At 72.8% G+C, this 54,964-nt stretch carries 55 protein-coding genes and 2 tRNA genes (2 of these 57 running past the window's edge); 17 read left to right on the top strand and 40 right to left on the bottom strand.

Going from position 1 to position 54,964, the window contains the following annotated elements; translation table 11 throughout:
• The 12 genes from M1P99_RS14780 to M1P99_RS14725 form a co-directional block, all read right to left on the bottom strand.
• Positions 1–575, bottom strand: partial view of a PH domain-containing protein gene (locus M1P99_RS14780; RefSeq protein WP_304455696.1) — the start only. 814 nt of this gene lie to the left of the window's left edge; 575 of the gene's 1,389 nt are visible here — the first part of the coding sequence; the start codon lies at positions 573–575; its stop codon lies beyond the left edge, outside the window.
• 501 nt (positions 576–1,076) lie between these two features.
• Positions 1,077–1,523, bottom strand: coding sequence for a PH domain-containing protein (locus M1P99_RS14775; protein WP_304455695.1), 447 nt, complete (start codon positions 1,521–1,523; stop codon positions 1,077–1,079).
• A gap of 132 nt (positions 1,524–1,655) precedes the next feature.
• Positions 1,656–2,144 carry a DUF3180 domain-containing protein gene (locus M1P99_RS14770; protein WP_304453232.1) on the bottom strand — a complete coding sequence of 163 codons (489 nt, stop codon included), beginning with the start codon at positions 2,142–2,144 and terminating at the stop codon, positions 1,656–1,658.
• Positions 2,144–2,668 (bottom strand): 2-amino-4-hydroxy-6-hydroxymethyldihydropteridine diphosphokinase, encoded by a 525-nt coding sequence (folK, locus tag M1P99_RS14765; protein WP_304455694.1) that lies wholly within the window; start codon positions 2,666–2,668, stop codon positions 2,144–2,146. Before folK ends, M1P99_RS14770 begins: the two co-directional genes overlap by 1 nt.
• On the bottom strand, positions 2,665–3,036 hold the full coding sequence (folB, locus tag M1P99_RS14760; protein ID WP_304453231.1) for a dihydroneopterin aldolase: 372 nt from the start codon (positions 3,034–3,036) through the stop codon (positions 2,665–2,667). Before folB ends, folK begins: the two co-directional genes overlap by 4 nt.
• A complete protein-coding gene (locus M1P99_RS14755; protein ID WP_304453230.1) occupies positions 3,036–3,479 on the bottom strand; it encodes a nuclear transport factor 2 family protein in 444 nt (147 codons plus the stop codon). Before M1P99_RS14755 ends, folB begins: the two co-directional genes overlap by 1 nt.
• Positions 3,476–4,381: a dihydropteroate synthase gene (gene folP, locus M1P99_RS14750; protein ID WP_304453229.1), complete on the bottom strand. Its 906-nt coding sequence runs from the start codon at positions 4,379–4,381 to the stop codon at positions 3,476–3,478. The genes M1P99_RS14755 and folP overlap by 4 nt, the downstream gene beginning before the upstream one ends.
• A gap of 163 nt (positions 4,382–4,544) precedes the next feature.
• Positions 4,545–5,144 (bottom strand): GTP cyclohydrolase I FolE, encoded by a 600-nt coding sequence (gene folE, locus M1P99_RS14745; RefSeq protein ID WP_304453228.1) that lies wholly within the window; start codon positions 5,142–5,144, stop codon positions 4,545–4,547.
• Positions 5,141–7,234, bottom strand: a complete 2,094-nt coding sequence (gene ftsH, locus M1P99_RS14740; RefSeq protein WP_304453227.1) for an ATP-dependent zinc metalloprotease FtsH — start codon at positions 7,232–7,234, stop codon at positions 5,141–5,143. Before ftsH ends, folE begins: the two co-directional genes overlap by 4 nt.
• 219 nt (positions 7,235–7,453) lie before the next feature.
• A complete protein-coding gene (gene hpt, locus M1P99_RS14735; RefSeq protein ID WP_304453226.1) occupies positions 7,454–7,993 on the bottom strand; it encodes a hypoxanthine phosphoribosyltransferase in 540 nt (179 codons plus the stop codon).
• A 106-nt stretch (positions 7,994–8,099) separates the two neighbouring features.
• Positions 8,100–9,137: a tRNA lysidine(34) synthetase TilS gene (tilS, locus tag M1P99_RS14730; RefSeq protein ID WP_304453225.1), complete on the bottom strand. Its 1,038-nt coding sequence runs from the start codon at positions 9,135–9,137 to the stop codon at positions 8,100–8,102.
• Positions 9,134–10,216 carry a zinc-dependent metalloprotease gene (locus M1P99_RS14725; RefSeq protein ID WP_304455693.1) on the bottom strand — a complete coding sequence of 361 codons (1,083 nt, stop codon included), beginning with the start codon at positions 10,214–10,216 and terminating at the stop codon, positions 9,134–9,136. The genes tilS and M1P99_RS14725 overlap by 4 nt, the downstream gene beginning before the upstream one ends.
• Positions 10,217–10,360: 144 nt before the next feature.
• On the opposite strand from M1P99_RS14725, the gene M1P99_RS14720 reads away from it, so the two are divergent.
• Entirely contained in the window at positions 10,361–10,732 is a 372-nt protein-coding gene (locus M1P99_RS14720; RefSeq protein WP_304453224.1) for a signal peptidase I, read from the top strand.
• An 11-nt stretch (positions 10,733–10,743) separates the two neighbouring features.
• Here the strand turns inward: M1P99_RS14720 and dacB are convergent, their stop codons facing one another.
• The gene (gene dacB / locus M1P99_RS14715; protein ID WP_304453223.1) at positions 10,744–12,102 is read right to left on the bottom strand and encodes a D-alanyl-D-alanine carboxypeptidase/D-alanyl-D-alanine-endopeptidase; all 1,359 of its coding nucleotides are present in this window, start codon (positions 12,100–12,102) and stop codon (positions 10,744–10,746) included.
• Between the two features lie 81 nt (positions 12,103–12,183).
• On the opposite strand from dacB, the gene M1P99_RS14710 reads away from it, so the two are divergent.
• On the top strand, positions 12,184–12,705 hold the full coding sequence (locus M1P99_RS14710; RefSeq protein WP_179823277.1) for an inorganic diphosphatase: 522 nt from the start codon (positions 12,184–12,186) through the stop codon (positions 12,703–12,705).
• A gap of 48 nt (positions 12,706–12,753) precedes the next feature.
• Here the strand turns inward: M1P99_RS14710 and M1P99_RS14705 are convergent, their stop codons facing one another.
• Both M1P99_RS14705 and M1P99_RS14700 read right to left on the bottom strand, forming a co-directional pair.
• On the bottom strand, positions 12,754–13,335 hold the full coding sequence (locus tag M1P99_RS14705; RefSeq protein ID WP_304453222.1) for an RNA polymerase sigma factor: 582 nt from the start codon (positions 13,333–13,335) through the stop codon (positions 12,754–12,756).
• A 77-nt stretch (positions 13,336–13,412) separates the two neighbouring features.
• Entirely contained in the window at positions 13,413–13,592 is a 180-nt protein-coding gene (locus M1P99_RS14700; RefSeq protein ID WP_304453221.1) for a hypothetical protein, read from the bottom strand.
• A 494-nt stretch (positions 13,593–14,086) separates the two neighbouring features.
• Here M1P99_RS14700 and M1P99_RS14695 point away from each other — a divergent pair, with 494 nt between their 5' ends.
• Positions 14,087–14,701 (top strand): hypothetical protein, encoded by a 615-nt coding sequence (locus M1P99_RS14695; protein ID WP_304453220.1) that lies wholly within the window; start codon positions 14,087–14,089, stop codon positions 14,699–14,701.
• Positions 14,702–14,711: 10 nt separating this feature from the next.
• Here the strand turns inward: M1P99_RS14695 and M1P99_RS14690 are convergent, their stop codons facing one another.
• Both M1P99_RS14690 and M1P99_RS14685 read right to left on the bottom strand, forming a co-directional pair.
• A complete protein-coding gene (locus tag M1P99_RS14690; protein ID WP_304453219.1) occupies positions 14,712–15,086 on the bottom strand; it encodes a hypothetical protein in 375 nt (124 codons plus the stop codon).
• Positions 15,087–15,134: 48 nt separating this feature from the next.
• The gene (locus M1P99_RS14685) at positions 15,135–15,359 is read right to left on the bottom strand and encodes a hypothetical protein (RefSeq protein WP_304453218.1); all 225 of its coding nucleotides are present in this window, start codon (positions 15,357–15,359) and stop codon (positions 15,135–15,137) included.
• Between the two features lie 201 nt (positions 15,360–15,560).
• Here M1P99_RS14685 and M1P99_RS14680 point away from each other — a divergent pair, with 201 nt between their 5' ends.
• Positions 15,561–16,394 carry an exonuclease domain-containing protein gene (locus M1P99_RS14680; RefSeq protein WP_304453217.1) on the top strand — a complete coding sequence of 278 codons (834 nt, stop codon included), beginning with the start codon at positions 15,561–15,563 and terminating at the stop codon, positions 16,392–16,394.
• A 207-nt stretch (positions 16,395–16,601) separates the two neighbouring features.
• Positions 16,602–16,760 carry a hypothetical protein gene (locus M1P99_RS14675; RefSeq protein ID WP_304453216.1) on the top strand — a complete coding sequence of 53 codons (159 nt, stop codon included), beginning with the start codon at positions 16,602–16,604 and terminating at the stop codon, positions 16,758–16,760.
• A 16-nt stretch (positions 16,761–16,776) separates the two neighbouring features.
• Here M1P99_RS14675 and M1P99_RS14670 read toward each other — a convergent pair whose 3' ends face one another.
• The 5 genes from M1P99_RS14670 to M1P99_RS14650 all read right to left on the bottom strand — a co-directional run bounded on the left by M1P99_RS14670 (position 16,777) and on the right by M1P99_RS14650 (position 21,806).
• A complete protein-coding gene (locus M1P99_RS14670; RefSeq protein ID WP_304453215.1) occupies positions 16,777–17,163 on the bottom strand; it encodes a hypothetical protein in 387 nt (128 codons plus the stop codon).
• Positions 17,164–17,438: 275 nt separating this feature from the next.
• A tRNA-Thr gene (locus M1P99_RS14665) sits at positions 17,439–17,514 on the bottom strand.
• An 84-nt stretch (positions 17,515–17,598) separates the two neighbouring features.
• Positions 17,599–19,128 (bottom strand): alpha/beta hydrolase, encoded by a 1,530-nt coding sequence (locus tag M1P99_RS14660; RefSeq protein ID WP_304453214.1) that lies wholly within the window; start codon positions 19,126–19,128, stop codon positions 17,599–17,601.
• Positions 19,129–19,269: 141 nt separating this feature from the next.
• Positions 19,270–20,442: a DNA polymerase III subunit delta' gene (locus M1P99_RS14655; protein WP_304453213.1), complete on the bottom strand. Its 1,173-nt coding sequence runs from the start codon at positions 20,440–20,442 to the stop codon at positions 19,270–19,272.
• 158 nt (positions 20,443–20,600) lie between these two features.
• A complete protein-coding gene (locus M1P99_RS14650) occupies positions 20,601–21,806 on the bottom strand; it encodes an IS110 family transposase (RefSeq protein ID WP_304453212.1) in 1,206 nt (401 codons plus the stop codon).
• A gap of 226 nt (positions 21,807–22,032) precedes the next feature.
• Between M1P99_RS14650 and M1P99_RS14645 the strand changes: the two genes are divergently transcribed.
• Positions 22,033–22,338 (top strand): pyridoxamine 5'-phosphate oxidase family protein, encoded by a 306-nt coding sequence (locus tag M1P99_RS14645; RefSeq protein ID WP_304453211.1) that lies wholly within the window; start codon positions 22,033–22,035, stop codon positions 22,336–22,338.
• On the opposite strand, the gene tmk is transcribed toward M1P99_RS14645, so the two are convergent.
• The 6 genes from tmk to M1P99_RS14615 form a co-directional block, all read right to left on the bottom strand.
• Positions 22,304–24,409, bottom strand: coding sequence for a dTMP kinase (tmk, locus tag M1P99_RS14640; RefSeq protein ID WP_304453210.1), 2,106 nt, complete (start codon positions 24,407–24,409; stop codon positions 22,304–22,306). The two genes, M1P99_RS14645 and tmk, sit on opposite strands and share 35 nt — an antisense overlap.
• A gap of 342 nt (positions 24,410–24,751) precedes the next feature.
• Positions 24,752–27,616 (bottom strand): type I DNA topoisomerase, encoded by a 2,865-nt coding sequence (gene topA / locus M1P99_RS14635; RefSeq protein WP_304453209.1) that lies wholly within the window; start codon positions 27,614–27,616, stop codon positions 24,752–24,754.
• Between the two features lie 628 nt (positions 27,617–28,244).
• Positions 28,245–29,765 carry a hypothetical protein gene (locus M1P99_RS14630; protein WP_304453208.1) on the bottom strand — a complete coding sequence of 507 codons (1,521 nt, stop codon included), beginning with the start codon at positions 29,763–29,765 and terminating at the stop codon, positions 28,245–28,247.
• Positions 29,766–30,088: 323 nt separating this feature from the next.
• Positions 30,089–30,667, bottom strand: coding sequence for a chaplin family protein (locus M1P99_RS14625; RefSeq protein WP_304453207.1), 579 nt, complete (start codon positions 30,665–30,667; stop codon positions 30,089–30,091).
• Positions 30,668–30,822: 155 nt separating this feature from the next.
• Entirely contained in the window at positions 30,823–31,860 is a 1,038-nt protein-coding gene (locus tag M1P99_RS14620; protein WP_304453206.1) for a hypothetical protein, read from the bottom strand.
• 259 nt (positions 31,861–32,119) lie between these two features.
• The gene (locus tag M1P99_RS14615; protein ID WP_304453205.1) at positions 32,120–33,442 is read right to left on the bottom strand and encodes a M20/M25/M40 family metallo-hydrolase; all 1,323 of its coding nucleotides are present in this window, start codon (positions 33,440–33,442) and stop codon (positions 32,120–32,122) included.
• Positions 33,443–33,588: 146 nt separating this feature from the next.
• Between M1P99_RS14615 and M1P99_RS14610 the strand changes: the two genes are divergently transcribed.
• Positions 33,589–33,673: transfer RNA gene (locus M1P99_RS14610), tRNA-Leu, on the top strand.
• A 123-nt stretch (positions 33,674–33,796) separates the two neighbouring features.
• Here the strand turns inward: M1P99_RS14610 and M1P99_RS14605 are convergent.
• The 7 genes from M1P99_RS14605 to M1P99_RS14575 all read right to left on the bottom strand — a co-directional run bounded on the left by M1P99_RS14605 (position 33,797) and on the right by M1P99_RS14575 (position 39,826).
• Positions 33,797–34,588: an ABC transporter permease gene (locus M1P99_RS14605; RefSeq protein ID WP_304453204.1), complete on the bottom strand. Its 792-nt coding sequence runs from the start codon at positions 34,586–34,588 to the stop codon at positions 33,797–33,799.
• Complete coding sequence (locus M1P99_RS14600) at positions 34,585–35,547, bottom strand: ATP-binding cassette domain-containing protein (protein ID WP_304453203.1); 963 nt, start codon at positions 35,545–35,547, stop codon at positions 34,585–34,587. The genes M1P99_RS14605 and M1P99_RS14600 overlap by 4 nt, the downstream gene beginning before the upstream one ends.
• Before the next feature lie 22 nt (positions 35,548–35,569).
• Positions 35,570–36,367: a DUF4097 family beta strand repeat-containing protein gene (locus M1P99_RS14595; RefSeq protein ID WP_304453202.1), complete on the bottom strand. Its 798-nt coding sequence runs from the start codon at positions 36,365–36,367 to the stop codon at positions 35,570–35,572.
• Between the two features lie 80 nt (positions 36,368–36,447).
• Positions 36,448–36,993 (bottom strand): histidine kinase, encoded by a 546-nt coding sequence (locus tag M1P99_RS14590; RefSeq protein WP_369696559.1) that lies wholly within the window; start codon positions 36,991–36,993, stop codon positions 36,448–36,450.
• A 193-nt stretch (positions 36,994–37,186) separates the two neighbouring features.
• A complete protein-coding gene (locus M1P99_RS14585) occupies positions 37,187–37,669 on the bottom strand; it encodes a peroxiredoxin (RefSeq protein WP_304453201.1) in 483 nt (160 codons plus the stop codon).
• 226 nt (positions 37,670–37,895) lie between these two features.
• Positions 37,896–39,173 (bottom strand): DUF418 domain-containing protein, encoded by a 1,278-nt coding sequence (locus M1P99_RS14580; RefSeq protein ID WP_304453200.1) that lies wholly within the window; start codon positions 39,171–39,173, stop codon positions 37,896–37,898.
• A gap of 32 nt (positions 39,174–39,205) precedes the next feature.
• Complete coding sequence (locus M1P99_RS14575; RefSeq protein ID WP_304453199.1) at positions 39,206–39,826, bottom strand: TetR/AcrR family transcriptional regulator; 621 nt, start codon at positions 39,824–39,826, stop codon at positions 39,206–39,208.
• 424 nt (positions 39,827–40,250) lie between these two features.
• Here M1P99_RS14575 and M1P99_RS14570 point away from each other — a divergent pair, with 424 nt between their 5' ends.
• The 3 genes from M1P99_RS14570 (at position 40,251) to M1P99_RS14560 (ending at position 42,820) form a co-directional block, all read left to right on the top strand.
• The gene (locus M1P99_RS14570; protein WP_304453198.1) at positions 40,251–41,516 is read left to right on the top strand and encodes an NAD(P)/FAD-dependent oxidoreductase; all 1,266 of its coding nucleotides are present in this window, start codon (positions 40,251–40,253) and stop codon (positions 41,514–41,516) included.
• Positions 41,517–41,724: 208 nt separating this feature from the next.
• Positions 41,725–42,525, top strand: a complete 801-nt coding sequence (locus M1P99_RS14565; protein WP_304453197.1) for a hydroxymethylpyrimidine/phosphomethylpyrimidine kinase — start codon at positions 41,725–41,727, stop codon at positions 42,523–42,525.
• 100 nt (positions 42,526–42,625) lie between these two features.
• A complete protein-coding gene (locus tag M1P99_RS14560) occupies positions 42,626–42,820 on the top strand; it encodes a CsbD family protein (protein WP_304453196.1) in 195 nt (64 codons plus the stop codon).
• Positions 42,821–42,937: 117 nt separating this feature from the next.
• Here the strand turns inward: M1P99_RS14560 and M1P99_RS14555 are convergent, their stop codons facing one another.
• A complete protein-coding gene (locus M1P99_RS14555; RefSeq protein WP_304453195.1) occupies positions 42,938–43,438 on the bottom strand; it encodes a MarR family winged helix-turn-helix transcriptional regulator in 501 nt (166 codons plus the stop codon).
• Between the two features lie 95 nt (positions 43,439–43,533).
• Here M1P99_RS14555 and M1P99_RS14550 point away from each other — a divergent pair, with 95 nt between their 5' ends.
• Together M1P99_RS14550 and M1P99_RS14545 are read left to right on the top strand one after the other, a co-directional pair.
• Entirely contained in the window at positions 43,534–44,211 is a 678-nt protein-coding gene (locus M1P99_RS14550; protein ID WP_304453194.1) for a nitroreductase family protein, read from the top strand.
• Positions 44,208–45,179 carry an EamA family transporter gene (locus M1P99_RS14545; protein WP_304453193.1) on the top strand — a complete coding sequence of 324 codons (972 nt, stop codon included), beginning with the start codon at positions 44,208–44,210 and terminating at the stop codon, positions 45,177–45,179. The genes M1P99_RS14550 and M1P99_RS14545 overlap by 4 nt, the downstream gene beginning before the upstream one ends.
• A 177-nt stretch (positions 45,180–45,356) precedes the next feature.
• Here M1P99_RS14545 and M1P99_RS14540 read toward each other — a convergent pair whose 3' ends face one another.
• Positions 45,357–48,248, bottom strand: a complete 2,892-nt coding sequence (locus M1P99_RS14540; RefSeq protein ID WP_304453192.1) for a glycoside hydrolase family 2 TIM barrel-domain containing protein — start codon at positions 48,246–48,248, stop codon at positions 45,357–45,359.
• 247 nt (positions 48,249–48,495) lie between these two features.
• Here M1P99_RS14540 and M1P99_RS14535 point away from each other — a divergent pair, with 247 nt between their 5' ends.
• From M1P99_RS14535 to galK, 3 genes are read left to right on the top strand one after another with little or no spacing between them, the layout of a single operon-like run.
• Positions 48,496–49,290, top strand: a complete 795-nt coding sequence (locus tag M1P99_RS14535; RefSeq protein WP_304453191.1) for a DeoR/GlpR family DNA-binding transcription regulator — start codon at positions 48,496–48,498, stop codon at positions 49,288–49,290.
• Complete coding sequence (galT, locus tag M1P99_RS14530) at positions 49,287–50,369, top strand: galactose-1-phosphate uridylyltransferase (RefSeq protein WP_304453190.1); 1,083 nt, start codon at positions 49,287–49,289, stop codon at positions 50,367–50,369. The genes M1P99_RS14535 and galT overlap by 4 nt, the downstream gene beginning before the upstream one ends.
• Complete coding sequence (galK, locus tag M1P99_RS14525; protein WP_304453189.1) at positions 50,366–51,544, top strand: galactokinase; 1,179 nt, start codon at positions 50,366–50,368, stop codon at positions 51,542–51,544. Before galT ends, galK begins: the two co-directional genes overlap by 4 nt.
• 94 nt (positions 51,545–51,638) lie before the next feature.
• Here galK and M1P99_RS14520 read toward each other — a convergent pair whose 3' ends face one another.
• Positions 51,639–52,484 carry a hypothetical protein gene (locus M1P99_RS14520; RefSeq protein ID WP_304453188.1) on the bottom strand — a complete coding sequence of 282 codons (846 nt, stop codon included), beginning with the start codon at positions 52,482–52,484 and terminating at the stop codon, positions 51,639–51,641.
• A gap of 298 nt (positions 52,485–52,782) precedes the next feature.
• Here M1P99_RS14520 and M1P99_RS14515 point away from each other — a divergent pair, with 298 nt between their 5' ends.
• Positions 52,783–53,685, top strand: coding sequence for a Gfo/Idh/MocA family protein (locus tag M1P99_RS14515; RefSeq protein ID WP_304453187.1), 903 nt, complete (start codon positions 52,783–52,785; stop codon positions 53,683–53,685).
• A gap of 87 nt (positions 53,686–53,772) precedes the next feature.
• On the opposite strand, the gene M1P99_RS14510 is transcribed toward M1P99_RS14515, so the two are convergent.
• On the bottom strand, positions 53,773–54,036 hold the full coding sequence (locus M1P99_RS14510; RefSeq protein ID WP_304453186.1) for a GlsB/YeaQ/YmgE family stress response membrane protein: 264 nt from the start codon (positions 54,034–54,036) through the stop codon (positions 53,773–53,775).
• Between the two features lie 232 nt (positions 54,037–54,268).
• Between M1P99_RS14510 and M1P99_RS14505 the strand changes: the two genes are divergently transcribed.
• A complete protein-coding gene (locus tag M1P99_RS14505) occupies positions 54,269–54,670 on the top strand; it encodes a helix-turn-helix domain-containing protein (RefSeq protein ID WP_304453185.1) in 402 nt (133 codons plus the stop codon).
• Positions 54,671–54,842: 172 nt separating this feature from the next.
• Here M1P99_RS14505 and M1P99_RS14500 read toward each other — a convergent pair whose 3' ends face one another.
• On the bottom strand, positions 54,843–54,964 hold the 3' end of the coding sequence (locus M1P99_RS14500) for an ATP-dependent Clp protease proteolytic subunit (protein WP_304453184.1). The gene runs 496 nt beyond the window's last position; only the last 122 of its 618 coding nucleotides appear in the window; its start codon lies off the right edge, out of view; its stop codon occupies positions 54,843–54,845.

Raw genomic sequence — 54,964 nt, 5'->3', positions numbered from 1 at the left:
CGGAAGGTCAGCGCGCCCAGCAGCAGGGGGAAGGGCAGCCGGTAGAAGGGCCACTCGGGGGCTTCGGGTGTGCGTCCCGGCAGGCCGGCGGCGTGCGCGAGCACGGCCGTGCGCAACCGCTCCGCCAGGTTCCGGCGCAGGCAGCGCAGCCGGATGGCGCTGTGGTCGCCGCCGGCGAGTTCGATGCGCAGTTCGGCCATCCCGAACACCTGCATGAGCAGCGGGCGGACCACGTCGACCGCTTGGAGACGGCTCAGCGGGATCTCCCGGGAGCTGCGCATGGCCAGGCCGCTGTGCACGACCAGGTGGTCCTCGCGCAGTCCGAAGGTGCCGTACCACCACGCGGGCAGGGCGTGGGCGAGCGAGCCGAAGACCACGGCCACGGTCATCATCAGGACCCAGGCGAAACCGAAGGTGGTGAGGATCGGTCCGATGAGGGCCGCGAACGCGAGCGTCACGGCGGCGACCTGCACCGGGACGATGGACCAGTGGGACCGGAACTCGCCTCTGGTGACGTCGTCCTCGGGCTTGGGCCGCCGGACCGGCGGCGGACGCCACCCGACGTTCGGCGGCAGGAGGACCGGCCCCTGGCCGAACGGGACCGGCGGCCGGGGGTGGACCGCAGGCGGCCCGGGCGGACCGGGCCACGGCGGCGGCCCGGATGGGGGCTGATGGCCGGGAGGGGGCCCGGACGGCCCTACGGCGCCGCCGGGCGCGACCCAGGGGTGCCCGGTCGGCTGTGGGGCGTCCTGAGCCCGCGTGGACTCGCCGGCCCCCGGGAAGGGCTGTCCCTGCGGGGCCGGAGGCCGCTGCGTCGAGCGGGGCGCCTGCCCGCGGGCCGCACGGGGCCCCTGCGGCACGTGCCCGTGGAAGGCCTGAGGCGACTCGGGCCGCCCCGGAAGCCGAGGCGCGGGCTCGCGGCCCGTTTCGGCCCCCAGCGGCCGCTCGTGCGGCTGGGGAGCCCGGGCGTGCTCGGGCTCGCGGCGCCGGTCGGGCTCCCGCGGTTCCTGGCCGTGCTCCGCCTCCGGGCCCTCGGGCTCGGGTCGGTCGTGCGGCGGTCGGGCGGATGAGTGCACTTACAACCCCGTCGAGAAGCTCTCGCTGCGCGACGCGAGTCGGTCGCGCAGCTCCACGGCCTCGGTCAGGCCGAGTCCGACCACCCGGGTGTCGGCGGTGCTCGCCGCGGTGCGCACCCGGACCGTCGCGATACCCAGTGCCTGCTCCAGCAGGTCAGCCGTCACGTCCACGACCTGCATCCGGCCGTACGGGACCACCACGAGCTGGCGCACGAACACCCCGTAGGTCAGGTACAGCTCCTCCGGCGCCTCGGCGTACCCCCACGTGCGTTGGAAGAGCCCGGCCAGCACCCCGCCGGCCACGGCCACCACCAGTGCCGCCACGATGACCGCCACGGCCGGGACGGGGTGCCCCCACAGGAACAGCAGGGTGCCGCCGCCCCCGCCCGCGATCAGGCTCGGCACGCCCAGCACCAGGCGTCGGTACCAGGCCAGCGAGGGCGACACCCGTTGCCAGGGCGTGCCCGCTGGTGCGGCGAACGCCGCGTCCAGCGGTCGTTCCGGCGGGGGCGTCGAAGGAGTCGGATCACTGGTGTCCACGTGGCCAGTCAACCATCAGCCCGCCGTCGCCGACATCCCTCACGCCCTCCCGCGCGGGTCGTCCTGGTCGTCCTCGTCCTCGGGGACCCGGCACGCGTACTCCAGGTACAGCGCGGCCGCCAGCAGCACGGCCGAGGCCGCGCCGGTACCGACCGAGGTGAAGAACACCTCGCGCGGCGACGGCAGGTCGAGCGAGTCCGACACCGCGAACGCGACGCCCAGGAAGAACCCCGCCGCCAACGACGCGAACAGCGCGCTCGCCTTGGCCAGGGCGACCAGCCGGGCCGCGCTCAGGGGCTCCATCGGCTCGGTGCCGGGCGCGCGGCGGATACGGCGCCGGGTCCGCCCCGCCGTGTACCCCTCGGCCAGCGACAGCAGGAGCAGCGTGGGGATCCCCGACCACGGCAGCACCGGCAGGAACGGCAGCGCGTTCGTGAGCAGCACGCCCAGCAGGGCGCCGATCGCGATCAGCACCGAAGGGACCCGCCAGCCGGTGGGACGGAGCCTGCGCTCGTCCTCGTCCGCCATCACGCCTCCTCGGGGAGCCGGAGGGCGAGGTCGTCCCGGCGCCGCAGGGCCTGCTCCCCCGCCGTGTCGGCGGCCTCCACCCCCGCGAGGAGGTCCGCCACCGGCCCCCGGCCCGGGAGCACCGCCCCCGGGTCGGCGTCCAGCCACGGCCGCAGCACGAACGCCCGCAGGTGGGCGCGCGGATGCGGCAGGGTGAGCTCGGGGTCCTCGGAGCGCACGTCCCCGAACGCGATGACGTCCACGTCGAGTGTGCGCGGACCCCACCGGACCTCCCGGACCCGGTCGAAGGCCCGCTCGGCCGCCCGGGCCCGCCGGAGCAGCTCCAACGGGTCCTGCCCGGTGTCCACGACCAGGACCGCGTTGAGGTAGGCCCCCTGCTCGGGCCCGCCCACCGGCGCGGTCTCGTACACGGGCGACACCGCCACCGGTGACGGCTCCCCGGTGAGCACCGTGTCCACCGCGCCCTGCAGCGCGGCCAGCCGGTCGCCCAGGTTCGAACCCAGGGCGAGCACCGCGCGCGTCACCACGAACGCCCCGTCCCGCGCGTGACCGTGACCGCCACGTCCCCGAACTCGTGCTCGATGGGTGCCGACGGCTTGTGCACCGTCAGTTCCACGCCCTCGACCAGGGACTCGGCCATGCACTCCGCGGCCAAACGCTCCGCCAGCGTCTCGATGAGGTTCACCGGCTCGCCCGTGACGATCCGCACCAGGCGGTCGGCGAGCAGGCCGTAGTGCACCGTGTCGCCGACGTCGTCGGAGGCCGCGGCCGGCGCGGTGTCCAGGTGGAGCACCGCGTCGACCACGAAGTCCTGGCCCTCACGGCGCTCGAAGTCGAAGACACCGTGGTGGCCGCGCGCACGGAGTCCGCGGAGCGTGATGCGGTCGCGCATCAGTCCTCGTCCTCCCCTTCGTCGTCCTCCATGAGCACCGGGGAGGCGTGGTGCGACCACAGCCGCCAGCCCGCGTCGGTCGCGACGAACAGGTTGGTGGTGACCACCTGCCCGCCCGCCACGAACCCGGGGCTGCCGTCCTCCGCGGTCAGCACGTTCTCCTCACACGTCACCATGGCGACGTCGCCGCCGACCCCGATGTGGGTCTCGGTGAGCACGTACTGGATGTAGGTGACGTTGGCCATGATCAGTGACCACGCCCGCATGATCTCGGTCCGGCCCCGCAGCAGCGGCCAGCCGGGGTTGACGCACACCAGGTCCGGCGCCTCGTGCTCCTCGGCCCAGACGGTGCGCATCAGGTCGATGTCGCCGTTCTCGATGGCGCTGTAGAACTGCGCGTTGGCCTCGGCCACGCGCTCCATGACCTCCTGCCGGGACTTCACAGGCCGCCCCGGTCCATGGGCTCGCCTCGGCCCCGGTCGAGTCGGGCACCACCGTCGGACCAGGCCGAGGCCACGCGCACGGCGTCGGCGCTGGAGCGCACGTCGTGCACCCGCACGCACCAGGCGCCGCGGTCGGCGGCGAGGGTGGAGACGGCCGCGGTGGCGGCGTCGCACTCGGTGAAGGGGCGGTCGTGGTCCTTGGCGTCCCCCAGCAGCCGGCTCAGGAAGCGCTTGCGGGAACCGGCCACCAGCACCGGGCGTCCCAGGTCGTGGAAGCGTTCCAGCTCGTGGAGAATCGCCCAGTTGTGTGCCTGCTCAGGGCGTTTCGAGAATCCCAGTCCCGGGTCCAGGACGATCTGACCCGGGTCGACACCTGCACTGATCATGGCCTCCATACGGTCGCGGAGCTCATCGAGGACCTCCTGGACGACATCCGTGTACACGGCACGGCTCTGCATGTCATGACTATGCCCGCGCCAGTGCATCAACACGTAGGCAACGCCGGAAGAGGCCACAAGTCGGGCCATGGCCGGGTCGGCCAACCCGCCGCTGACATCGTTGACGAGGACCGCGCCCGCCCCGACGGCGCGCTCGGCGACCTCCGCGCGCATGGTGTCGACGCTGACGTGGACGCCCCTGGCCGCGAGCTCGCGCACCACCGGTTCGACCCGGTGCAGCTCCTCGGCGGCGGACACCCGCTGTGCTCCGGGGCGCGTGGACTCACCGCCGACGTCGACGATGTCCGCTCCCTGCTCCACCAGTCGCAGGCCGTGCTCGACCGCCCGGTCGGGATCGAACCACGCGCCGCCGTCGGAGAAGGAGTCGGGGGTGACGTTCACGACCCCCATGACCAGGCACCGCCCGCGGTCGGGCAGGCCCGGAACTGTCTGTTTCGGCCCCATAAGGTCACCCTATTCGCTGACGCGCGCGCAGGCTCGGAGTGCGGCCGGGCGTTTGGGCACGGTCCGGACACAGGAAGCCTTCGCCGAGACCCTGATCGGATCACGTCAACAGACGACGGCCCCCTGGAGAGGAAGCGTTCCTCCCCAGGGGGCCGGGGTCCGTTCAGCGCCGGTCGAGGATGAGGCTCATCGCCTCGGACCGCGTCCGGTCGCTGCCGCGGAAGATGCCGCGGACGGCGGACGTGACCGTCTTCGCGCCGGGCTTGCGGACGCCGCGCATGGTCATGCACAGGTGCTCGGCCTCCACCACGACGATGACGCCGCGCGGCTGGAGGTGGTCCATGATGGCGTCGGCCACCTGGCCCGTGAGCCGCTCCTGCACCTGCGGCCGGCGGGCGTACACGTCGACGAGCCGGGCGAGCTTGCTGAGACCGGTGATGCGGCCGTCGGCGGCCGGGATGTAGCCCACGTGCGCCACTCCGTAGAACGGCACCAGGTGGTGCTCGCACGTGGAGTACATCTCGATGTCCTTGACCAGGATCATCTCCTCGTGCCCGGCCTCGAAGACCGTGGTGAGCACGTCGCCGGGCTTCTGGCCCAGCCCGGAGAACTGCTCCTCGTAGGCACGGGCGACGCGCTCGGGCGTCTTGAGCAGGCCGTCGCGCTCGGGATCCTCCCCGATGGCGATGAGGATCTCGCGCACGGCGCGCTCGATGCGCTCCCGGTCGACGGGTCTGGGCTCCAGCCCTTCCGCGGCGGTCACGCGTCGTCCCCCTCGGCCTCGGCTCTGGTGGGCAGCTGTCCGTTGCCGCCCGGAGCCGCGGTGCCCTCGTACTCGGTGCCGTTGACCTCGCCCCGGCGCGGGTCGGCGGCCTCGGCCACGGCACCGCTGGTCTCCGGGAGCTGGCCCTCGATGCTCTCGGCGCCGTTGATGGCGGCGATCTCCTTCTTGGAGCGCACCGGGGGCCGCTCCGAGGGGAGCCGCTTGCCGTAGCCGGTGTAGGAGCCGCGCGAGGGCCGCTTGGTGATCGGGGCGAAGATCTCCAGGACCTCGGCCTTGCTCAGGGTCTCCTTCTCCAGCAGCGCCACGACCAGGTCGTCCAGGACGTCCCGGTACTCGACGAGGACGTCGTAGGCCTCGTCGTGCGCGGACTCGATGAGGCGGCGCACCTCCTCGTCGATGATGGAGGCGATCTCCTCGGAGTACTCCCGGGCGTGCGACATCTCGCGGCCCAGGAACGGCTCGGTACTGCCGGAGCCGAACTTGCGGGCGCCCAGCCGCTCGCTCATGCCGTACTCGGTGACCATGTTGCGGGCCAGGTTGGTGGCCTTGTCGATGTCGTTGCCGGCACCGGTGGTGGGCTCGTGGAAGACGAGCTCCTCGGCGGCGCGGCCGCCCAGCATCATGGCGAGCTGGTCCATCATCTGTGAGCGCGACGTGAGGAACTTGTCCTCGGTCGGCACCGACATGGTGTAGCCCAGGGCCCGGCCGCGCGGCAGGATGGTGATCTTGTGCACCGGGTCGGAGTTGGGCAGCGCGTGCCCCACCAGGGCGTGGCCGCCCTCGTGGTAGGCGATGACCTTCTTCTCGGTGTCCGACATCACCCGGGTCTTGCGCTCGGGACCGGCCATCACCCGCTCGATCGCCTCCTCGAGGACCGCGTGGGTGATGACCTTGGCGCCCGCGCGCGCCGAGAGCAGGGCGCCCTCGTTGATGACGTTGGCCAGGTCGGCGCCGGTCATGCCGGCGGTCTGGCGGGCGATCACCCGGAAGTCGACGTCGTCGGCCATGGGCTTGCCCTTGGCGTGGACCTTGAGGATGTCGCTGCGGCCGTCCATGTCGGGGCGGTCGACCACGACCTGCCGGTCGAAGCGGCCGGGGCGCAGCAGGGCCGGGTCCAGGATGTCGGGCCGGTTGGTCGCGGCGATGAGGATGACGCCGCCCTTGACGTCGAAGCCGTCCATCTCGACCAGCATCTGGTTGAGCGTCTGCTCGCGCTCGTCGTGGCCGCCGCCCATGCCGGCGCCGCGGTGGCGGCCGACGGCGTCGATCTCGTCGATGAAGATGATCGCGGGGGCGTTGGCCTTGGCCTGCTCGAACAGGTCGCGCACACGCGAGGCGCCCACGCCGACGAACATCTCGACGAAGTCGGAGCCGGAGATGGAGTAGAACGGCACCTCGGCCTCTCCGGCCACGGCGCGGGCCAGGAGGGTCTTACCGGTTCCGGGCGGGCCCATCAGGAGCACGCCCTTGGGGATCTTGGCCCCCATCTCCTGGAACTTGGCCGGGTTCTGCAGGAACTCCTTGATCTCGTGGAGCTCCTCGATGGCCTCGTCGGCCCCGGCCACGTCGGCGAAGGTGTTCTTGGGCGTGTCCTTGGTGATGAGCTTGGCCTTGGACTTGCCGAACTGCATCACCCGTGAGCCGCCGCCCTGCATCTGGCTGAAGATGAACCAGAAGATGCCGATGATGATGATCAGCGGGAGCAGGCTGAACAGCGCGGTGGTCCACACCGAGGTGGTGGCGACCGACACCTCGTAGGAGTCCAGGCTGCTGTCCGGGTCGTTCGCCGACTCCTGGAGCATCTCCCCGAGCTGGGCGCCCTGGCCCTCGACCCAGTACGCCTCGAGGATCTGCTCGTCGGTGGTCGTCAGCACGATGCGCTGGTCACGGTCGATGATCTCGGCGTTGTCCACCTCATCGTTCTCGATGAGCTGGTACACCTGCGAGATGTCGGCGTCTTCGGGCTGCGGGCCGCCACCCACGTCGAAGACGCGGAAGCCGATGATGAGCATGACGGCGACCGCCAGGATCAAAATCCACGGGCCGCGGAAAAAACGCTTCAGATTCATGTGAGCGGAACCCTGTCGGGTCCGTCCCTCCTGACCAGGCTGTCCGCCCCAGAGGACTTTCCGAAGCAGGACCTAACGGACACGTGCTCCCCGCGATGACGCCGGGATATTCGACGGTACACCTCCCCCGCCGGGCGGACGCACCGCTCGGGACCGGGCACCGGAACCGTCATGATGGCAACGACGGCGACCCGCCCCGTTGTTCCCCGGCCCCCTCCCTCATCCCTCGTAGACGTGCGGGGCGAGGGTGCCGATGAACGGCAGGTTGCGGTACTTCTCGGCGTAGTCGAGGCCGTAGCCGACGATGAACTCGTTCGGCAGGTCGAAGCCGATGTACTTGACGTCGAGATCGACCTCGTAGGCCAGCGGCTTGCGGACCATCGTGCACACCTCCACGGACCGGGGCCCGCGCGACTTGAGGTTGCCCACCAGCCAGGAGAGCGTCAGACCGGAGTCGATGACGTCCTCGACGATCAGGACGTCGCGGTCCTTGATGTCGGTCTCCAGGTCCTTGAGGATGCGGACCACGCCGGAGGAGGTCGTGCCCGCCCCGTAGGAGGAGACCGCCATCCAGTCCATGGAGACGGGGCTGTGCAGGGCGCGGGCCAGGTCGGCCATCACCATGACGGCGCCCTTGAGCACCCCGACGATCAGCAGGTCCCGGTCGGCGTAGTCGGCGTCGATCCGCGCCCCCAGCTCGGCCAGACGCGCCTTGATCTCGTCCTCGGTGACCAGGATCTTCTCAAGGTCCTGTCCCATGTCCTTAGCGTCCACGCTCAATGTCCTCGCTGCTGGGTTCCCCGTGTGCGGGACCCAGGATAAGCGGCACGAACAGGACCGGCGCCGCCCGGTCCCGCGGGTCGGGTCACGCCTCGAAGCGCAGCCGCCGCGCGATCCTCCTGCAGCGCACGCCTCCGGGGAGGTCGATGTGGGCCTGGCCACGCCAATCGGTGACGAGTCGGTCGATCTCACGCACGTGGCGGGCGGTCAGCGCGCTCGCCGGGCACCCGGCGGCCAGGGCGGCGCGGCGCAGGACGCGCGTGCGCAGCGACGCGGGGGCCGCGGCCAGGGGTTCCACGTCCAGGACCGGGCCGGCCCCGGGGGTGCCGGCGCCTGGGCGGGGCCCCGGCCCGGGTGCGGCCGAGGTCGCGGCCTCGGCGTCCGGCAGGGCTTCGGCCTCGAGGTCCTCCGCGAGCCGGTCGAGCGTGTCGGCGTCCGCGCGCAGCATCGCGGCGGTCCTGGCCAGGGCCTCGGCGATGCCGGGGCCGAGCGCCTTCTCCAGTGCGGGCAGGGCCTCGTGGCGCACCCGCGACCGGGCGAACCGGGGGTCGAGGTTGTGCGGGTCCTCCCAGGCCCGCAGTCCCATCTCGGCGCAGGCCCGGCGGACCGTGGACCGGTCGAGGCCGAGCAGGGGCCGCAGGTAGTGGCCGTTGCGGGGGGCCATCCCGGCCAGGGAACGGGCCCCGGAACCGCGGGCCAGGCCCAGCAGGACCGTCTCGGCCTGGTCGTCGAGGGTGTGCCCGAGCAGCACGGCCGCCGGGGCGTGCGCCCCGACCGCCCCGTCCAGGGCGGCGTAGCGGGCGCGGCGGGCCGCCGCCTCCGGGCCGCCGGGCCCGTCGACCGAGACGGTGCGCACGAGGACAGGGGCCAGTCCGAGGCCGCGCAGGACGTCGGCGACCTCGACCGCTCGTGCGGCCGATCCCTCCTGGAGACCGTGGTCGACCGTGACGCCCCCGGCCGTCCGGCCCGCGCGCGGAGCCTCGAAGGCCAGCGCGCCGGACAGGGCCAGGGAGTCCGCGCCACCGCTGCACGCCGCCAGGACGGTGGCGTCCGCGGGCAGGTCGGCCAGGGCCCGCCGGACCGCCGATCGGACGGCGGCCACGGCGGGGTGCGGCCCGCTCACTCCGCGATGGCGGCGGGGCGCACGACGCGGTCGATCCAGGCGTTCGGGTCGCGGATCTCGGCCAGCGTGGGCAGGGTCTCGTGCGAGGTCCACACCTTGTTGAACTCGGCCATGCCGACCTGCCCCACCACCGCGCCGACGAACGCGGCGCCCTCCTCGTACTGACGCATCTTCAGGTCCATGCCGAGCAGCTGGCGCATGATGCGGTCGAGGGGGTTGGCGGTCTCGCGGCGCTTCTGGAAGCGCGCACGGATGCGTTCCACGCTCGGGACGACCTCCGGCCCGACCGCGTCCATCACGTAGTCGCCGTGCCCCTCGGCGAGGCTCATGACCGCGGTGACGCGGTCCATGATCTCGTTCTGCTCCGGGGTCTGCATCGCGGTGAGGAGGTTGGAGTCCCGCCCGCCGCGGACGGCGTCGGCGACGGCCTCGCCCGCCGCGCGCAGCCGGTCGATGAGCGCGGCCGCGTCCATCTCCGAGGACAGGAGGAGCTCCTGCATGAGCTCCTGGACGTAGGCGCGCAGCCACGGCGTGGCCGTGAACTGCATGCGGTGGGTCTCCTCGTGCAGGCACACCCACAGTCGGAAGTCCCGGGAGTCGACGCCCATCTCGCGTTCGGTGTTGACGATGTTGGGCGCCACCAGCGTGAGGCGGCCGGTCGGCGAGGTGCCGTCCGGGCCCGGCGGCAGGAAGAGTTCGTACTGACCGAGGACCTTCCCCGCCAGGTAGGACAGGACGGCGCCCAGCTGCACCCCGGTGATCCGGGAGCCGACCGCGCTGGTCAGGTTCCCGGCGGGGCTGTTGTTCAGGCGTTCGGCGGCCATCTGTTGCAGCACGGGTTCGAGCACGACCCGAAACCCGTCGACGTTGGCTCGAATCCACCCCGGACGGTCCACGATGACCGCGGGCCCGGCGGGTTCGAGGGGGTTCATTCCGGTGAAGTCGCGCACATGCCCGGCCGCCACGGTGGAAAGCTCGCGCAACTGCGCCACGGCCTGCCGCGCGTCGGACAGGTCCACCTGCGGCCCAGGGCGCACGAGGCGGACTCCGGTGTTGACGGCTACGTCCCAGTCGATCACAGTCACATCCGCCAGCCTACCCACGACGGGCGCGGGGGCACGGGGATCAGGGTGGGAATTCCGGGTAGCCCCAGGGTCGCCCCTGAGTGCGCTACGGGACGGTGCCGCCGGCGACGCCGCACCCGGTTGCTACCGTCCTGCCCCATGAGTGCCACGAACGACGTGTACGTCGGCAACGCCGGGCAGGACGCGCCGGAGGACCGGGGCTGGATCCTCGGCCACTTCAAGGAGGTCGGCGACGCCCGGCACAGCGACGCGGTCGAGATCAAGTGGGGCGTCCATCCGCGTGGCGACGAGCGGGCCCGGTGGGTGACCGGCGAGGAGCGCACGGCGCTGCTGGTCCTGGTGAGCGGCCGGTTCCGCGTGGACTTCCCGGACCGGAGCGTGACCCTCGCCGAGCAGGGCGACTACGTGGTCTGGGGCAAGGGCGTCGACCACGGCTGGCACGCGGAGGAGGAGTCCGTCGTGCTCACCGTGCGCTGGCCGTCCGTCCCGGGCTACCGCGTCGAGGACTGAGGCCGCGGCCGTCAGGAGCAGCCGCAGCGGGTGAGGGCGGCCGCCAGGGTGTCGAGCCGGTGGCCCGACGCCGACTCGCTGTTGGCCATGAACGCGAAGACGAACATGTTGCCCTCCTGGTCGTGGACCGTGCCCGCGAGGGTGCTCACCCCGTTGAGCGTGCCGGTCTTGCCGCGGACCAGACCGGCCCCGTCGTGGGTGGAGGCGTGCTCTCCGTAGCGTCCGCTCCTGCTCAGGGTGCCGGTGGAGTTCGCGGTGGGCAGGCCGGTCAGCGCCGCGTTCAGCTCCGGGTGGCCGGGGTCGGCCGAGAGCCGGACCAGGTCCACCAGGGCCCGGGGCGTGATGCGGTTCAGCGTGCTGAGCCCGCTGTTGTCGGTCAGGGTCACACCCTCCACGCCCAGCTCGGCCATGACCCGGTGGGTGGCGGCGGTGGCACCGTCGAAGGTGTGCTCCTCGCCCATCGCGATCGCGGCGGTCCGGCCCATGGCCTCGGCCATGATGTTGTCGCTGGACAGCATCATGGACTCCACCATCCTGGCCATCGACGGCGAGTCCACCGAGGCGATCGGCTCGCCCGAGGCGGTGGCGTCGGAGGGCTCGCCCTCGACCGTGACGCCCGCCTCCTCCAGTTGGTCGGCGAAGGCGCGGGCGGCGTGCAGGGACGGCTCGGTCGAGCGCGACCCGTAGCCGCTGGCGCCGGGGGCCACGCGCCCGGAGTCGATCATCAGCGCGGTGACGGGCGCGGCGTTGCCCTCGGGGACGTAGTTGGGCTTCCAGCCCCGCGGGGTCTCCGGACCGGTGAACAGCGAGTCGTCGTACCCCAGGGAGACGGTGTCGACCCCCTCGGCGGCGAGTGCCTCGGCGGTCCCGGCGGCGAGCTCGGCCAGGGTCGCTACCTGCGGGTAGGCTTCGGAGTCGGCCGTCAGGGTCGCATCGCCCCCTCCGCGCAGCACCACCCGGTTCTCGTCGGCGTCGAAGTAGGCCTCGGTGGTCAGCACGTGGTCGGGGCCGACGGCGTCCAGGACGGTCACCGCCGTCGCGATCTTCGTGGTCGAGGCCGGGGTCACCGCTGTGTCCGGATCGAGTTCGAAGAGCGGGGTTCCGGAGGGGTCGGTCACGTAACCGGTGAGGCCGTCCTCCAGCCCGGCGGCCGACATGGGATCATCGAGGATGTCCGCGATCCGTTCCGGGTCCGCAGGAGTCGAGGCCGCGGGTTCCGCCGCTGCCACGCCCTCGGCGTTGGTGACGGGATGGGGCGGCGCGGGAAGAGGTCGAGCCTCGATGACGTCGAGGGAGACAAACCCTGCAAGCAGCACGAATATGTTGAGCAGGGCAAGCGCGAGGTAGACCTCGCCTCGTACCCGTCGCACGGCACCCGCCCTTCCTTCGGTGTCGCGGCCTGACGTTGTTGTTATACGGCGACATTAGTCGCATTGGGAGCCGAGATCAGCATGGAATTCGACGTTACGATCGAGATCCCCAAGGGGGAGCGCAACAAGTACGAGGTGGACCACGAGACCGGTCGCATCCGTCTCGACCGCATGCTGTTCACCTCCACGACGTACCCCGCCGACTACGGTTTCGTCGAGGGGACACTCGGCGAGGACGGCGACCCCTTGGACGCTCTTGTCCTGCTCAAGGCCCCGACCTTCCCGGGCTGCCTGATCCGGGCCCGCGCCATCGGCATGTTCCGGATGCGCGACGAGGCGGGCGGCGACGACAAGCTGCTCTGCGTCCCGGCGACCGACCCGCGCCAGGAGCACCTGCGTGACATTCACCACGTGAACGAGTTCGAGCGCCTGGAGATCGAGCACTTCTTCACGGTCTACAAGGACCTGGAGCCGGGCAAGTCGGTCGAGGGCGCCAGCTGGGTCGGCCGCCACGAGGCCGAGCAGGAGATCGTCGCCTCGGTCAAGCGCGCCGAGGAGGCGGGCACCCACGGCGACACCTCGCACATCACCTCGGGCGACTGAGTCCGGTCTCGGCGACGGCCCGGCGGGGATTCCCCGGCCGGGCCGTACTCACGGGCGGCTGGAGACCGCGCCGGGGAACGGCTCGTGCGCGCTGTCCCTGGCCAGGACGTAGCCCGCGCAGGCGATCGCCAGCAGTGCGCAGATCAGCGCCAGGGCGACGGGCACGAGCGGGGCCAGGCCGCGCGGACCGAGTCCGCCGCCCCGCGGCAGGGGGAAGCCGTCCCGGCCGAAGCGGTCGGCCCGCGCGGCGACGTGCGTGCGGTACCCGTCCAGCTCCGGGCCGCACATCCCGTTGAGCACGCGGGCCCGGACCAGGGAGGTCTGCTCGGGCATGCGCCACTCGCGCGGCTGCGTGCAGCGCGGCCCGTTCTCCCGGTGCCGCGCGCATTCGGCCTCCGCCAGGGCGTGCAGCCACTCCCCCAGCCGGTCGGCGCTCCGCAGGCGCGCCGCGTGCGCGTGGGCGACGATCAGCGTGTCCCTGAGCACGACGTGGGCCGCGTCGCGATCGCGCAGGACCAGGATGCAGCGCCGGAACAACTCCTCTCCGTAGTCATCCAGGAGCTGTGCGTAGGCATCCGCGGGCGGAGTCCGACTGGAACGCAGGGCGTGGAGGAGATCCTGGTCCGTCATAGACCAAGAATCTACGCGGCGCGTGACACCGCGCTCCCCGGTTTGTCGAAAGACACGCCGTGCCCGGCGGAGCCCCGCTATTCGTCGGGCGGGGCGGCCGTGCGCTCCCGCAACCACAGCAGAACGAAGCTCAGCGAGGTCAGGGCCGCGACCAGGACGGCCGCGCCCGGACCGAGGAAGCCCAGGGCCATCACTCCGGCGGCCGCGACGACGAGCGCGCGCACCAGCACACGCGCCCACAGTCCCGGCGGGTTCACCCGTGCCTTCCGGAGACGGATGCCATCACGGCCACTCCTGATCGCTGCTGCTGGGGGGATGGTGCCCCTTCCGGCGGTGCTACCACGCCGTCCCGGGGCTCCACATGTCACCACCACGGCACGCCTCCCGCAACACGGTCGGCGGGGAGTGAGGGGAACGACACGCACGATCGCGTGCGTCCGCTTGACTCCTCCCCGACATTGCTGGTCAACTTGTGTCCATGGACCCGTACACCCACACCGCAGCCATGGCTCGCACGGCCCTCGGGGCCTCCTGCCACCTGGCCCGTGTGGCGTGTCCGTGTTGTCGTCACTGAGTCGTTCCTGAGGCGCTCTGTCACGCCTCCGACCGTTCGGGTGCCCGTGTTCGGCATCCGCCTCGGGTGATCCGCCCCCGCTCGGGAGGCCGGCACCCCTTCGGCCCCGGTCCGCCGGGTTCCACAGACAACATCCGCGCGTCTCCCGCACGCGCGCACGTGAAGGATCCTCTCACGATGCCCCAGCAGGCTCTCTCCGCGCCCACCGCCCTTGCCACGCGTCTCCGCCCGTCGCCCCCGGACTCCGCGCGACGGGAGGGGGCTTCCACCCTCGACCGAGAGCCCCCGGCTCCGCTCGCTCCCGCTCCCCGCCCGGCCGTGACCCTCGACGGGATCGGCGACGTCGTGGACGCCGGACGCCGTTCCGGCTACGCCCACCTGCGGGAACTCCGTCTTCCGACGATCGGCGGGCTGGCGGCCGCGGCCCGCGGCGCCGCCGAGGCGCTGGCCCGCCCGACCCTGTGGCCCACCCGTCGCGGCCGCTGGCAGCCCGCGCCCCGCGCCGCCCGGCGCCGCGCCACCGGCCGGCTGCGGGTGACCGTGGTGGCGCTCGAACCCAACAGCTTCGTCCCCGAGCCCTCGCCGCGCCCGGACCGGTCGCGCGGACTGGAGGTCCTGCACCTGGTGGGCGGGCGCGCGCACCTGATCTCGTCGGGCACCGACGGCCGGATGCGCTCCGCGGCCGAGCTCACGCCCGACCGCACCCGGGTGGTGGGCGGGACCGGCTCCGGTCACCACTACCTGGTCAACACCGGCGACGAGGTCGCCGTGGTGGTCCGGGTGAGCGCCTGAGCCGCGCGCCTCACTCATCGTCGCCCCGTTCGGACACCGCCTTGAGTTCGGCGTCGACGGCCTCGATGGAGCGCAGCACCGCGGCGGTGCGCTTGCCCTCGGCGAGGTAGGCGTTCATCACCTGGTCGAGGGCGTGAGCGGGCAGGTGGTCGCGCAGGTCCACCCGGGCCGTGCGGTACCCCTCCCGGGCGGCTTCCAGTGCCGCGGAGACGTACTGGCGTGCCAGCCGGGAGAGGGCGACGGGATGGCGGCGCAGAACCCCGTGCAGCCGGTAGTCGGCCGGCACGTGGTCGAACAGCCACACCAGGGCCGTCTGTTCGAAGGAGTCCGACCCGGGTGGGTGCACACTCGCGGGCCAGTCCGGCGTCAGCGACTGATCGGGCATGCCTCCAGCATACCCGCTGATCGAAACTCTGTTCGAACGGAACGCGGACTATTCGGTCGTTTCCCCTGCGTTGCCGACCGACGCGTCACCCTCCTCGCCGGCGCGCCGTTCCAGTTCCACTCTGATGGCCTGCTCCGCGGCGTCCACCGCCGCACGCGCCGTGATCGCGTTCGTGTGCGCCCGGTCGAGCTCCTCGAGCAGTATGCAGTCGAAGGAGACGCGTGCGTCGTGGACTGCGGCTTCCAGTTGACGTGATGCCTCTTCCAGACTCATGTCCCTTCCCTTCCCCAATCCCCCACATGTCATCCACCACCACCGCAAAGTCGCTCCGTGACGGGGGGAGCACCCTCGGCGGACGCGCCCGGCGCGGCCTCCTCCCGCACGCCCCGCGACCTCGACCGTTCGCGCACCGACTGTCACCACCGCGCTCTACGATGTTGCCCGATCACCGATCATCCCGTCGGAGAGGACCCCATGCGCAACCGCTACCCCGGGACCTGCACCACCTGCTCGGACTCCGTCGGCACCGGTGACGGGGTCGTCCTCAAGGAGGGCGGCCGATGGCGCACGTACTGCGCCGAGCACGAGCCGCGCCCCACCCCGCCCGCCCGCGGCGACCACCTGGGCTGGCACACCACCCCACTGCTGGGTTTCGACTCCGAGACCTCCGACCGCGACCCCGCCACCGCCTTCCTCGTCTCGGCGGCCCTGGTGGACCGCGAGGGCAAGAGCCGCACGTGGCTGGTCGACCCCGGCCCCCGCGAGATCCCCGCGGACGCGGTCGCCATCCACGGCATCACCACGGAACGGGCACGAGCCGAGGGCCGCCCGGCGACGGAGTGCCTGGACGAGATCGCCCAGGCGCTGGCCGAGCAGCTCGGCGCCGGACAGGGGCTGGTGGTGTTCAACGCGCCCTACGACCTCGGTGTGCTCGCCGCGGAACTCGCCCGGCACGGACTGCCCTCGCTCACGGACCGCCTCGGCGGCCCCGTGGCGCCCGTGGTGGACCCGCTGGTGATCGACCGCGGCGTGGACCCCTACCGCCGCGGCAAGCGCAACCTGGGCGCCATGAGCGAGTTCTACGGGGTGGACCTGACCGACGCCCACACCGCGACCGCCGACGCCGTCGCCGCGCTCGCGGTCGCCGAGGAGATCGGAGCGCGCCACGCGGACATCGCCTCACTCGGTCTGGCCGAGCTCCACCAGCGCCAGGTGGAGTGGTCCCTGGGCTTCGCCCGCAGCCGCCGGGAGTGGCTGGACCGGACCAAACCCGGCCACGGCACCCGGGTGGACGGCACCTGGCCGTAGGTGTCCTGACCCCGGAGGCCGGCGACACCCGCTGCGGCCGACACACCACACGAGGGCCTTCGGTACCGGTGCGGATGACCACGTCCCGCACCGACCCACCAGAAGGCCCTCGGCTCCGGCCGGTCCACGGGCCGTACCGAAGGGTGCGCGGGCGCGGGCGGGGGTAGGCCCATACGTGGACCCGCTCACCCGTCCCAGGAGGCGACCATGGTCTATCTCATCCTGATCCTGCTGGCGGTCTGGCTGGCCCTGACCATCCTCGGCCTCATCCTGGAGGGTCTGCTCTGGCTCGGCGTCATCGGTGCCGTGCTGTTCCTGGCGACCGTGGTGTGGGGCTGGATCCAGAGCCGCCAGAACGCCGGATGAGGGCGCCCCGGCCCGGTCACGGCTCCAGGGCCGGGCCCGGACCGGCGCTCCGCTCCAGGGCACCGACGATCCGCCGGGCGCGCCGCTCGTCCGCGCCCGCGTCCCGGACCAGGCGCACCGCCTCCTCGGTCCGCCCCAGGGCGACCAGGTTGGCCGCGCGGGCGCGCACCGGCGACGGCAGTTCCTCGGGTTCCCCGCCCTCGTCGTCCGGCCGCGGGGCGGGAACGTACCCGCCCACCTGCGCCAGGTCCGCGCCGGACACCGCCGCCGACGGCCCGGGACCCTCCGCCACCGCTTCGGACCGCGATCCCAGGTACGCGACGACGCGACGCAGGACGTAGGAACCGCCCCCGAGCACCAGCAGGCACCCCACCAGCGCGAGCAACATGAACAGCAGACTCATACCGCGCCCCTACCCAGGTCACACGGCTGTCACCCCACGACGACGTCCTCCGGGAGCAGGGGCTGGACTCCCGTGCGGCTCAACCCGCGTACCTGGAGGGCCTCGGCGCGGGGCCCGCCCCGGTGGACGAACTCGTTGACCGGCGTCCGCGCGGAGGAGGACCGCGGGCTCGCCTGGTCGCACGTCCGCCTCGACCCGCCCGGCGCCGGTCACCCCATGGGCCACCAACGCGAAACGCCACCCCGGACCGGGGTGGCGTTTGGCCTGTTCAGGAGTGGAGCCGCCTATCGGAATCGAACCGATGACCTATTCATTACGAGTGAATCGCTCTGCCGACTGAGCTAAGGCGGCGCCGCGCCGCGCGTGAACGCTGCGAAGCGGTCACCAGTCTAGCGCCTCCACCAGGGTGCCCCGTCCATCTTCTCCGGTGTGACGTCAGGCGCAGGCCATGCCGTCCTCGGGCACGGTGAGGTCGATGAGGTAGTCGTCCACCATCGCGTCCACGCACGCGTCGCCCATCCGGTAGCCCGTGTGCCCGTCGCCGTCCCGGGTGACCAGGAATCCGGGTTCCAGCTGATTGGCGAGGGCCTCGGCCCACGCGTAGGGGGTCGCGGAGTCGCGGGTGGTGCCCACCACCATGATCGGGTCGGCGCCGGCCGCGGTCAGCTCGCCGCCCTCGGCCACGGCCTCCTCCGGCCAGTAGGCGCACGGCAACGCGCTCCAGGCGAGCATCGGCCCGAAGACCGGTGACTCCTCGCCCGCCTCCTCGGCGGCCGTGGCGTACTCCTCCACGTCCCGCGGACTGGCGGAGTCGGAGCAGTTGACCGCGATGAGCGCGGCGGTGGAGTTCTCGTACTTCTCGGTGTCGGTCCGCCCGTAGAGGTCGTCGCCGAGCAGGACGAGGCTCGTGCCGTCGCCGTCCTCCATCGCGGCGGTGAGCGCCTCGCGCACGCGCGGCCACCGGCTCTCCGTGTACAGCGCGGCGAGCACGCCCAGTTCGGCGCGGGCCCGGTTGACCTCGCGGTCGTCGGCGGAGTTGGCCAGCGGACGTTCCGCGGCGCCCTCCAGGAAGTCGTCGAGCGCGGCCACGCCCTCGTCGACGCTGGTGCCCGGACCGCCCAGCGGGCAGTCGGAGCCGGTCACACAGTCCGCCACGAAGGCCCGCAGCGCGGTCTCGAACCCGGTGGCCTGCTCCACGCTCATGTCCAGCTGTTCCTGGCTGGGGTCGACCGCCCCGTCCAGGACCAGGGCGCGCACCCGCTCGGGGAACTGGTCGGCGTACTGGGCCCCGATGTGCGTGCCGTAGGACGCGCCCAGGTAGGTCAGCCGCTCGTCGTCGACCAGGGCGCGCAGCATGTCCATGTCGCGGGCGACGTTGGCGGTGCCCATGTGGAGCATGAGGTCGGGCGCGTTGGTCTCGCAGGCCTCGACGAACTCCTGGCTGCTCTCCACGATCTCCGCCGTGTCCGCGGCGTCGTCCCCGGTTCCGTCCCCGACCTCCACACCGAGGAAGTCGTCGATCCCCTCCGCGTCCAGGCAGGTCAGCGGCGAACTGCGGCCCACACCGCGCGGGTCGAAGCCGACCACGTCGAAGCGCTCCCGGACGTCCTCGCTGATCCCGTAGGCGGCGTGGTCCACGTAGTCGTAGCCCGAGCCGCCGGGCCCGCCCGGGTTGATGAGCAGGGAGCCGACAGGATCGCTCCCCGAAGCGGGCAGGCGCTTGACCGCGATCTCGATCCGCTCGCCGTCGGGGTCCCCGTAGTCCATGGGCACCTCGTAGACGGCGCACTCGACCTGGGATCCGCCCTCCTCACAGGCGCCCCAGGTGAACTCCTGCGAGGTGAACTCCGCGAGGGGCCCCGACTCCTCCGCGGGCGCGGACCCGCCACCGGTACCGCCACCGGCACTACCGCCGGCCGTACAGCCGGAGGCCAGCAGTACCGCGCCCGCGATTCCGACCGCCACCGGTCCACGTACCCTCGTCGCCACGCCTGTCCGCCCTCTCGTCGCCGCCGACGGTGGTCGGCGTGTCCGTGTCGATGCCGCGCACCCGGAGCCCGGACACCCGTCCGGTACCGGGCACACTACGCGCGGCGCGCCCGCGCGTCAGCCGGCCAGCAGCGCGGAGGTCATCGCCTCCATGGCGATCTGGGGGTGCACGTTGGCGCCGATGCGCGTCCGGCACTCCATGATGGCGTCGATCCGGCGGAGCGTGGACTCGGGTGTGCTGGAGCGGGCCACGCGCTCCAGGTCGCCGGAGCGCTCGACCGTGGACAGCTCCACCCGGGCCCCGAGCTGGAGGGCGAGGACGTCGCGGTAGAACGCCGCCAGGTCGAGCAGGGCGCGGTCGTAGGAGTCGCGCTTGATGCGCGTGGCTCGGCGCTTCTGCCGTTCCTCCAGGTCCTTCATCGCGCCCGCCGACCCCCGGATCGCCTTGGCGACGCCCTTGCCGGTGGAGCCCTCGCCGAAGGCCGCCCGCATGTCGCCCTTCTCCTGCTCGTCGAGCGCGGCGGTGAGCGTCTTGGAGTCCTCCTCCGCGATCTCGTAGAGCCGGGCCGCGGCGACGACGCACGCGCCCGTACCGTCCAGCCGCACGGGGATCGACAGCACCTCCTCGCGGCGGCGGCGGGCCTCGGGGTCGGTGGCGAGCTGCCGGGCGCGGTCAATGCGCCCCGCGGCGGCGCGCGCGGCCGACCGGGCGGTGTCGGGATCCACACCGTCGCGCTGCACGAGGGCGGAGACGAGTTCCGCCGTGGGAGGCGTGGCCAGGGTCACCAGGCGGCAGCGGGAGCGGATGGTGATGAGCAGGTCGTCGGGGGTGGGCGTGCACAGCAGCCACACCGTGCGGGGGGAGGGCTCCTCCACGGCTTTGAGCAGGGCGTTGGAGGCGGCCTCGGTGGCGCGCTCGGCGTCCTCGAACAGGACGATCCGGAAGCGTCCGCCGGAGGGTTTGGAGCTGGCCTTCAGCACCAGGTCGCGGGTGGCGGCCACGCCGTAGCTCAGGCCGCTGGGCCGGACGTACAGCACATCGGGGTGGGTCCCGGTGAGCACCTGGTGGCAGGAGCCGCAGTGGCCGCACCCGCCGTCGGGGCACTGCAGTGCGGCGGCGAAGGCGCGGGCGGCCTCGGACCGGCCCGACCCGGGGGGCCCGGTGAACAGCCAGGCGTGCGTCATTCCCGTACCCGGCCCGCCGGCGACGAGGTCGCCGGCCCCGGCCACGGCCCGCTCGAGTCGGCCGACCGCGGCCTGCTGGCCGATCAGGTCGTCGAAGACCGTCAAGCTTGCCCCCCGAACCGCATGGAATGTCTCGGTCCCAGGATAGGAGTCCCCGCCGACACGTGAGCCGGTTTCCACAGGCCCTCTCCGGCGACGGGTCGATGAGTCCGGCCGCCCCAGCGGGTCTGTTCCCGTACGAGGAAGGAATCTCAATGACCGTGTCAAGCCGCCACAGGCCTGACCGGTGTGCTGCGCTCGAAAAGGCGACCGTCGCGCAGCAGCGCCCACAACACGTTCACGAGCCTGCGCGCCAGGGCGAGCAGCGCTTGTTTGTGCAGCATCCGCTCACCGCGTTTCTTCCGGTAGAAGGTCCGCGATGGGCCGTCGGCCTTGATCGAGGACAGCGCCGCCATGTAGAACACCCTGCGCAGCCTGCGGTTGTAGCGCTTAGGGCGTCTGAGGTTCCCACTCACCCGGCCCGAGTCCTTGCTGACCGGTGCCAGCCCGGCATAAGAAGCCAGGCGACCCGAGTGGGCAAACGCGGCCAGGTCGCCGCCGGTGACTGTGATGAACTCCGCCCCCAGGATCGGCCCCATCCCGGGCAGGGACTCGATGATCCCGGCTTGGGGGTTGGAGCGGAACACGCCGGTGATGGTCTTGTCCAGGTCCTTGCGCTCGTGGTCCAGCTCCAGCAGTTTGGCGGCCAGGCGCTTGACGAGCGCGGCGGTGCTCGCTTCACCGGGCAGCACGATGGTCTGGGCCTGGGCGGCCTCCAGCGCGGCGGCGGTGATCTTGGCCAGGCTGGGCCGGTGCGCGCCGTGCTCGCGCAGGTGGGCGAGGAGCCCGTCCTCGCCCGCGTCGCGGACTTCGGCGGGGGTGGCGAAGCCGGTGAGCAGGATCAGCGGGGACCGCTGGGTGTAGTCCAAGGCGCGTTCCAGGCCGGGGAAGACCGACCCGAGCAGGTCGCGGAGCCGGTTGACGCCGCGTACCCAGTCCGCGGCCAGGTCCGCCCGGTGGGCGGTGAGCCGGGCCAGCTCGGCCACCTGTTCCGGCGGGGTGGTGACCGTGGCCAGGTCCGGGCGCATGCGGGCGGTCTGGGCGATGACCAGGGCGTCCTTGGCGTCGGTCTTGGACTCGCCGAAGGTGGTGGTCATGGTGTTGACCATGCGGCCGGGGACGTAGACCACTGTCTGGTCGGCGGCTCCGAGCACGGCCAGGAGCAGAGCGGCGTAGCTGTTGGTCAGGTCCACCGCCCAGCGAGCCTGGACGCCGGCGGCGGTGGCCTTGGTGATGAGGGCCTCGATGGCGGCCTGGTCGTTGCGGACCTGCTTGGACCACAGCACCTCACCAGTGGTGTTGACCGCTGTGGCGTGGTGGTTGGTCTTCCCAGCGTCGATGCCGACCCACACGAGTTGACCGGTGTTCATGGGTTCTGCCCGCTCCTCGCTGTTGGTGGTCCCCGTGGACAGCCCCGCCACCAGGTCCCTAAACAGCGACTACATCGCAGATCTCAATCAGAGGTCGGGGAGTCCCGGACGGCGGGGCGGCCATTCCTCTCGAGCCTTCGAGGGCAAGCACCCCATCAGCCACACCCCACCGTCCTGGGCATCCAGAACATTCCATCCTGAACACCCACAACCTTAGGGAGTCCCCATGCGCGAACCGACACCCGTGACCGGCCTCTGCCCGGATTTCAGCAGCGCCGGAGCCGCCCCGGTCCCCTGGGGCCGGGCCCGCACCGTCCTGGCCGACGCGCCCCTGTACTGGGTGACGACCGTGCGCCCCGACGGCCGCCCCCACACCGTGCCCCTGCTGGGCGTGTGGGTGGACGGCTCCGTCTGCTTCTGTCCCGGACGGGAGGGCGGAAAGGGCCCCTCCCGTGGCGGGAAGGGCCCGTGGAGCCGTCGAGGAGGGACCGCCGGGCCTACTCCGGCCGGATCACCGGGATCATTCCGGTGACCGCCTCGGAGCTGGAGTCGACCGGGTCCGGCAGCAGGGACCGCACCCGGCGACGGATCTCCTTGGAGATCCGTGCCTGGGGCTCGGCCGCGTCCACGACCAGGTAGCGCTCGGGGTCCCGCTTGGCGAGCGCCAGGAAGCTCTTGCGGACGCGCTCGTGGAACTCCAGTGACTCCGACTCGATGCGGTCGGTCGGCCCGCCCAGCCGGGACAGCCCGGCCTCGGGGTCCACGTCCAGCAGGACCGTCAGGTCCGGGACGAGGTCCTGGGTGGCCCAGTCGCTGATCCCGCGGATCTCGTCGGGCGCGAGGTCGCGGCCCGCGCCCTGGTAGGCCAGGAGCGAGTCGACGTACCGGTCGCTGATGACCACGGCGCCGCGCCGGAGCGCGGGCAGGATCTCCTGTTCGACGTGGTCGGCCTTGTCGGCCGCGTACAGCAGTACCTCGGCGCGGGGGGTGATGTGGGAGTTCTCCCGGTCCAGGAGCAGCCCGCGCAGGCGCATGCCGAGCTTGGTGGCGCCGGGCTGGCGCGTACCGAGGACCTCGAAGCCCTGCTCGCGCAGCCAGACGGTGAGCTCGCGGACCTGGGTGGACTTGCCCGCGCCCTCGCCGCCCTCCAGGACGATGAAGGCGCCGGAGTGCTCGGGCTCCTCCTCCTCGTCCTCGGTGAGGTCCACCCCGCGCAGGGCGGCGACCAGCTCGGGCACCAGGCCCGGACCGCCCTCGGGGTCATCGCGGTTCACCTGGCGGTAGCTGATCCACGCAACGACGACGGCGATCAGGCCGACCGCCATCAGGACGATCCCGCTGCCGCGCAGGTCGTAGGTGAGGGGGCCGACGGGAAGTGAGTAGTCGCCGATGAACCCGGCGGCCAGCGCCGCGAGAGCGGCGGCGGCCACCAGGACGATGCGGGCGCAGCCGTGGAGGAACGCCAGAGCGCGGTCGCGGTCCTCGTCCCCGGCCTCCTCTCCGAGCAGGGCCGTGCCGAGGCCCCAGGCCATACCGGCGCCCACGCCGAGCAGGGTGGTGAGGACGGCGGTGAGCACCATGTCGCCGACGGCCCCGGCGAAGAGCAGGGACAGTCCGGCCACGGCCGCGCTCACGCCGAACAGGCGTCGACGGCTGAACCGCTTGAGGACGCGGGGACCGGCCAGCATCCCCAGCGCCATCCCGGCGAACACGGCGGCGAAGACCACGCCGAAGCCGGCGTTGCCCGCGCCCAGGCCCTCGACGTGCAGACGCCCGACGCCGACGACGGTGCCGCCGGCGGCCAGGGCCCCGAGCATGCCCAGCACCAGGCCCCGTCCGAGCGGCGAGGCACCGGCGGCGCGCCGACCGGCCCGCACCGATGCCAGGAGGGCGGCGTCGCGGGTGCCGGCCTCACCGCCCTTGGCGGGCTTGTGCTTGGGAATCGGCAGCCCCGCGACGACGATCGCGGCGACGAGGAACATCAGGCCGTTGAGGTAGAGCGCGACGTCCGCCTCAGGGCTGGCCAGGGACGGCACCAGCGCGCCGAGCAGGTTGCCGACCGAGGCCAGCGCGGCGAAGAGCAGCGCGGCGACGGGGGCGGTGCCGTAGCCGACCAGCAGGCACAGCCGGGTGGCCTGGCCCTGGAGCCTGCGCGGCACCAGCGTCGGGACGGTGGCGTCCTTGGCCGGGGTCCACAGGAGTTCGACGAGCTCGGCGAGGAAGGCCGCGATGAGCAGCCATTCCAGTGAGAAGTCGGCGAAGAACAGGCCGACGAGAGGGATGGAGACGTACAGCAGGGCGCGCAGCACGTCGCCGACGACCATCGTCCACCGCCGGTCGAGACGGTCGGCGAGCGCCGCGACCAGCGGGCTCAGCACGATCGACGGGGCGAGCTTGATCACCACGACGCCGCTGACGGCCAGGTACCGGACCAGGGTGGAACCGTCGGCGGTGAAGATCGCCGCCAGGGACATCAGGGCCAGCAGGCTCAGCCAGTCACCGAGGCTGGACAGGGTAAGCGAGATCCACAGCCTTCTGAAGGGTGTGATCGCGAGGACGTTGCGCGCCTCGTCCGGCGCTCCCAGGGGTGCAGATCTGCTCATAGCGCTCAAGATTATCGATGTGGGGGATAGGGATGGACGGGCTCAGGGCCCGCCGCAGGATTCGAGTGGAGTGAACGGGGGCCACACACGTATCCACGCCCCCTGCTCTCACGCACACAGTAGTACGGAAGTCCCCCTCGGAACAGGGGGCGGAGGGCCTGCCACGAACTGTGACCGGCGCGGGGCGGGCGCCCCGCACCGGCCGAAACGGGGTAGGGGCACAGGCCCGGAGAACGCACGGCGAGGGCGCCGACGGGCCCTGGAGGGCCTGGAGGAGCACTCCCGAGGAACGAGGGAGTGCTCCGGAAGGCGCGAAGGCCCCGTCTTCCAGGCGACCGAGCCCTACTCCTGTGCGTCCCCCGACTCCTTCGCGGTCGTCCGGGGCACGCCGGTCTTGGCCGCGGCGGTGGACTTGCGCGTCGTCGTCTTCTTCGCGGTGGTGGTCGTGGACTTCTTCGCGGTCGTGGTCTTCTTCGCCGCGGGCTTCTTGGCGGGCGCCTTCTTGGCGGGCGCCTTCTTGGCCGGGGCCTTCTTCTTCGCCGGGGCCTTGGCCCGCCGCTCGGCCAGCAGCTCCGCCGCGCGCTCGTCGGTGATCGCGTCGACCTCGTCGCCCTTGCGCAGCGACGCGTTGACCTCTCCGTCGGTGACGTAGGGGCCGAAGCGGCCGTCCTTGATCACCATCTTGGCGCCGGACTCGGGGTCCTGCCCCAGCTCGCGCAGGGGCGGGGCCGCCGCGCGGCGGCCGCGCTGCTTGGGCTGGGCGAAGATCGCCTCGGCCTCCTCCAGGGTGACCGTGAACATCTGCTCCTCGGTCTCCAGGGAGCGGCTGTCCGTGCCCTTCTTCAGGTACGGGCCGTACCGGCCGTTCTGCGCCGTGACGTCCTCGCCGTCCAGCTGGCCCACGACCCTGGGCAGGGACAGCAGGCGCAGCGCGTCCTCCAGGGTGACGGTGTCCAGGGACATCGACTTGAGCAGGGAGCTCGTCCGCGGCTTCTCCTTGGCCTTGGCCCGGCTCTTGGGCTTGGCCTCGCCCTCCGCCGGGTCCTCGATGACCTCGGTGACGTAGGGGCCGAAGCGCCCGGACTTGGCCACGATCGCGCGCCCGGTCTCGGGGTCGACCCCGAGGTCGCGGTCACCGCTGGGCTGCGCGAACAGCTCCTCGGCCTTCTCCTCGGTCAGCTCGTCCGGGGCCAGGTCCTCCGGCACGTTGACCCGGACGCCGTCGCGGTCCAGGTAGGGGCCGTAGCGCCCCACCCGCAGCACGATGTCGGTCCCGGGCAGCGGCAGGGAGCTGACCTCCTTGGGGTCGATCTCCGAGAGGTGGTCGCCCACCAGCTCCTTGAGACCGGTCTCGTGACCGCCCTGCGCGTCCTCACCACCGAAGTAGAACCGGCGCAGCCAGGGCAGGCTCTCGGCCTCACCGCGGGCGATGGCGTCGAGCACGTCCTCCAGGCGGGCGGTGAACGCGTAGTCCACCAGGTTGCCGAAGTGGCGCTCCAACAGCTGCACGACGGCGAAGGCCAGGAAGGACGGCACGAGCGCCGTGCCCTTCTTGAACACGTAGCCGCGGTCCTGGATCGTGCCGATGATCGCGGCGTAGGTGGAGGGGCGGCCGATCTCCCGCTCCTCCAGCTCCTTGACCAGGCTCGCCTCGGTGTAGCGCGCAGGCGGGCGGGTGCTGTGGCCCTCGGCTTCCAGCGCCTGCGCCTTGAGCGGGTCGCCCTCGGACATCGGCGGCAGTCGGCGCTCGCGGTCGTCCAGGTCGGCCGCGGGGTCGTCGGACCCCTCCACGTAGGCCTTGAGGAAGCCGTGGAAGGTGATGATCTTGCCGGTCGCGCTGAACTCGGCGACCTCGCCGCCCGAGGACGTGCCCTCGATGCGCACCGTGACGGACTCACCGACCGCGTCCTTCATCTGCGAGGCGACGGTGCGCTTCCAGATGAGCTCGTAGAGGCGGAACTCGGGGCCCGACAGCCCGGTCTCGGCGGGCGTGCGGAACTCCTCACCCGCCGGGCGGATCGCCTCGTGCGCCTCCTGCGCGTTCTTGACCTTGCTGGCGTACACGCGGGGCTTGGCGGGCAGGTAGTCGCCGCCGTACAGGCGCCGGACCTGGTTGCGCGCGGCGTTGACCGCGCTGTCCGACAGCGTGGTGCTGTCGGTACGCATGTAGGTGATGTAACCGTTCTCGTACAGGCGCTGGGCGACCTGCATGGCCTGCTTCGCGGACAGGCCCAGCTTGCGCGAGGCCTCCTGCTGCAGGGTCGTGGTGCGGAACGGCGCGTAGGGCGAGCGGCGGTAGGGCTTGCGCTCGACGGAGCGCACGGAGAACCCGGATCCGGCCAGGCGCTCGGCCAGGCCGCGGGCGGCGGCCTCGTCCAGCTGGCGGACGTCGCGGTCCGGGCGCAGCGTGCCCTGGGGGGTGAAGTCGCGGCCCACGGCGATGCGCGTGCCGTCCACGGAGACCAGGGTGGCGGGGAAGGTCGCGGGACCCTCGGGCACACCGGCCCCGGTGGCGTCGAAGACCGCCTTGAGGTCCCAGTACTCCGCGGAGGTGAAGGCCATCCGCTCGCGTTCGCGCTCGACCACCAGACGGGTGGCCACGGACTGCACGCGGCCCGCCGACAGCTTCGGCATGACCTTCTTCCACAGCACCGGGGAGACCTCGTAGCCGTAGAGGCGGTCCAGGATGCGGCGGGTCTCCTGCGCGCTCACCAGGCGGGTGTTGAGGTCGCGGGTGTTGCGGGCGGCCCGCTGGATGGCGTCCTTGGTGATCTCGTTGAACACCATGCGCTTGACGGGGATCCGTGGCTTGAGCTCTTCGAGCAGGTGCCAGGCGATCGCCTCGCCCTCGCGGTCCTCATCTGTGGCGAGGAGGAGTTCGTCGGCGTCCGCCATGAGCTCCTTGAGCTTCTTGACGTGCGACTTCTTGTCGGGGTTGACGACGTAGAGGGGCTCGAAGTTCCCGTCGACGTCCACGCCGAGCCGCGCCCAGGGCTGTCCCTTGTACTTGGCGGGGATCTCGGCGGCCTTCGCGGGCATGTCGCGGATGTGGCCGATGCTGGACTCCACGACGTAGCCGCGGCCCAGGTATCCGGCGATGGTCTTCGCCTTGGCGGGCGACTCGACGATGACGAGGGCGTTACCCGCCCCTTGGCGTCCGCTGTCCTTCGAGCCGTTCTTGCCGGCGCTGCCCTTCGTGGGTGGCACGCTCTTCCCCTACGTCTAGCCTTACGTGGTCTCTTCGGCCGTGGTCTGTCGGTTCCCGTGGACCGACAGTAACCGAATTCCAGGCACTCCCCCGTCGATGGGCCCGCGTGGCCGCTTCGCGTGTGGGAGGTCCGCACCGCGGTCGGCCTGGGCTCGTTCCCACCGGCATCCGCAGAATAGGCGCTCGGTGTACCGCTACCGTCCCGTATCGCACGTGTCCGTCCGTGGCAACAGTCTCCCCTCGTGGGTCGAGGGCTCCGACGAGCACCTGGAACACTTCACCGTGGTGAGTTAGCTCACACTTCCCTCGACCGGGTGTCCTGCTCCCAGAATGCGGCGAGTCCTCCCGGATATTCCCGGGAGGACTCGACTCTCGTCCTGAGCTGGTGGTCGTCACCCCCACGCTTCCGCAGTCCACCGCGTTCCAAACGGAACGGAAGCGCGAAGGCGACTCACCTCACCCGTGTCCGCGGCACCGAGGTGCCGGTGCGGGACCCGGTCACGGATCCGCGACCACCGCCTCCAGGTGTTGGCGACCCGCAGTCCACCGCGTTCCAAACGGAACGGGACGCCTACCCCTGTCGGTCGGGCGATCGGCCGTCCGCGACCGTGCCCCCGGTCTCGGCCCTTACAGGCCGACACCCGTCAGGCTGAGGACCTCGTCCACGGGGTTGGGTGCCTCGGGCAGCTCGTCGGCGTGCTCCGGGGCGTGCTCCTCGACGGCCTGGGCGGTGGTCTCGCTCAGGGTGTAGTCGACGGGCACCATCTCCGAGACGGGCACCTCGGGCAGCTCGTTCACGATGGGAGCCGCGTCCAGAGCGCCGGACTGGTGCTCGACGGGCGCGCTGTCGTGCACGACGACCGCGTCGCTGTCGGTGGAGCTGGCGCCCGCGACGCCGGCGACCGCGCCGACCGCGTTGCCCGCGACGTTGACGGGCACGTCGGCCTCGCCGACGAGCTGGTTGCCACCGACCAGGGAGCCGTTGCCGGAGGTCGCGACGTCGTGGTCGTCGTGCTTGACGATCGCGTCGCTGTCGGTGGTGGCCGCGCCGGCCATGCCGCCCACGGCGCCGACCGCGTTGCCGGTGACGTTGACCGGGACGTCGAGGTCCACGACGCCCTGGTTGCCGCCCAGGACCGAGCCGTTGCCCGAGGTCGCGATGTCCGAGCCGCCCCAGGACTGGTGCTGGCGCTCGGCGGGGGCGGACTGGCGGGCCACGCCCATGTCGACGCCGGAGGTGTCGGGCAGCGGCTGGACGCTGCCGAGGGCCTCGCCGAGCAGGTCGGCCGGGGACAGCTCGGTCGCGCCGGACTGGTGGTCGCGGTAGCCGTGGTCGCCACCGTGGTGGCCGTGGTGGCCGTGGCCGTGGTGGCCGCGCTCCGCGACGATCGCGTCGGAGTCGGTGGCGGCCGCGCCGGCCACCCCGCCCACGGCGCCGACCGCGTTGCCCGCGACGTTGACCGGGACGTCGAGGTCCACGACGCCCTGGTTGCCGCCCAGGACCGAGCCGTTGCCCGAGGTCGCGATGTCCGGGCCGCCGTGGTGACCGTGGTGACCGTGGTGGTGCACGACGGAGTCGGCGTCGGTGGCGGCCGCGCCGGCCACCCCGCCGAGCGCGCCGATGGCGTTGCCGGAGATGTTGACCGGCACGTCGGCGTGGCCGACGAGCTGGTTGCCGCCGGCCAGGGAGCCGTTGCCCGAGGTCGCGATGTCCGGGCCGCCGTGGTGACCGTGGTGACCGTGGTGGTGCACGACGGAGTCGGCGTCGGTGGCGGCGGCACCCGCCACCCCGCCGAGCGCGCCGATGGCGTTGCCCGTGACGTTGACCGGCACGTCGGCGTGGCCGACGAGCTGGTTGCCGCCCAGGACCGAGCCGTTGCCCGACGTGCGGATGTCGCCGCCGCGGTCGACCACGGCAGCGCTGGAGCCGGTGCACTGGGCACCGGACATGCCGATCAGGGCGGAGATGGAGTTGCCGCAGACGTTGATCGGCACGTCGGCGTCGGCGACGACCTGGTTACCGCCCAGGATCGAGCCGTTGCCGGAGGTGGCGACGCCGCCGTCGGCGAAGGCCACGCCGCTGCCCAGCGCGACGAAGCCCGCTGCCAGAAGCATGGACTTGGCGGAGGTCCTAGCCCACTTACCCATGTGGGAAGTCCTTTCGAGAGAACGAGTTGATGAGAAAGCTGCTGTGCGTGGGCCACAAGCCGTTCCACGCCCCTGGATGGGGCACGGGCCTACGGCCAAGGCCGGGGATCATCCGGTTGTGCGCGCACCTGGACGGTGCGTGTGCGCCGGGCTGCTGAACACCTCTCCGTCGCGCCGGCTGGTTGCGGGCGGACGCGTGCGTCCCGTCGGTCAGCTCCGCTCTGGTTGAGCGGCGGCTGACGTGAACCCCGCGGACACGGCCTCGGCCGATGCTGCGGGACTCGCGTCAACCCCCGGACCGCGCGAGCGGCCCGGGAAGCCGATCAGTGGCGTGTGCGGCGGCGGAGTCCGAAGAGGACCAGCCCGGCACCGGCCAGGACGGCTGCGGCGGCGGCCGCGACCCAGGAGGTCAGGCCGGAGACGCCGGTGCGGGGAAGCTCCGGCGGACCCTCGGACGGACCCTCGGACGGGCCTTCCGACGGGCCTTCCGACGGGCCCTCCGACGGACCCTCCGACGGGCCCTCGGACGGACCCTCCGACGGGCCTTCCGACGGACCCTCGGACGGACCCTCCGACGGACCTTCCGACGGGCCCTCCGAGGGCGTCTCCTCGGGCGGCGTGTAGCCGTCGTAGCCGCTGTTGTCGTCGGGGGCGCTGGTGGAGGACGCCTCCTCGACGGTGGCCTCGTCGTCGGTGCACTGGGCCCCGGCGGCGCCGAGGACCGCGACGGAGTTGCCGCAGGCGTTGATCGGAGCGTCGGCGTCGAGGTCGACCTGGTTGCCGCCGCCGATCGATCCGTTTCCGCTGGTGGTGGTGTCGGCGTGGGCCGCTGCGGCCCCGGTGATGGTGAGGAGGCCCGCTGCCACGAGGGCGGTGATCCTGGCCTGTGTCGCGTGCGTCATGGCATGTCCTTGGGTCAACGAGAGTTCAGATGGCTACTCAGGGTGACCGCGGCGGCGACTCCGAGCCGAGGGCTGTGGAGGTCGGTGCCAGCCGGAATCCGGCATGGCGACTGCGCGTGGAAGCGCGAAGGGACCGGCCGCGGTCGAGAGCGCGACTAGTCGGGGGAGAAGGTGGGGTCGTCCGCGGCGTCGCGGACGACCAGGGTGGGGTCGCCGGGCAGGGCGACCCGCTGGGCCTGCGGCGCGAGGTGCGCCGCGCGGGCCATGAGGAATCCGGCGGTGGCCGGCTGCGGGAAGGTCGGCGCGGCGGTACCCGTCGCGTCCGCGTGCCCGTGGTGCGTGCCTCCGCCGCCGATGAGGCGGATGCGCTCACCGAGGTCCTCGGCCTCGTCCGCCGCCTGCTCCGCGGCCTGCTCGGCCGCGGCGCCGTGGGCGGTGTGCGCGGCGGCCTCGGCCGCCGCCCGGGCTGTCCTGGTCACGCGCTCCACCTCGGAGCGCGGGACGCTCCGCTCGGCGGGGCGCGCGGTCGTGGTCTCGGCGGGGACCTCGGAGCCGATCACCGGCAGGTCGCCGTGGACCACGGCGTCCGCGGTCCTGGCGGTACCGTCGATCCCCTGGCGGACGCTCCGGGTGGAGTCGGCCAGGCCGTCGGCCACGGTGGTGACCATGCCCGTGTCGCGCAGCGAGCCTTCGGCGGCGCCCGCGACCTCGTGACCGGTGCGGGTGATGCCGTCGACCAGGTCCCCCGCCTCGCGGGCGGTCCCGTCCACCGCGCGGGTCGCGTCGTCGACGACCCGGTTCGCGGTGGCCCCGGTGGAGGTCTCCCCGAGTGCCGACGCGACGCCGGACTCGTTCAGGGCCGTCGAGGGCAGCGACGCGGCCTGGGGCACGACGTCGCCGGTCAGCGTGCCGGTCACCGAGGCGGCGCGGGCCGTGGTGTCGGTGAGCCGAGCGGAGCGGATCTCCTCGGCGGCCGCCTGTCCGGCACGCTCGGCGGCGTCTCCGGACTGCAGGACGCTGTCGACGAGGCCGTTCGAGTCGGATGCGGTCCCACCGTGGGCGGCACCGAACCCTCCGGCCAGCCAGGCGACGACCACGAGACCGGACAGGAGGAGAAGACGGGCGAGGACGACACGGTCACCACAGGCAGCGCGACTGGTCGTGACCAGCCACCCCCGGCCCGTGAGCACCATGCATGCCCCCTCGTCTCGTTCCTGCTACGCGGTCCCGCGCGGCCCCTGCCGCCGGGATCGTCCGTCTGAGCCGGATCCGAGCGCACACTGACGCGAGCGCGGAACCACGACATCGTCGAACTGAAAGCAACCGTAGCATCACGCTGAGTGAACATGCACGTGATTCGAAAACGCGCCAAGAACTTCTCTGCGCGGGGTGGCACATAACCGGCCGCCGCGCGGGCGGCCCGCGCGCTCCGGCGCGGACCGCCACCCGGAATCAGCTCAGGCCGACGAACCGGTCCAGCACGCGCACACCGAACTGGAGTCCGTCCACGGGGACGCGCTCGTCGACGCCGTGGAACATTCCGGCGAAGTCCAGCTCCGGGGGGAGCTTGAGCGGTGCGAAGCCGTAGTTGCGCACGCCCAGCCGCGAGAAGCTCTTGGCGTCGGTCCCGCCGGACAGGCAGTAGGGCACGGCCTTGGCGCCGGGGTCCTCGGCCAGCAGCGACTCCGACATCGCGCTGACCAGACCGCCCTCGAAGGGGGTCTCCACCGCGGGCAGGTGGTGGATGAACTCGCGGTCGACCTTGGGGCCGAGCAGCCGGTCGATCACGGCGAAGTACTCGTCCTCGGCCCCGGGCAGGAAGCGGCCGTCCACCTGGGCGGTGGCCTCGCCGGGGATGACGTTGGCCTTGTACCCGCCGCCCAGCACCGTGGGGTTGAGGGTGTTGCGCAGGGTGGCGCCGATCATGCGGGCGATCGGGCCGAGCCGGGCGACCGTGCCGTCCACGTCGCGCTCGTCGAAGTCGATCCCGAACGCCTCGCAGACCTCCTCCAGGAACGTCCGCACGGTCGGCGTGAGCTGCACGGGGAACTCGTGCTCGCCCAGCCTGGCCACGGCCGCCGCTAGTTCGGTGACCGCGTTGTCGGTGTTGACCATCGACCCGTGACCGGCGGTGCCGCGCGCGGTCAGCTTCATCCAGGCGATGCCCTTCTCCGCGGTCTCCACCAGGTAGAGGCGCCGGTTCTCCTCGACCGTGAAGGAGAAGCCGCCGACCTCGCTGATCGCGGAGTCGCAGTCGGCGAAGAGTTCGGGGTGCTCGTCGACCAGGTACTGGGCGCCCCAGGTGCCGCCGGCCTCCTCATCGGCGAGGAAGGCCAGCACGATGTCGCGCGGCGGGCGGCGCCCCTCGCGCAGGCGCTGGCGCAGCATGGCCAGGACCATGGCGTTCATGTTCTTCATGTCGACGGCCCCGCGGCCCCACACGCACCCGTCGGTGACCTCGCCCGCGAAGGGGTGGTGGGTCCAGTCCTCGGGCGCCGCCGGGACGACGTCCAGGTGGCCGTGGATCAGCAGGGGCGGGCGGCTGGAGTCCTCACCGGTGATCCGCGCCACCACGTTGCTGCGCCCGGGGTGCTTCTCGTAGATCGCCGATTCCACGCCGACCTCGTCGAGCTTGCCCGCGACGTACTCCGCCGCCTTGCGCTCACCCGGCCCGGAATGGTCGCCGTAGTTGGAGGTGTCGATCTCGATGAGCTCCCTGCACAGATCGACGACCTCGACCTCCGCCGCGCTCAGTCCGCTGTCCGTGTCCGGCATCTGCCGCTCCCGTCCCACCGCGCCGTTGCCCTACTTGTCCCCCCGACCCTGCCATGGCCACCCCCCGGCGGAAAACATGGTTCGGACAGGTCCAGGGTTTTGCTATGGTTGTCCTGTCCGGCGCTGAGGAGCGCCGAACACACCCTGTCCGGGTGGCGGAATAGGTAGACGCGCTAGCTTGAGGTGCTAGTGCCCGTATAGGGCATGGGGGTTCAAGTCCCCCCTCGGACACTCAGTACACACAAGGTGGAGCTCCGGCGTGATCCGGACCTCCACCTTTCGTGCTTCCCGGACCCGTTGTGCGTCCGGCCGGATCCCGCGCACACGTCCCGGCACTCGCGAGCGCCAGGGCGGTCAGGCGGCCGGGTCGCGGTTGTAGAGCCTCTTGGCCCACAGGTAGGAGACCAGGGAGATCCCCGCGCACCAGGCGACCGCCGCGATCCACCTGTCGCCGGCACCGGTCCCCGTCAGCAGCCCGCGCAGCGTGTCGATGACGGGTGTGAACGGCTGGTACTCGGCGAACCACCGCAGGGCCGTCGGCAGTGTCTCGGTCGGGACGAAGCCGCTGCCGAGGAAGGGCAGGAAGACCAGGGGCATCGGCAGGTTGCTCGCCGACTCCACGGTCTTGGCGAGCAGGCCCAGCGCCACCGTCAGCCAGGTGAGCGCGAACGAGACCATCAGCAACACGCCGACGACCGCGAGCCACTCGGCCGGGCCCGCGCCCGGCCGGTACCCGATGAGGACCGCGACGGCGGTGAGCAGGCCGGCGCTGACCATGGCCTGGACCAGGCTTCCGACGACGTGCCCGGTCAGGACGGACACCCGGGCGATGTCCATGGTGCGGAACCGGGCGACGACGCCCTCGGTCATGTCCATCGCCACCGAGATGGCCGTCCCCTGGGCCGCACTGGCCACCGCGATGAGGATGATCCCGGGCGCGATGTACTCGAGGTAGGCGGCTCGACCGGCGGCGGCGCCGACCGCTCCGGTACCCATCGCACCGCCGAAGACGTACACGAACAGCAGGAGGAAGAAGATCGGCATGCCGGCCAGGAGCAGCGTCATGGACGGGTAGCGCAGCATGTGCCGCAGCTGGCGGGCCACCATCGTGCCCGAGTCCCCCAGGGCGTGGGTGAGGGCGGTCATCGGTTCACCTTCCGTGCGTTGTCGTCGGCGCTCCGGTGGCCCGTGAGCGCGAGGAAGACGTCGTCGAGGGCCGGGGTCTCCACCGACAGCTCCTCGGGGGTGATCGACGCGGTGTCGAGGCGGTCCAGGAGGTCCCGCAGTGACGCGACCCCTCCCCCGGGGACCCTGAGCGCGAGCGCGTCGGTGTCGGCCTCGCCGCCCAGCGCACGGGCCGCCGACTCCAGTTCGTCGGCCTCGCTGAAGCGCAGGCGCACGTGGCCGCCGGGGACGCGGCGCTTGAGTTCGGCGGCGGTCCCCTCGGCGACGATCGTGCCGTGGTCCAGCACCGCGATCCGGTCGGCGAGCCGGTCGGCCTCCTCCAGGTACTGCGTGGTGAGGAAGACCGAGACGCCGTCGGCCACGAGGTCGCGGATGATCTGCCACATGTCCCGACGGCTGCGCGGGTCCAGCCCGGTGGTCGGCTCGTCGAGGAAGATCAGGCGCGGCTCGCCCACCAGGGTCATCGCCAGGTCGAGCCGGCGGCGCATGCCTCCGGAGTAGGCGGACGCGGGCTTCCCGGCCGCGTCCACCAGGTCGAACCGCTCCAGCAGTTCGGTGGTGCGCCTCCGCGCTCCGGCGCGTCCCAGGCGGTGCAGCTTCGCCATGAGCATCAGGTTCTCGCGCCCGGTGAGCAGGCCGTCCACCGCCGAGTACTGGCCGGTGACGCCGATCGCGGCGCGCACCGCGTCGGGCTCGGCCGCCACGTCGTGTCCGAGGACGCGGGCCCGGCCGCCGTCGGCGCCGATGAGCGTGGACAGCATCCTGACGATGGTGGTCTTGCCGGCGCCGTTGGGACCCAACAGCGAGAAGACCGTTCCCGCGGGGATCTCCAGGTCGACGCCGTCCAGGACGACGTGGTCGCCGTAGGACTTGCGCAGCCCCGTGACCGAGATGGCGGTGGGGGGAGTGTGCCGGTTCATGTTCAGTCTCGCTTCCGTGTGGTCAGGAGCGGTGGACCAGGATGTCGCCCCAGACGCTGCGGGCCCGGACCTCGACGGTCTGCTCGGTGGGGGCGGGTGCGTCGGAGGCTTCCAGGGAGCTGCGCACGACGCCCTTCGTGGAGACCGCGTCCAGCCAGGCCGCGGTGCCCTCCCGGATGCCGATCTCCAGTTCGCCGTAGGAGCTCTCCACGCTGACGCGGCCGTCGGCCACCTGGCCGATCCGGATGCTGCCGTGGGTGGTGCGCGCGGTGACCGAGGCCAGGGCGCGGTCGGCGGTGATGTCGCCGTGCGCGGAGTTCGCCCGCAGTTCTCCGTGGACCGTGCCGAGGGTGAGGGCGCCACCCGTGGACTTGACCAGGGCGGAACCGTCGATCTCCTCCGCCCGGACGGAGCCGTGCCCCGTGGTGAGCTCGGCGTTGCCCGCCACGCGGTGCACCGTGATGTTGCCGTTGGAGACCGAGACCTCGGACGGACCCAGGCTTCCCTCGCAGCGGATGTTGCCGAATCCTCCCGAAGCGTGGACGCGGGAGCCGACGGGCAGTTCGACGGTGATGTCGACCATGCCCTTGCGCCCGATCACACGCCCCAGGCCCGAGGGCTGGGGGTCGCGTACTTCGAGCCGGCCGCCGGCGAAGTCGACCTCGACCGACTCGGCGGCCCGCACGTCGACGTCCTTGTGTTCGGCGCGCGGACGGACCTCGACGGTGGTCTCGGCGCCGCGACCGGCGGTGATCTGCAGGTTTCCGGCCACCAGGGTGATGTCGGCGGTGATCGGTTCGGGGGTGTCGAAGATGGGCACGGCTGTCTCCCGGACGTGGCGTTGGTGGTCGTCTCCGCTGGTGGGAGACGCGGTGGTGGAAGGGCGGGCGGCGGGTCCGGTCAGCGGACCCAGCCGGTGTAGCCGCGGCCGACCTGGCGGGCCCGGCTGTCGGGTCGGCGGCGGCCGGTGTCGAGCGAGGTCGCGACGGCGCGCACCAGCCAGGCGTTGACCGACAGCCCTTCGGCGCGGGCCGCCTCCTCGACGAGCGGTTTGAGGCGGTCGGGCATCCGGAGGGTGATCCGCGACGTGCCGCCCTCCTCGGCGTCGGACCGGAGCTGCGCCGCGATCCCCCCGGGGCCCTCTCCGGCGTCACCCCGGTGCGCCGATGACGTCGGGTGCCCATCCTCGTTGGCGTCGTCGAACTCAGGTGACGTCACAATGAAGTCAGTCCGCCGCCCGCGCAGCCGCACCTCGACCGAGCCGGGAGCGAGGTCCCGTGTGATCTCGTCCGCGGCGGCGGAAAGGGTGTCCAACAAGGTCAGGCGCGCGGCCGGTTCGAGAGCGGCCGTGAGGCGCTCGGCGACGGCCCGGGTGTCCTCGTCCCCGGCTTCGGCGGCCACCATGAGCTGGTGGCGGAGTTCGTCGACATACGGCATCAGATCCATGACATCATCATGGCGTCAGATATGACGTCATGTCAAGCCACCTGACATCGTGAGCGACATCATCACACCGACTGCACTCGTCCGACCAGGGAATCAACACCCAAAGTCATGATGTCATGACGGGCAGTCATCACTTCGGGCACGCGGATGCCGCGCCGGCGGCGGTGTCCGCCGGCGCGGCGCGGCCGGCCCGTCAGTCCTCCACGGCCGCCAGGCCCCGGACGACCTCCAGGGCCTCCGTCACGTGCTTGTCGACGACGGTCATCGAGTTGAAGACGTGGCGCACGACCCCCTGGCGGTCGATCACATAGGTGACCCGGCCGGGGAGCAGGCCGAGCACCGACGGAACGCCGTAGCTCTTGCGCACCGCGCCGCCCTTGTCGCTGAGCAGGGTGAACGGCAGCCCGTGCCGATCGGCGAAGGCGGCGTGCCGGTCCACCGAGTCGGAGCTGATCCCGATCACCTCGGCCCCCGCTTCGGCGAACACCTCATGGCTGTCGCGGAAGGCGCACGCCTCGGCGGTGCAGCCCGGTGTGTCGTCCTTGGGATAGAAGTACAGGACGACCACCCGCTCGCCGAGCCGGTCGTGGAGCCGGACCGGGGTTCCCGACTGCGCGGGGAGGGTGAAGTCGGGGGCCGGGTCGCCGACCCCGATACCGCGTGTACCGCGTGCCATGTCGATCCTGTTCTGCCGTGGGCGGACGACCGTCGCCGCGAGCCTACCGAACGGGCCCCGGTGTGAGGTTCTCCGATTCCCGCAACCTCTTCCGCGCGGCCGTGGACGTCCCCGCCGCCCGGCGCGCCATCGTCGACCTCGCCACGGGCGACCGGCTTCCGGCGGTGTGACTGGATTCCGTGGTCGCCACGTCCCCGGCCCGGCGGCCCTGGTGGATGTCCCGTCCTCAGCCGACGCCGCCGGATGCCCCCGGCCGGCCGCCCGGGTCGCCTCCACGCGCACGGGTCCGCGCGGGAATCCTGGCCAGCACCGACTTCTGGAGGGCCTCCAGCGGCCCCGCCCCGAACCGGCGCAGCCAGGGCGTCGCGACCGCCAGGAGCAGCGCCGACACCGCGGCCCAGAGCCCCATCACCCACCACGGGCCGGCCCCCGCCAGGCTCGTGGCCAGCCCCAGGCCGAAGCCGTAGCAGACCACGACGCAGACGACGTTCTGCAGCACGTACCCGGACATGGCCATCCGGCCCAGGGAGGAGAACGCGGTGACGACGGCCCCCGCCGGGTTCATCCGGTCGAGCAGCCACCCGACGAGCCCGACGTAGCCCAGCGCCACGATCGGCGCGGCCACGTAGCGGTCGACGAGGAACAGGTCCGGTCCCGCCAGGGCGACAGCCGCGTTCAGCGGCACCCCGACCCCCAGGCCCCACGCGAGCATCCGGGTGCGGATGCGACGCCCGGTCGCGTCGGCACCGAAGGCACCGGCCCGGAAGAGGCGGACGCCCAGCAGGAACATGAACAGGAGCAGCCCGAAGGAGATGACCGGTTCCGCCCGCAGCCAGAGGGCGTTGTCGAGGCGGAAGGCCACCTGGTCCAGGTAGCTCCCCTCGGCGTAGAGCGCCGCGGCCTCGGGCGGGACGCCGACGGAGTCCGGGTCCGCGGCCGGCGTCCGCAGCACCAGGGCCGCCGTCAGCAGCGCGACGACCGCCAGGTGCAGGAGGACCGCCGTCCACATCACGGCCGCCCGGACCCGTGGGGACCTGGTCAGCAGCCAGGCGACGAGCAGGGAGACGACCGCGTACCCCATGAGGACGTCCGCGGCGAAGACCAGTGTGAAGTGCACGAGGCCCTCGGTGAACAGGAACAGCGCGCGCCACGTGTAGCGGCCGGGCCACCGTGAGCCGTGCGCGGTGGCCGAGCGGAACTGGATGGCCAGGCCGACACCGAACAACAGGGTCAGCATGCCGAGGAACTTGCCGTTGGCCGCGAGGAGGAAGAGCCCGCGCGCCAGACCGTCGACGGAGGGCTCCGCCGCGAAAGCGCCCAGGGGGCTCATCGCGTCGCTCTCGAAGATCATGGCGCTCTCGCCGCCCTCGGCGGTGAAGAGCCACACGTTCGAGGCGAGCGTGCCCAGGATCGCGACGCCGCGCAGGACGTCGATCAGGGGAAGTCGGGCACCGGGCCCGGGGGCCTCCGTGCCCCGGGACGCCGGCGTGGTCGGGCTGGTCATGCTGGCCGCCTTGCGAGTGGTCGGGAAGGTGGTCACGGGCTCTCAGGGGCCAGGAGGAGCCGGTCGAGGTAGGTGTGCAGCGCGGCACGGATCGCGTCCCGCGAGAAGGCGTCCCCGCCGGTGGCGAGGTGGTGGATGGACAGGCCGTCCACGAACGCGACGAGTCCGGCCGCCTCGGTCCGGCTGTCCAGGTCGGGCCGGAACTCGCCCAGGCGTACGCCCTCGTCCAGCGCGTGGGTGAGCACGTCGAGCAGTTCGGCGGTGGTGTCCTTGTGCAGCCGGGCCATCTCCGGATCGGTCTTGGTGGCCGGGAGGTACTCCAGCCAGACGGTGATCTCCCGGTGCCGCTGGTCGTCGAGCGGCAGCAGGGTCTCGGTGGCCCGCAGCAGCCAGTCCCGCACCGAGGGGACCGGCTCGGTCCCCTCCGAGACCGCCCGGATCCGGGCCTCCGCCCGCTTGTACAGGTGGTCCACCCCGAAGCGCAGCAGCTGGGACTTGGTGCGGAAGTAGCTCTGCACCAGGCCGACCGACACCCCCGCCTCCTGCGCGACGTCGGCGAGAGTCGTCCGCGCCAGCCCCCGCCTCCCCACCGTCCGCAGGAGTGCCTCGGCGACCTGCCGCCGCCGCTCTTCGTGGTCCGCCGTCCGTGCCATGGAAAAATAATACGACAATATTTTCTGCTGGCCGGGTCGTGGCCGGGTCCGGCCACCGGCGGACCGGCCCGGTGGCTTCGGCCGCCCCGCCGGGCCCGGTGCCGTCGACGCGGCCGGGGCTATCCTGGGCGAGCCGACCGTTTCGGCGCGGCACCCGGACCCCCGGCACGGAGTGGACCAGGCATGGGCATCGACCACGACGGCGCCGCCGCGGTCGCGCACGGCGAACCGCGACGCCATGGCCCTGCTGGTGGCCTGCCTGTCCCGGCCGACCGACCGGGACGACGGAGGTGCCGCGCGCCGACGCCTGGCCGACATCGCCTGCCGTGGCCTGCGCGCCCAGGGAAGTGATCCGCAGCACACGCCCCGACCGGCGCCGTGCGTGCCGCGACACCGGCCTCCGTACCCCCCGAAGGAGAGCCCCTTGCCCGGTATCACCCGCCGTTCCGGCCTGCTGCTGGGCGGCACCGCGCTGCTGTCCGCCGCCGCAGGCTCACCCGGCCGACCGTGGGCGGAGTGGGACGTCGCGGTGATCGGCGCGGGCGTCACCGGGCTGTCGGCGGCCCGCAACCTCGCCGACCACGGCCTGCGGGTGATCGTGCTGGAGGCGCGCGACCGGATCGGCGGCCAGCTGTACACCGACCACGGCTTCACCTCGGTGCCGGTGGAGCTGGGCGCCGGACTGATCCACGGTGCCGCGGCCTCGACCTGGGAACTCGTGGACTGGGCCGGGGCGGACACCGTCCGGATCCGCTCCGAACCGCACGCGGCCCCGGGCGCACCGGTCGATCTCGCCGTGGCGCCCCGGGACGGCGACAGCGCGGCCGAGTACCTGCGGCGCCTGGGCGTCCCGGAGGCGGACTGGCCGCCGGTGTCGAGCGAGAGCGAACCGCTGTCGCGGTGGAGCGCCACCTGGATGGTCGAGCGGGGTGAGTTCGACTGGTGGTCGGCGCCCCGCGCGGACTTTCGCGTGGTGGGCGGCTACGACCGGCTGCTGGCCCCGCTGGCGCACGGCCTGCGGATCGACCTCGGCCGACAGGTAGAGGCGGTGCGGTGGTCGGGCGGGGGTGTGGAGCTGACCGCGAGCGGACCCGTCGGGACGGAGCGGATCCGGGCCCGACGGTGCGTGGCCACCCTGCCGATCCGCGTGCTCAGGGCGGCGGACGTGGCCTTCGTCCCCCCGCTGCCCGCCGGACACCGCGAAGCGATCGACGCCCTGGACGCCACGGACGCGGTCAAGCTGCTGATGGAGTTCGACCGGCCGGTCCTGCCCGCCGACACCGACACCCTGGCGTGGGACGGGGACCTGGCGTTCTGGTCGGTCTCGCACCTGTCGCCGACCGCTCCGGAGGTGGTGTCGGTCTGGGCCGCGGGCGAGGCCGCCCGCGCACTGCTGGCGCTGCCGGAGGACGACCGGTTCGACGCGGGGTTGCGCGCCCTGGGCGAGGCCGCCGGGCAGGCGCCCCCGCAGCCGGTGCGCCGCACCACGCACGACTGGAAGCGCGATCCCCACAGCCGCGGCGCCTACCTGTACGTGCCGCCGGGCGCGCACGACGCCCCGGCCGCGCTCGCCGCGCCGGTGGGCGGGGTGCTGTTCTTCGCCGGTGAGCCGACCACCGGCGAGAACACGGTGGAGGGTGCCTACGACAGCGGCTACGCCGTCACCGACGGCCTGCTCGCCGACCTGTGAGCCGGTACGCGGACCGGGAGCGGCCCGGCCCGCGACCTCGGTATCCGTTGGGGAACAGGAGTGGGGCCGGTCCGCGCCGGGCGTCAGCGCCCGGCGGCTCCTCCGGCCGAGAACCACCAGGTCCTGCGCGTGTGGTGCAATATGCACGGATTCGCTCGACCGGGTCCGGACACCGCAGTCAGCATAGAGGAAGGAAGGTTGGCACGGGATGACCAACCGCGCATACGTGATCGCAGGATCGGAGGCCACCGGCGGCGCCGGCATCCAAGCCGATCTCAAGGCCTTCCAGGAGCTCGGCGTGTACGGGGTCGGGACGATCACCTGCATCGTCTCCTTCGACCCGGAGAACGGCTGGGGCCACCGGTTCGTCCCGGTGGACCCCGGCGTCATCGGCGACCAGATCGAGGCCGCCACGGCCTGCCACGACCTGGACGTGGTCAAGATCGGCATGCTGGGCACGCCGGACACCATCGACGTGGTCGCCGCGTCCCTGGAGTCCCGGCCGTGGCGGCACGTGGTCCTGGACCCGGTGCTCATCTGCAAGGGCCAGGAGCCGGGCGCGGCCCTGGACACCGACAAGGCGCTGACCGCCCGCGTCCTGCCGCTGGCCACGGTCATCACACCGAACCACTTCGAGGCGCGCACGCTGGCGGGCATGGACCGGATCGACACCGTCGACGACCTGGTGGAGGCCGCCCGCCGCATCCACGCGCTCGGCCCGCGGCACGTGGTCGCCAAGGGCGGCACGGAACTGCCGGGCCCGGACGCGGTGGACGTGCACTTCGACGGCACCGACGTCACGGTCCTGCGCGCTCCGAAGATCGGTGAGGAACGGGTGAGCGGCGCGGGCTGCACGTTCGCCGCCGCGATCACCGCCGAACTGGCCAAGGGCGCCGAGGTGGGACCGGCCGTCGCCACCGCCAAGGCGATGGTCCGCGAGGGCATCGACCGCCGGCTCGGCACGCACGCGCCGTTCGCGTCGGTGGTCCCCCTCGCGCCGGGCGCCTGACCCGGCCCCTCCGCACAGCACGACTTTTTCCTCTCGTGACGATTGAGCGCCCCGACTTCGGTTAGGGCTCCGGACAGGACGTCTTGAGAGGAGGCAGTCCATGTCCGAGAAGGACGAGTTCCGGCACAAGGCCGAGGAGTACAAGGCCAAGGCCAAGGAGGACCTCGGCAAGGCCACCGGCAACGAGCAGTGGCAGGCGGAGGGGAAGACCGAGAAGTCCGCTTCCAAGCTCAAGCAGGCCGGCGAGAAGCTCAAGGACGCGCTGACCCCGGACAAGAAGCCGGGCGGACACTGACGCGCGTGACGGCGGCCGTCCCTCGACGGCCCCAGGGCGCAGAGCGACAGAACACGCCCGAACCCCGGCGGCCCGCCCCCGTGGCGGGCCGCCGCCGTGTCCGGCGACGTGGGCCGCTCACTCCTCCAGGGTGTCGCCGAGGGAGAGCAGCAGCGTGCGCAACAGCCCGACCATCCGGGCGCGGTCGTCCTCGTCCAGCCCCTCCAGCAGCCGCGCCTCGTTGGCGACGTGGCCCTTGACGGCCTCGTCCACCAGCTCCAGCCCTTCCGGGGTGAGGCTGACCACGGTCCGGCGCCGGTTGGCGGGATCGACCTCGCGGGAGACCAGACCCCGTTTGACCAGGCGGTCCACACGGTTGGTCATGGCCGCCGAACCGACCATGGTCATGCGGACCAGTTCCTTGGGGGTCAGGGAGAACGGCGCCCCGGAGCGGCGGAGGGTGCCGAGAACGTCGAACTCCCACACCTCCAGGCCCTGGGTGGCGAAGTACTCCTCGAGGCCGCGCACGAGCATCCGGTTCAGCCGCTGGACGCGGCCGATGAGCGCCATCGGCGAGACGTCGAGGTCGGGGCGCTCTCGGCCCCACTGGTCAAGGAACACATCGACGGCGTCGTTCATCCGGCGATGATAGCGCCGCCCGCTTGACGAACCGGAGCACCGCGACCTAACCTTTCGATATCGAAGGATTCGACATCGAAAGGTTCGCCATCGAAATGAGCACTCTCGCCCCCGCGATCCCCCTCGCCGACACCATCCGCACCCGCCGCAGCATCCGGCGCTTCCGCCCCGAACCGCTGCCCGACGCCCTCCTGGACGAACTCCTGGACCTGGCGGTCGAGGCCCCGTCCAGCTGGAACTTCCAGTCCCGCTCCGTGGTCGCCGTCACCTCGCCCGAGGGACGCGAGGCGCTCGCCCTCGCCGCGGGCGGCCAGGACCAGCCCCGGCGGGCGCCCGTCACCCTGGTCTTCGTCGCCGAGTGCGACGCCTGGCGCCACGACCTCTCCGACGTCTACGAGACCGCGCTCCGCCGGGGGGCCTGGTCCCAGGAGTTCGCCGACATGACGGCCACCGCCGGCATCGACTTCCAGCGCGACCTCGCCGCGCGCGGACTCGTACGCGAGTACGCGGTCAAGGACGCGATGATCGCCGCGAGCTTCGCGATGCTCGCCGCGGCCGACGCCGGACTGGCCTCCTCACCGATGAACGGCTGGGACGAGGCCGAGGTCAAGAGGGCGATCGGCGCGGGCCACCGCGACGACCTCGCCATCGCCCTGCTGCTGTCCGTCGGCTATCCGGCCGAGACCCGCGCCCATCCCGGGCGCCGCCACCGCGACCGCCACGTGTACGCCGAGACCCACGGCGTCGCCCGCACCGGAGGAGGACCGCGATGAGCGGCCACCGCATCGCCCTGGACTCCCTGATCACCGCGATCGCCCCCGCCGTGTGGGGCAGCACCTACCTGGTGACCACCGAGCTCCTGCCGCCCGACCGGCCCCTGCTGGCCGCCGCCGTGCGCGCCCTGCCCGCGGGACTCGTCCTGCTGGCCGTCACCCGGGTCCTGCCCGGCGGTGTGTGGTGGTGGCGCTCCCTGGTCCTGGGCACGCTCAACATCGGCGTGTTCCTCTACCTGCTGTTCGTCGCCGCCTACCTGCTGCCCGGCGGCGTGGCGGCCCTGGTCATGAGTGTGCAGCCCGTGGTGGTCCTGCTCCTGGGGGCCGTGTGGCTGGGCACCCGCATCCGCCTCGTCCACGTCCTGGCCTGCCTGCTCGGCGCCGCCGGTGTGGGGCTGCTGGTGGTGGGCCCGGAGGCGGCCCTGGACCCGCTCGGGATCGCGGCCGGGCTGGCCGCCGCCGCGGCCATGGCGACCGGGATGGTGCTCACCAAGCGCTGGGGCCGGCCGAAGGGCGTGGGCGTGCTGGCCATGACCGGCTGGCAGCTCACCGCGGGCGGACTGCTGCTCACCCCGGCGGCGCTCCTCGTGGAGGGCCTGCCCGCGCACGTCACGGGAGCCAACCTCGCCGGATTCGCCTACCTGGGCATCGTCGGGGCACTGATCTCCTACGCCCTGTGGTTCCGCGGTCTGGAGCGCCTGCCCGCGCTGGCCGTGTCGTTCCTGTCGTTCGCCAGTCCGCTGGCGGCCACGGTGCTCGGGTTCCTGTTCCTCGGAGAGACCCTCACCCCCGTCCAGCTCCTCGGCGCGCTGGGTGCGGTCGGGGCGGTCGTCCTCGTCCAGGTCACCGCCTCCCCACGTGCCCGGACCGCTCCCGCCGCCCCGGCGGAGGGGGCGGAGGGCGGGGTCGCCGCCCGGTCCGCCGTCACCGCGCCCGAGGAAGGCCGCCGCGCCGCAGGCGTCCGTTGAGGGCGGCCCACCCGCCCCGCGCAGCACACCGCGGGAAGGACCGCGCCGCAGGCGTCCGTTGAGGGCGGCCCACCCGCCCCGCGCAGCGCCGCGTGGGCGGTGGCGGGCGACGGGCGGGCGGTGGCGGGCGACGGGCGGGCGGTGGCGGCCCATGGGCGGACCGCGGCGGGCGACGTCTCAGCCCAGGGGCCGCAGCACCAGGCGCAGCCGGTGCGTGCCCGGGGTCAACCGGTGCTCGGGCAGGACCCCCGGCCCGCAGGAGGCGGAGCCGATGCCCTGGTGCGCCGCGTCCAGGTGCAGGTGGATCCGGTCCTCCGGCCGGAGCTCGTGCGGGTGCCGCGCCCGGTCCAGGGCCGCCGTGCTCCACCGGCGCGCGGTGAAGTCGAACTCGGGGTCGCCCTCCACCCGCAGCCCGCGGCCCTCGGCCGACCGCAGGTCCAGTCGGCGGGTCCCGACGCGGTTGCCGTTCTCCTGGGGCCGCAGGTAGGGGGTCTGCAGCCCGTCCACGGAACTCGTGAAGCGCCCCACCCGCGCGGCTTGGGCGACGTCGCGGTAGGCCTCGCCCGGCCCCCGACCGAACCATGCGACCTCACCCAGCTCCGGCGGGAGTTCCAGCCGCACACCGACCCTGGGCAGCGGGCAGGGCCAGTCCCCGACCGCCTCGACCGCCAGGTCCAGGGCCAGGGCGTCGGCGTCACCCGTCCACGTGTAGTCGGCCAGGAGCCCGAGCTCGCTCGCGGCCGCCGCCACGCGGGTGCGCACCCGCAGGGCCGCCCCCTCCCGCTCCACCGACAGCACGCGGTGCGTCATCCGGTCCAGGCCCGCGCGCCGCCAGGGCACCTCCACGGACTCGCCGTGCCTGGCCTGGTCGTTGTCGGTGGGCGCGCGCCACACGTCCAGTTCCAGGGCGGAGAGCGGCAGTCCTCCGAGCGAGAGCGCCCGCCCGGTGCGGGCGTCGAACTCCGCCGGGCCCACGGCGACCGTGTCGCCCTCGATGACGGGCGGGACGGGGGTGATCGCCCCGGCCGCACTCGGACGGTCGGCACGGGCCTGTCCCCAGGCCACCTCGTGCCCGGCGTCCGCCCAGGGCCGGTCCCCGCCCAGGCGTGCGGACACCGTCAGCCACGTCTCCCGACCGGGGACGGACGGGTCGGGCAGGTCGGGCAGGGGCAGCACGGCGGTCTCACCGGGGCCGACCGGCTCGGCCGCCAGGACGCCCTCGGCGACGAGTTCACCCTCCTCCCGCAGGTCCCAGCGCAGGTCCAGTCCGGAGGTGTCGAGCACCTGCCAGGTGTTGGTGACGGCGACCGTCCCGTTCTTCGGATCGGGCACCAGGCGCAGCGGCTCGAAGGTCTTGGCCAGCGCCGCCAGCCCCGGCCCGGGGGTGCGGTCGGGCATGAGCAGGCCGTCGGCGACGAAGTTGGCGTCGTGCACCACCTCGCCGAAGTCGCCGCCGTAGGCGAACCACTCGGTGCCGTCGTCCTCGCGCCGCCGGATGCCGTGGTCGATCCACTCCCAGACGAACCCGCCCTGCAGGTGCGGGTGGGCCTCCACGAGCCGCTGGTACTCCTCCAGGCCGCCCGGCCCGGTACCCATCGCGTGGGCGTACTCGACCATGACGAAAGGGCGGTCGATCAGACCGGGGTCGCCCTCGGGCAGGTCGGACCGGCGCCCGATCGCCGCCACCTCCTCGTGGGTGGCGTACATCCGCGAGTAGAGGTCGGTGTAGGCGGTTCCGGCGGCGCCCTCGTAGTGCACGGGCCGCCCGGGGTCGCGGCGGCGGGTCCACTCGGCCATGGCGCGCAGGTTCCGCCCGCTGCCGGACTCGTTGCCCAGAGACCACAGGATGACGCTGGGGTGGTTCTTGTCCCGTTCGACGGTGCGGGCCATCCGGTCCAGGTAGGCGTCGTGCCAGAGGGGGTCGTCGGAGGGATTGCGCCGCCAGCCGACGTCCTCGAAACCGTGGGTCTCCAGGTCGCACTCGTCGACCACCCACAGCCCGAGTTCGTCGCACAGGTCGAGGAAGTCGGGGTGGGGCGGGTAGTGGCTGGTGCGCACGGCGTTGACGTTGTGCCGCTTCATGAGCAGCACGTCCTCGCGCATGGTCTCCCAGGTCACCGCCCGGCCCCGGTCGGGGTCCCACTCGTGCCGGTTCACTCCGCGCAGGAGCAGCGGCCGACCGTTCACCCGCAGCAGCCCGCCGGAGATCTCCACGGTCCGGAAGCCCACGCGCACGGGGACGCGCTCGCCCGGGGTGACCAGTTCGCCGTGGTAGAGCCGGGGCACCTCGGCCGACCAGGGCTCGACCGGTCCGACCTCGTGGTCGGTCCCCGTCGGCGCGTCGACGAGGCCGAGTTCGGGCAGCGTGACCAGCCCGGGGGTGTCGGTGTCCACGCGCAGGACGCCGGTGCCGGACTCGTGGTCGTAGGCGGCGCGCACCTCCAGGTCGCGCACCCCCTGCGAGGGGCGGGCGAGCAGGCGAACGCTCCGGAAGATCCCCGACAGCCACCACATGTCCTGGTCCTCCAGGTAGCTGGCGGCCGACCACTGGTGGACGCGGACCGCCAGCACGTTGCGCCCGGGGCGCAGCAGGGTTCCGACCTCGAACTCGCTGGGCAGCCGGCTGCCCGTGGCGTAGCCGAGCTCGTGTCCGTTCAGCCACACGGCGTAGCAGGAGTCGACGCCCTCGAAGCGCAGGACGGTCGAGCCCCGGGGCCACGACTCGGGCAGGTCGAAGGCCCGCCGGTACTCGCCCGTGGGGTTGGCGTCGGGCACGTGCGGGGGGTCGATCGGGAACGGGTAGGCGATGTTGGTGTAGGCGGGGGCGCCGTACCCGTGCAGCTGCCAGTGGGAGGGGACCGGCAGGGTGTCCCAGCCGGTGTCGTCGTGGTCCTCCCGTTCGAAGGCGCCGGGACCGCCCTCCGCGGTGGGTGCGAGACGGAAGCGCCAGTCGCCGTCCAGGTCCAGGGCGGGGGCGTCGGAGGCGAAGGCGGCCCGGGGCGGCTCGGTCCCCGCGGACGGGGTGCGGCTCTCCAGGTAGGAGGGGGCGTGTTCGGGGTGAGTGGGCACGTCGATCCTCTGCACGGTCGGTGGTGCGCGCCGGGGCCGGGCTGTCTCCCGGGCGGTGCCGCACCCGGTGGGGACACGAAAGCACCCATATCCTCAACAGAGCACTACCACGTTGTCAACACTTATCAACGCTTTCGAACACGCAACGTCACCGCGGGTCCGACTCATTGACATTCCACCAGGGCCTGCGTCAGTATCCAAACATGTTCAAACATTTTCGTTCATCCGGATCCCGCGGGGAGGTCCCATGCTGGCCGCGCAACGCCAGGCGCTGATCCTCGAACAGATCAGGCGGACCGGCGGGGTGCGCGTGACCGAGCTCGTCGAGAGCCTCGAAGTGTCGGACATGACCGTCCGGCGCGACCTGGACGTGCTGGCCGGACGCGGAGCCGTCCGCAAGGTGCACGGCGGTGCCGTCGCGGCGGACGGCGCGCGCAGCGAGGAGCCCGGGTTCGAGGCCAAGTCGACCCGCCAGGAGAACGAGAAGCACGCCATCGCCCGGGCCGTCGCGGACCTGGTCGAACCGCACAGCGCCGTGGGCCTGTCGGCGGGGACCACCACCGCCACGGTCGCCCGCTACCTCACCGACGTGCCGGGCCTGACGGTCGTCACCAACTCCCTGCGCGTGGCCGAGGTGTTCTACCGGTCCGCGCGCCCGGACCAGACCGTCGCGCTCACCGGCGGCTTCCGCACGCCCTCGGACGCCCTGGTCGGCCCCGTCGCGCTCACCGCGGTGCGCGGACTCAACCTGGACGTCCTCGTCCTGGGCGTGCACGGGATGCAGGTGCGCGCGGGCTTCACCACGCCCAACCTCATGGAGGCCGAGACCGACCAGGCCCTGGTCGACGCCTCCGCCACGCTCGTGGTCGCCGCCGACCACACCAAATGGAACACCGTCGGCATGAGCACGATCGCGCCGCTGGACCGCTGCGACGTGCTCGTCACCGATGCCGGGATCGACGAGGACGCCCGGACCACCCTGTCCGAACACGTCGGGCGCCTCGTCGTCGCCGATGTCGACGTCCACCGGGAAGAGACATGAGACGGACCGCCGAACGGCTCGCGGACGGTCGCGAGATCATCTACTTCGACGAGGGCGACGCCGTCCGGCGCCCGACCCCCGACCCCCGCGCCCTCCCCCCGGTCGCCACGGGTTCGGAGATGCGCTTCGACCCGCTGCTGCGCGAGTGGGTGGTCATCGCCTCGCACCGCCAGGGCCGCACCCACCTGCCGCCCACGAACGACTGCCCCCTGTGCCCGTCCGTCGACGGACGGCGGACCGAGATCCCCGCCCCCGCCTACGACGTGGTCGCCTTCGAGAACCGCTTCCCGTCACTGGTCCCGGACGACGGCCGCGCGCTGGAGCCCGTCGGTGAACTGGAGCCGTCCCGGCGCGTGGGCGAGGGCCGCTGCGAGGTCCTGGTCTTCGGCTCCGACCACGACGCGTCCTTCGTCGACCTGTCCCCCCGGCGGGTGCGCACGATCATGGCCGCGTGGGTGGACCGCACCCGTGCCCTGTCCGCGCTGCCCGGGGTGGAGCAGGTGTTCTGCTTCGAGAACCGCGGGCCGGAGATCGGGGTGACCCTGCACCACCCGCACGGGCAGATCTACGCCTTCCCGTTCGTCACCCCCCGGACGGAGCGCACGCTCGACTCCGCCGAGGACTACCGCCGCCGCACCGGCGGCGACCTGTTCGCCGACGTCCTGCGCGCCGAGCAGGAGGCGAAGGTCCGGGTGGTCGCCCAGAGCGAGCACTGGACCGCCTTCGTGCCGGCGGCCGCGCGCTGGCCGGTGGAGGTGCACCTCTACCCGCACCGGGGGGTGCCGGACCTGCCCGCGCTCACCGAGGCCGAGCGGGACGACTTCGCGGACCTGTACCTCGACGTCCTGCGCCGCATGGACGCCCTGTACGACGCGCCCCTCCCCTACATCGCCGCCTGGCACCAGGCTCCGGTCCGCGCGCGCCGCGACTCCGCCTCCCTGCGCCTGGAGGTGTTCTCGGTGCGGCGCGCACCCGGAAAGCTCAAGTACCTGGCGGGGACGGAGTCGGGCATGGGCGTGTTCATCAACGACGTCACCCCGGAGGCCGCCGCGCAGCGGCTCAGAGAGGTGGGACCGTGACCGGAACGACCGGAGTGACGGCGGGGCCGTCCCCGAACGCGTGCGCGGACGCCTTCCGCGACGCCTATGGCCGCGAGCCGGAGGGTGTGTGGATCGCCCCCGGGCGGATCAACCTCATCGGCGAGCACACCGACTACAACGACGGTTTCGTGCTGCCGATCGCCCTGCCGCACGCGCTGGCCACGGCCGGTGCCCGGCGCACGGACGGGATCGTGCGGCTGCGCTCCCGGCAGTCGGGCGAGGAGTTCTCGGCGCGCGTGGACGGCCTCGTGCCGACGTCGGTCCCGGGGTGGGCCGCCTACCCCGCCGGCGCGCTGTGGGCGCTGGCCGAGACGGGCGTGCGCATCGACGGGCTGGACCTGATGGTGGACAGCACGATCCCGAGCGGGACCGGCCTGTCGTCGTCGGCCGCGCTGACCTGCGCCACCGTCCTGGCAGCGGCGCACACGCACGGCGCCGACCCCGCGCCCGCCCGGGTGGCCGCGCTCGCGCAGCGGGCGGAGAACGGGTTCGTGGGCATGCCGTGCGGGATCATGGACCAGTCCGCCTCCATGCTGGCCACGGCGGGCCACGCCCTGTTCATGGACACCCGGTCGCTGGAGACCGAACAGGTGCCCTTCGACCTCGCCGCGCGGGGGCTCGCCCTGCTCGTGGTGGACACGCGGGCACCGCACCGGCACGTGGACGGCGCCTACGCCGAGCGCCGGCGCTCGTGTGAGGAGGCCGCGGGTGTGCTGGGCGTCCCGGCCCTGCGGGACGTCACGGCCGAGGGGTTGCCCGCGGCCCTGGACGCGCTGCCCGACCCGGTGTCCCGGCGCCGGGTGCGCCACGTGGTGACCGAGAACGCCCGGGTGCTGGAGACGGTCGAACTGCTGCGTTCCGGGGAGGTCCACCGGGTCGGCCCCCTGTTCACCGCGTCGCACGCCTCGATGCGCGACGACTACGAGATCACCGTCCCGGAGGTCGACACCGCCGTGGACGCGTTGCTGGCGGCGGGCGCGCTCGGGGCGCGGATGACCGGCGGAGGGTTCGGCGGGTGCGTGATCGCCCTGGTGGCGGACGGCGCGCGGGAGTCCTGCCTGGCCGCGGTGCGCGCCGCCTACCGGGAGAAGGGGTTCGCCGGGCCCGCGGGGTTCACGGCGGTGCCGGCGGAGGGTGCGCGACGGGTGCGGTGACCCGTGCCCGCCGTGTGGTGCCGTCCCAGGGCCGGGCGGCACCGCGCGCCCTCCACGGGAGCCGCCGCTCACGCCGCGCGGTGCCGGACGGCGGTCACCACTCGGCGGAGGCCAGCAGGCCCTCGGTCTCGGCGAACCGGTAGTTGTCCACCAGGAGGATCCGCGGCTCCTCCAGCAGCCACAGCCGCTGTTCGACGCTGACGAAGGTCGAGGTCGCCGGGTCGAGGCACGTCAGCGACGTCTCGAGGTAGGCGACGGGCTCACCGCCGGCCTTGCGCTCCTGGACGGTCCCCCGTCCCTCGGCCGTCCGCTCCGGTTCGGCCCCGCTGAACGTGGGCTCCCCCTCGGGGCAGGGCATCGGGTTCCCGGAGGCGGTGTAGGTGCTCCCCGCACCGGGTTCGAGTGTGACGGCCGCCCAGCCCGCGCCGCCGTGGCCGATGCCGCCCGGGCCGAGGACCTTCAGGTGGCGGCAACTGGTGCTGGAGTCCGTCCAGGTCCACACCTGCCCCTCGCACGCCTCCTGGCCCTCCGGGTAGAGGGCCAGCCACTCCTCGGACACCTGTTCCGCCAGCGGATCGGCACCGGATCCGAACTCGTCGGTGACGGTGTCGGCCGTCCAGCCCTCGGGGAGCAGGACCGACATGCCGCGGTACTCGGCCCGTTCCCCGGGCTCCTCCGTGGCGACCGCCTCGGCGGGCTCCGCCGCGTCCGGGACCACGCCGTCGTCGAGCGGCTGGAGGGACGCGCCCCCGTGGACCACGCCCCCGGCGAGGCCCGCGGTGGCTGAGCCGGCCACGAGGACGGCCGCACCCACGCCGACCAGGACCCTCCGTCCGGTGCGCCGCTTCCTCGGTGCCGTGGACGCGGGCGCCCCGGAGAACGCGGTCGGCACGGGTGCGGGGGAGCTCTGCGGCTGGCGGGGCTCCGCGTCGGGTCGCATCGGGGGTTCCTCCGGTCGAGGGTCGGGGGCAGGATCACCGGATGTGACTGTACGCGGACGCGATCGGCTCACCCGCCCGGGTGCCCCGAAGCGCCTGTGCCGAAGGGATCGTCGATGACGGACCGCCGGTCGCGGACGGTGCCCTGGACGGTCCGGTCCACAGCGGCGGCGTCTGGGCGCCGCCGCTGTGGGCCCGCCACGGACGGGCCTCGACGGGGACCGAGAACCCCGGAACCGCGAGTGGGAGCGTTCCCATGGACAATGGCACCGCACGTGTGACGACGAGGGGAGACGGGCCATGGGCCTGAGGTTCGGACTACTGGGTACCGGCTACTGGGCGGCGGAGACGCAGGGCGCGGCACTGGCCGCCCACCCCGGCGCCGAGCTCGCGGGTGTGTGGGGGCGCGACCCCGCCAAGGCCGCCGCGCTCGCCGAGCGCTACGGGATCCGCGCCTACGACGACGCGGAAGCACTCATCGCCGACGTCGACGCGGTCGCCGTCGCGCTGCCGCCCCACGTCCAGGGCGATCTGGCGCTGCGCGCCGCGAGGGCCGGACGGCACCTGCTGCTGGACAAGCCCGTGGCGCTCTCGCCCCGGGTCGCCGACGACATCGCCGCCGAGTGCGAGGCACGCGGACTCGCGTCGATGGTCTTCTTCACCAACCGGTTCTCCGACAGCGTGGACGGCTTCGTCCGGGAGGCGGCCGCGTCGGGCGGCTGGGGCGGCGCCCGGGTGACCATGTTCGCGTCGATCTTCCAGCCCGACAACCCCTTCGGCGCCTCACCCTGGCGGCGGGAGAAGGGCGGCCTGTGGGACATCGGCCCGCACGCGCTGTCGGTGGTGCTGCCCGTGCTCGGCCCGGTCGGGGAGGTCACGGCCATGACCGGCCCGCGCGACACCGCGCACGTGCTGACCCGGCACCGGGACGGCGCGGTGGGCTCCTTCGCGCTGACGCTGGACGCCGCGCTGGACGCGCGGACCTTCGAGGTCGCCCTGCACGGCGAGCACGGCTGGGTGACGGCCCCCGACGGCGACCGTTCGGCGGTGACGGCGTTCGGCAACGCCATCGACCGCCTGCTCGCCCAGGTGGACGGCACGGTCGGAGACCCGTGCGATGTCATGTTCGGCCGGGACGTCGTGCGGATCCTGGCGGCGGCCGAGGAAGCGGCGCGTACCGGGCGGACCGTGCGCGTTTCCTGAGGCGCGCCCGGCGGCCCGAGCGCTCGCCCCGGTCCACCGGCGCGGAGCCGGTGGACCGGGGCGGGGCGGGCGAGCGGGACCGGACGGTCAGGCGGTCCCTCTGGCGTTCTTCGCGTACATCCCGTCGGCGAGGTAGATGATGCCCGCCGCCACGAGGACCTGGACGAGCAGCACGAACCAGAACGTGGCCCAGATCATCCCGGCGATCCAGCCGCCCAGGACGGCCGCGACGATGCCGAGCAGCAGGGTGAGCCAGATCGGCAGGTGCTGCTTGCCGGGGATGACGAGTCGGCCGAGCGCGCCGACGATGAGGCCGACGATGAGCGCGCTGATGATTCCGGTGATCTCCACAGGTTCCTCCCCTGGTAGACGCCCCTGCGTCGTTCCCGGTCCGGGCCCGTGGGACACGGCGCACGGCCTCTCCACGCAGAGCCTTTGCGATGAATTGGCATGTTCGCTCCGTTCACCCCACCTGGACCCGTTCTGCCGTCCGCAGAAGCGCCACCGCTCCACTCCCCCGGGCCGGGGCGCCCGGCGTAGGCTCGGAAGCCGGACCAGTGACCACGCGCCCGGGAGGCCACCGATGACCGACAGCGTCCTGCGTTCCCTGGACGAAGCCAGACGGGGCGCACGCGCCGAGGAGCGCGAGGATCCGCTCATGCGCGACCTCATCGGCGAGCTGCTGCGGCGCACCCGGAACGAGCAGGGGCGCACCCTGCGCGAGGTGGCGGAGGACGCCCAGGTCTCCCTTCCGTACCTGTCGGAGATCGAACGCGGCCGCAAGGAGGCCTCCTCGGAGGTCCTCGCCGCGGTCTACCGCTCGCTCGGGCTGAGCCTGACCGACGTCCTCGCCGAGCTCTACCAGCGCACCGCCCTGATCGGCCTGTCCCGGACCGGCGCCGGCGCGGGCGACTTCCGGCGCGCGGGTGCGCACGTTCCCGGACCCGCCCGCCACCAGGCCCAGGTCATGTCCCTGGCGGCCTGACCGGGAGTCCGTCGGCCCGACCCGGACGACGTGCCCGCCCCGCAGCCCGCCCGGACCGCAGCGGCAGGTCGCCGCCGTCGACGGTCGCGGCATGACGGGACGGGCACGCCCTGGGGCGTGTTCCGCGGATACTCACCCTGCTGCGCGACGGGCGGCATCCACCGAACACGCCCTAGACCGCGGCTCCGGCGAACGCGCCGGGCTCCCGGAGGGTGACGATCCCGTCCACGAGCCCGTAGTCCTTGGCCTGCTGGGCGGTGAGGATCATGTCCCGGTCGGTGTCGGCCCGCAGCC

This window comes from Nocardiopsis sp. YSL2 (assembly GCF_030555055.1).
Taxonomy (GTDB): Bacteria; Actinomycetota; Actinomycetes; order Streptosporangiales; family Streptosporangiaceae; genus Nocardiopsis.
Note: the sequence above shows the minus strand (reverse complement) of the source record. Positions and strands in the feature narration are given on the sequence as shown.

Excerpts from the sequence above, each read along its gene's own strand:
- M1P99_RS14550 (WP_304453194.1), top strand. The coding sequence starts at position 43,534 with ATGAGCACTCTCGCCCCCGCGATCCCCCTCGCCGACACCATCCGCACC.
- M1P99_RS14600 (WP_304453203.1), bottom strand. The coding sequence starts at position 35,547 with ATGAACCGGCACACTCCCCCCACCGCCATCTCGGTCACGGGGCTGCGC.
- galT (WP_304453190.1), top strand. The coding sequence starts at position 49,287 with ATGAGACGGACCGCCGAACGGCTCGCGGACGGTCGCGAGATCATCTAC.
- M1P99_RS14590 (WP_369696559.1), bottom strand. The coding sequence starts at position 36,993 with ATGGATCTGATGCCGTATGTCGACGAACTCCGCCACCAGCTCATGGTG.
- M1P99_RS14675 (WP_304453216.1), top strand. The coding sequence starts at position 16,602 with ATGGTCTATCTCATCCTGATCCTGCTGGCGGTCTGGCTGGCCCTGACC.
- folP (WP_304453229.1), bottom strand. The coding sequence starts at position 4,381 with ATGGGGCCGAAACAGACAGTTCCGGGCCTGCCCGACCGCGGGCGGTGC.
- M1P99_RS14680 (WP_304453217.1), top strand. The coding sequence starts at position 15,561 with ATGCGCAACCGCTACCCCGGGACCTGCACCACCTGCTCGGACTCCGTC.
- M1P99_RS14630 (WP_304453208.1), bottom strand. The coding sequence starts at position 29,765 with ATGGGTAAGTGGGCTAGGACCTCCGCCAAGTCCATGCTTCTGGCAGCG.
- M1P99_RS14670 (WP_304453215.1), bottom strand. The coding sequence starts at position 17,163 with ATGAGTCTGCTGTTCATGTTGCTCGCGCTGGTGGGGTGCCTGCTGGTG.
- M1P99_RS14710 (WP_179823277.1), top strand. The coding sequence starts at position 12,184 with ATGGAATTCGACGTTACGATCGAGATCCCCAAGGGGGAGCGCAACAAG.
- M1P99_RS14505 (WP_304453185.1), top strand. The coding sequence starts at position 54,269 with ATGACCGACAGCGTCCTGCGTTCCCTGGACGAAGCCAGACGGGGCGCA.
- M1P99_RS14520 (WP_304453188.1), bottom strand. The coding sequence starts at position 52,484 with ATGCGACCCGACGCGGAGCCCCGCCAGCCGCAGAGCTCCCCCGCACCC.
- M1P99_RS14690 (WP_304453219.1), bottom strand. The coding sequence starts at position 15,086 with ATGCCCGATCAGTCGCTGACGCCGGACTGGCCCGCGAGTGTGCACCCA.
- M1P99_RS14515 (WP_304453187.1), top strand. The coding sequence starts at position 52,783 with ATGGGCCTGAGGTTCGGACTACTGGGTACCGGCTACTGGGCGGCGGAG.
- tmk (WP_304453210.1), bottom strand. The coding sequence starts at position 24,409 with ATGAGCAGATCTGCACCCCTGGGAGCGCCGGACGAGGCGCGCAACGTC.
- M1P99_RS14615 (WP_304453205.1), bottom strand. The coding sequence starts at position 33,442 with ATGCCGGACACGGACAGCGGACTGAGCGCGGCGGAGGTCGAGGTCGTC.
- ftsH (WP_304453227.1), bottom strand. The coding sequence starts at position 7,234 with ATGAATCTGAAGCGTTTTTTCCGCGGCCCGTGGATTTTGATCCTGGCG.
- M1P99_RS14770 (WP_304453232.1), bottom strand. The coding sequence starts at position 2,144 with ATGGCGGACGAGGACGAGCGCAGGCTCCGTCCCACCGGCTGGCGGGTC.
- M1P99_RS14720 (WP_304453224.1), top strand. The coding sequence starts at position 10,361 with ATGAGTGCCACGAACGACGTGTACGTCGGCAACGCCGGGCAGGACGCG.
- folB (WP_304453231.1), bottom strand. The coding sequence starts at position 3,036 with ATGCGCGACCGCATCACGCTCCGCGGACTCCGTGCGCGCGGCCACCAC.
- M1P99_RS14625 (WP_304453207.1), bottom strand. The coding sequence starts at position 30,667 with ATGACGCACGCGACACAGGCCAGGATCACCGCCCTCGTGGCAGCGGGC.
- M1P99_RS14535 (WP_304453191.1), top strand. The coding sequence starts at position 48,496 with ATGCTGGCCGCGCAACGCCAGGCGCTGATCCTCGAACAGATCAGGCGG.
- M1P99_RS14545 (WP_304453193.1), top strand. The coding sequence starts at position 44,208 with ATGAGCGGCCACCGCATCGCCCTGGACTCCCTGATCACCGCGATCGCC.
- M1P99_RS14565 (WP_304453197.1), top strand. The coding sequence starts at position 41,725 with ATGACCAACCGCGCATACGTGATCGCAGGATCGGAGGCCACCGGCGGC.
- M1P99_RS14645 (WP_304453211.1), top strand. The coding sequence starts at position 22,033 with ATGCGCGAACCGACACCCGTGACCGGCCTCTGCCCGGATTTCAGCAGC.
- M1P99_RS14560 (WP_304453196.1), top strand. The coding sequence starts at position 42,626 with ATGTCCGAGAAGGACGAGTTCCGGCACAAGGCCGAGGAGTACAAGGCC.
- M1P99_RS14685 (WP_304453218.1), bottom strand. The coding sequence starts at position 15,359 with ATGAGTCTGGAAGAGGCATCACGTCAACTGGAAGCCGCAGTCCACGAC.
- M1P99_RS14580 (WP_304453200.1), bottom strand. The coding sequence starts at position 39,173 with ATGACCAGCCCGACCACGCCGGCGTCCCGGGGCACGGAGGCCCCCGGG.
- M1P99_RS14620 (WP_304453206.1), bottom strand. The coding sequence starts at position 31,860 with ATGGTGCTCACGGGCCGGGGGTGGCTGGTCACGACCAGTCGCGCTGCC.
- M1P99_RS14705 (WP_304453222.1), bottom strand. The coding sequence starts at position 13,335 with ATGACGGACCAGGATCTCCTCCACGCCCTGCGTTCCAGTCGGACTCCG.
- M1P99_RS14555 (WP_304453195.1), bottom strand. The coding sequence starts at position 43,438 with ATGAACGACGCCGTCGATGTGTTCCTTGACCAGTGGGGCCGAGAGCGC.
- M1P99_RS14650 (WP_304453212.1), bottom strand. The coding sequence starts at position 21,806 with ATGAACACCGGTCAACTCGTGTGGGTCGGCATCGACGCTGGGAAGACC.
- M1P99_RS14575 (WP_304453199.1), bottom strand. The coding sequence starts at position 39,826 with ATGGCACGGACGGCGGACCACGAAGAGCGGCGGCGGCAGGTCGCCGAG.
- M1P99_RS14605 (WP_304453204.1), bottom strand. The coding sequence starts at position 34,588 with ATGACCGCCCTCACCCACGCCCTGGGGGACTCGGGCACGATGGTGGCC.
- M1P99_RS14695 (WP_304453220.1), top strand. The coding sequence starts at position 14,087 with ATGCCCCAGCAGGCTCTCTCCGCGCCCACCGCCCTTGCCACGCGTCTC.
- hpt (WP_304453226.1), bottom strand. The coding sequence starts at position 7,993 with ATGGGACAGGACCTTGAGAAGATCCTGGTCACCGAGGACGAGATCAAG.
- M1P99_RS14585 (WP_304453201.1), bottom strand. The coding sequence starts at position 37,669 with ATGGCACGCGGTACACGCGGTATCGGGGTCGGCGACCCGGCCCCCGAC.